Source organism: Rhodospirillaceae bacterium (assembly GCA_028819475.1).
Classification (GTDB): domain Bacteria; phylum Pseudomonadota; class Alphaproteobacteria; order Bin65; family Bin65; genus Bin65.
Window position 1 is genome coordinate 1 of record JAPPLJ010000054.1, and the last position, 47,292, is coordinate 47,292.

The following is a 47,292-nucleotide window of genomic DNA, read 5'->3' on the forward strand; positions in this document are numbered from 1 at the left end:
CCCCCCCCCCCCCCCCCCCCCCCCCCCCCCCCCCCCCCCCCCCCCCCCCCGAGGGCGGGCGCGCTCCCTCCCTCAATCGAGCTCTCAATCGAGCACGGCCCAGGCCCGCACCGGCGAGCCGCTGCCGTTGTTGATCTTGAGCGGCGGGCCGTAGAACATGAACTCTCCCTTGCCGACCAGCTCTTCGAGGTTGATCAGCCATTCGTAGTGGGAGATGCCCCGGTCCCGGCACACGCGATGGTTCGGGAATTCGTCCCAGGACGGCTTGTCCGTCGACGGCCCCTCGACGCCGTGGAAGGTCGAGTTGCGGTCGGCCAGCCAGTGGGTCGCTTCCGCGGTCAGCCCCGGATTGCTCCAGACCACCTTGATGTCCGGATAGTGGCGGTTGTGCAGGCCCGTGTTGAGCAGGACGATATGGCCGTCGACCTTGACGCCGCCCTTCGCCTCCGCTTCCTCCATATCCGCCACGTCGATATCGCCGAGATCGGGGATGTGGGTCATGTCCCAGCACACGGCCTTACCCATGAAGATCTCGAGCGGCATCTTGTCGACCGACGCGCCGTTCGGATTGACGTGGTAGAAAGCGTCGACGTGCGTGGCGATGTGGTCGATGGTGCCGATATAGGTCGTGGCGAATGTCAGCCGGTCGCCCGGCACGCCGAGGTTGAACGACTTGGTCTGGTCATGCGTCAGATGCGGGACGACAACCGGCCGCTGGAACAGCTTGTGCGCCGGCATGTTGTCTTCCAGCGTCAGGGTCAGATCGACAATTTGCGACATGGACTTTACCTCCTTGCTTTCCCGGTTAGGGGCTTTCCCGGTTAAGGGCTTTCCTCGATTTAGCGCCGCTTACCCATGCGGCGCCGACCTGTTCGGGGGCGCGGTTCCCGTCCGCCGCCGCGTTGCGGCGTGCCGGTCCGGCCCGCGACCGCTTCTCAACCTGCCTTCCTCCGTCCCAGATAGGCCTCGATGACGCGCTCGTCGCTGGCCAGTTCCCGGGACGGGCCGCTGAGAAGAATTCGTGAATCCTCCATGACGTAACTTCTGTGGGCATAGCGCAGGGCGACCGTGGCCAGCTGCTCGACCAGCAGGATCGCCAGGCCTTCCCGGTTCAGCGTTTCGATGACCGGGAACAGTGTTTCCAGAACCCGGGGGGCGAGCCCCAGGGACATCTCGTCGATCATGAGCAGGCGGGGCCGCGAAAGCAGGCCCCGCGACAGGGCCAGCATCTGCTGCTCGCCGCCCGAAAGGCTGCCGGCAAGCTGCTGACGCCGGTCCTTCAGGATCGGGAACAGCGCGAACATGCGCTCGAGGTCCTCGGACACCTCCTTAGACCGGCCGCCGCCGCGCCGCGCGTAAGCGCCGAGGTACAGATTGTCCTCGACGGTCTGGTCGGCGAAAATCAGGCGGCCTTCGGGGACCATCGACAGGCCCCGGCGCACGACGTCGTAGGACGCCATGCCTGCGATCGGCTTGCCGTCCAGGACGATCTCGCCGCCCGCCGGTTTCACGACGCCGGCGATGGCCTTCAGGGTCGAGCTCTTTCCCGCGCCGTTGTTGCCGATGATCGAGACATATTCGCCTTCCTCGACCAGCAGCGAGACATCGCGCACCGCCTCGACATGCCCGTAGGTCACGGACAGGTTCTTCACTTCGAGCAGGGCGGCCACGGCTACGCCTCCCCGCCTGGAGCTTCGGGCGCCAACCCGTCGCCGAAGCTCTGGCTGCCGAAATAGGCCTCGATCACCTTGGGATCGGTCTGCACCTCCTCGGCAGTGCCGGAGGCGATCAGTTCGCCGTAGTCGAGCACGGTCACATGATCGGAAATCTCCATGATCAGCTCGACATGGTGCTCGACGATCAGGATGGTTATGCCGTTCGCCGCCAGTTCGCGGACCAGTGCGATAAGCTGCTCGATCTCCGCATGGGTCAGGCCGGCCGCCGGCTCGTCCAGCAGCAGCAGCTTGGGCGAGAGCGCGAGCGCCCGGGCGATTTCGAGCTGCCGTTGATGTCCAAACGCCAGGTTTTCGGCTTTCTCGTGGGCATAGGCGGAAAGGCCGACATAGCCGATCAGGTCCATCGCCGCCTGCCGGAAATGCCGCTCGTCCCGCCCGAAGGACGGCAGACGGCAGATCGTCGAGAAAATGTTGGACCGGTATTCCTTGTGGAAGGCGACCAGAACGTTCTCCAGCACGGTCATGTTCGAGAACAGTTCGGTATTCTGGAACGTGCGCGCCAGCCCGAGGCGGGCGAGTTGATGGCTGTTGAGCTGCGTCGTGTCCCGGCCGAGGAAGGTGATGCTGCCGGAATCGGCCCGGTAAACCCCGGAAATCGCGTTGAGGAAGGTCGATTTGCCCGCGCCGTTCGGCCCGATCAGCGCGTGGATCTTGCCCGAATCGACGGTTTCGTCGACCTTGTCGACCGCGACGAGGCCGCCGAAAGCGACCGAGACCCCCCGGGCGTCGAGGCAGGCCGATCCGTCAGTCTGCTCGACCGCGATGATATCGCCGAGCCGGGGGCGCTCCGCCGGCACGGCGTCCGGTCTCGCTTCGGCCATGCGGCCCGACAGGAAATGTTCGACCGAGCCGACGATCCCGCGCGGCAGGACAAACATCACAGCGGCCAGCAGCAGGCCGTAGGCGAAAGCCTGCCAGGGGCCGAACGCCTGCAGATATTCCGGCAGGTAGGTCATGATCGACGCGCCGACCACGGGGCCGAGCGCGGTCCCCGACCCGCCGAGGATGACCATGAGCAGGAAACGGATCGAATCGGTGAAGGAGAAGATGTCCGGGCTGATATACTTGTTGAGATAGACGTAGAAGACGCCGGCCGCGCCCGCCGCCATGGCCGAGACGACGAAGGCCAGCGTACGGATCGCGACCACGTTGATTCCGAGAGACCGCGACGCGATTTCGCTTTGGGCGGTGGCCCGCATGGCCCGGCCGTAACGCGAGTTCATCAGGTTCAGATTGACGAGAAAGGCGATCAGCGCGCTCGCGCCGACCACGATGAAATAGGCGTTGGTGTCGAGCGGCAGGCCGAGCAATGTCGGCGCCGGCACGTTCGATATGCCGACCCAGCTCCCCGTCAGGCTGTCCCACTCGATGGCGACATTCTCGACGATGATGCCGAAGGCGATGGTGACGACGGCGAGGTAGACGCCGCGCACCCGCACCGTCGGGTAGGCGAGCAGGACGCCGAAGGCGCCGGCAAGCGCCATGCCCAGGATCAGGCCGGGCACCAGCCCGACGCCCAGCCGCGTCGCGAGGATCGCGGCGGTGTAGGCGCCGATGGCGTAGAGCCCGGCCTGGCCCAGGGAGACCAGCCCGGTCAGGCCGACAAGCACGTTCAGGCCGAGCGCGATGATCGCGTAAATCAGCAGGAGCGTGATCAGCCGAAGTTCGTATTCGTTGGCGGCGATGTGCGGCAGCACGAGAATGAGGATCGCTGCCGCGACGACGAAAGCCGGATTGAAGTGGCGCGCGATCCGGCTCATACCTTGACGAGTTCCCTGCGTCCGAACAGGCCCTGCGGGAACAGCATCAGCACGACGATGACGAGGCTGAAGCCCACGGCCTCGCGCGCCGCCGTGCTGATGTAGCCGTCGACGAACTTCTCGATGATGCCGTAGAGCAGCCCGGCGATGACGACGCCGGGGGCACTGGTGATGCCGCCGATGATGGCGACGGCGAAGCCCTTGATGCCGAGCAGCAGGCCCATGGTCGCCGACGCCTGGATGACCGGGGCGACCAGGATGCCTGCAAGGCCGCCGAGGGCGCTGGCGAGCGCGAAGGAGAACATGGCGACGTGCAGCACGTTGATGCCGACGATGCCTGCCGCCACCCGGTTGAAGGCGACGGCCCGCATGGCGCGCCCGAGTTGCGTCCGGCGCTGGAAGATCCCGAGCAGCACGACGATCAGGACCGCGACGAACGGGATCAGCAGTTCCTGGATGAAGACGCCGGCCCCGAAGATGATGATCGGCTTGTCGACGCCGGGCGACGGCAGCGGCCGGGCGAACGCGCCGAATTCGATGGTCGCGTAGCTCTCGAGCATGATGCCGATGGCGATCGTCGTCAGCATCCAGCCGATCGAGGCGGCGTGGTCGGCGAAGGGCCGGATGGCGACCCGCTCCAGCACGACCCCGAAGACGATGGCGACACCGATCGAGAGCAGGATCGCCACGGGCATTGCAATCCCGTGGTCGAGAAAGACGATGGTGAGCACGGCGCCCAGCATCAGCGTGTCGCCGTGGGCGAAGTTCACGGCCTTGGCCGACGACCACATGATGTGGAAGCCGATGGCAACCAGCGCATAGATGCCGCCGATCCCGAGCCCGGCCAGAAAATACTGGAGGGCGGCGCTCATGGAATGCGGCCTGTCAAGGGCGGGAATTCAAAGGAAAATTGCAGAGGAAACCCCGGGGCGCGCCAGCGACGCGCCCCGGAGGCAGTCCGTCTACTTGCAGGGCGTCTGCGAGAGCGGCAGCAGCTCGCCGTTGTACCAGGCGGTCAGCTTGTAGGCGCTCGGCAGGATCGCATCGTGGCGTTCTTCCGTCCGCTCGAAGGCCGGGTCGTAATTCATCACCAGCCCTTTGTGCTTCACCTTGAACATGGCCTCGTAGACCTTCTGCCGGTCGTAGCTGCCGGCGATCGCGATGGCCTTGGCGATGATGTGGATCGCGTCATAGGCGTCGGCCACGCCGCTGCCCATGCGGATCTCTTTCTGGCTCTTGATGCCGTACCGCTTCTGCATGGTGGCGTACAGCTTCTGGGCCCGCGGCTCCAGTTTGCCCATCCAGGAATAGGTCTGCATGATGAGCGCGCAGTTGGCCAGCTTGCCCGCCAGTTCGCCGAGATTGCCGGCAAAGCCCCAGGCGCCGATCTTGACCGGGTTCCAGCCGATCTTCTGCAGGCTGCGCATGATCTGGTTGCCTTCGCGATCGAGGCCCCACATGACCAGCGATTCGGCGCCCGCCTTGCGCAGGCGGATGAGCTGCGGGGTCATGTCGGTATCGCGCCAGTTGAAGGTCTCGGCACCGACCTCCTTGGTGCCCTGCTCGCGCAACGCGGCCTGGATGTTGGGATAGGCGCCTTTGCCCCACCCCGTATTCTCGTACATGATCCCGACCTTGTTGTTCGGCGAGCGCTTGAGCGCCTCGGCGACCAGGAACTTGGAAACCCAGCGGTCCTTGGCCGACACGCGGAACATGTAGTTGGGATTGCGGCCGTTCTCGATCACCTTGGTGTTGGCCGCGATCACGCCGACATAGACCATCTTGATCTCGTGGATCGGATCGCGCATCGCGAGCGCCACGGTCGAATGGTAGCCGCCCAGCATCGCAACGCAGTTGTCCCGCAGGCCGATGCGCCGGACATTGTCGACGCCGCGCGGCGGCGCGCCGCGGTCGTCATACTGGATGAACTTGAGCTTCTTGCCGAGGACGCCGCCGGCGGCGTTGATCTCGTCAACCGCCATCTCGGCGCCCATCCTGATGGATTTGCCGCCGAAGGCCGCCGGCCCCGTCACCGGGCCGGAATTTCCGATACAGGGGTTCGCCTCGGCAGCGTTGGCCGGGCCGGCTCCCAGAGCAATCGCGGTGGCGAAGACCGCCGCTCCGCCGATTGCGGTACGCAGTGCAAGTTTCGACATATCGCTTCCTCCCTCAAAATCTCCGCACCGGGCGGGACTTCCGTGCCCGGCGTTGCGGGGCGCAACACGGCAACTGCACGGGAGGCGCCGTCTATCGCCGAAGCAGATCGGGCGAACCGGCTGTTCCCGACAGGAAATCCGCATGTCCGACGCCTTGGCCGCCCCGGACCGCGCCGGACGACAAAGTGTATTCGCCGGCGACGCCATCGATCAATAATATAATGACAATATCTAATATCATTTGAATTGATATTATTATGTTATAACATAACACTAAAATCCAGCAGTTTTTCCAATTTCTCATATCATTTCGAATGATATACGATTGTATCGGTATCTATGGTTCTTGGGTTCTTGCGACCGGCGGAGTGCGAACGGGCATCGTTCCCGTTTCCGGCTCGTTCGCAAACCGCAGGATGCGTATCCGGCGGGCGCCCCCGTGTCGCATTTCGAAGACGCTACTCGGAGGCGAGGCGTTGTGGTCGATTTCAAGCAGCTGAAGTATTTCGTGCAGATCGCCGAGGCCGGCAGCCTGTCGCGCGCCGCCGAGCAGCTCAACGTCGTCCAGCCGTCGCTGAGCCAGCAACTGCGCAAACTGGAGGATCAGCTGGGCGTGGAGCTGGTGACGCGCCATTCCCGGGGCGTGACGCCCAACGAGGTCGGCCGCCTGCTCCTCGACCATGCGCGCTCGGTCCTGCTGCAGCTCCAGCGGACGGAGGAACTGGTCCAGTATCACGCCTCGAACCCGTCCGGCGAAGTCCGGCTGGGCCTGCCGACGTCGGCCGCGCGCGGCCTGACCATTCCGCTCGTCAACGCGGTCGAGGACCGCTTCCCCGGCATCTCGCTTCATGTCGTCGAGGGCATGAGCGGGCACCTGACGGAGTGGCTCCATGTCGGCCGGCTCGATATGGCGCTGCTCTACGACGCCAAGTCCCATGAGGGGATCCACGTCCAGCCCTTCATGGCGGAGGACCTGTATCTCATTTGTCCGCCGACCCGGGAATTCCGGCGGATGAAGGCCATCCGGTTTGCCGAGGCGGCGAAGCAGCCGCTGGTGCTGCCGGCGCTGCCGCACACCATCCGGCTCGTCCTCGAGGAGACCGCGGCGCGGACGGGCCACGCGCTCTCGGTCAGGATCGACCTGGATTCCCTGCCCAGCATGATCGAGCTGGTCTTCGAGGGCTATTGCACGATCCTTCCGCTGTTCGCGGTGTCGAAGGAAGTCGCGGCCGGCCAGATGACCGCGGTGCCATTGATCGATCCGCAACTCTCCTGGCAGCTATCGGTTGCATCCGTCGTGCGCGGCGTGCAGTCGCGCGCGACCAGGGCCGTCTCCGCCCTCATGCTCGAAGTGATGGAGAGCATGGTGCGCGACGGCGAGTGGCCCGGCCGGTTGCTTTAGGCGGCCGGCCGCCGCGGATTTAGCCGCGGCGGCGGCCCGGTCGGCGTTCGCGAACTGCCCGATCTATTCGTCGATCTCGCCGGTGAAATAGTTGACGTGGGTGTCGCCCTGGTAGAACCGGAAGAAATACTCGTCGTGGATGTCCTTGCCCTCGTAGAATTCGGCAAGCCCCCGGTTCCAGTCCGCCCCGCCGAGCACGCCGACCTTGCCGGAATCCGGATATTCGGTGATTTCCGGCATGAGGTTGGTCGACAGGCACAGATAGACCAGGTCGCTGTCGCCGGTGTTGACCAGCTTGTGGGCCAGGTGCCGGCCGACGGGCAGGGCGGCGTAGTCGCCCGCCGACACCACGACATCGTCTTCGCCGATGGAGAGGGTACCGGTCCCTTCGAGGATATACAGGGCCTCCTCGTTGCGAATGTGCGAGTGCCTCGGAAAGGCGTATTTTCCGGGCGCAACCCGGAAATGGCTGCAGCCCAGCTCCACGTTGCCGGCCGAACTGCCCAGCCCCCTGACGATATGGTGGAACTTGTCGGCGACGGCGATTTCCTTCGGCTCGATATCGTTGATGTTGATCACATGCTTGTGGCGGGCCATGGCAGATGCTCCTTCCCTTGTGTTGCAGTCCTTTCTTTTACAAGCGGCCGGTTCCCGGCTCTTGTTCGTCGAAGACGAGATAGACGCGCGTTTCGATGCTTTCCCGCGGCGGCGCCTCCGGATCCTGGTCCGGCAGGGTGAACGACCCGTGGGGCGTGAAGCGCGCCCGGCCGTCGTCCAGGCTGTCCCAGCCTTTCAGCAGCAGCGTTTCGTCCCGCGTCATGCCGGAGACCCAGCACCAGCGCTGCTCCGGCGCGTGGGCGATCATGTAGATTTCGCCCGTGCGGTCGGGAAATTTCTGCTCGGTGGCGATCAGGTCGTTCCGGTCCACGCTGCGCGCGTCCGCCACGGCCAGCGGCGAACGCTGCACGGGCCCGGCGATCGGGCGCCACACGTTGACTTCGGCAATTCGTCCGCCGGTTCCGAGAATGCGGTCCACCGTCTCCTTGCCCAGGACGTCGGCGGCGCGCACCGGCCCCGACGCCTCGGTGTAGTCGACATGGACGATCCGCGCCGGTCCGCGCGATCCGTCCGGATTGGCGGCGCCGTCCGTCGCGTCGGAGCGGCGGGTATGGTCGAAGGCGATGGCGCGCGACGCGCCGGTCGTCTCGCACAACAGGGCCTCGACCTCGCGGCTGTAGGGGCCGGCGACCGCCTCGTCGTCGTACAGGTCGTCGACTTCGGTCCGGTGGCGGACCAGCTCGAAGCCCTCGCGCTCGACCGACAGCCGGTCCGATTCGGAGCGGACATCGTGGATGGTCACCGAGCGCGGTTCCGTGCGGAAACGGTATTCCGGCGGGCCGCCGGTCAGCGCGGAACTCAGGAAACAGGGCGTGCCGTTCTGGCGCACGATAAAGGTGAGCGGCGCCTCTACGTCCCCTGCCGAGTCAGTCGTTTCCAGGCCGGGATTGGACAGTTTCATGTCGCGATCTTGCCCCGAGAGAGCGAACCGGAACTGAACGAACCGTTTTCAGGCTACATTAAGTTTACGGGCCGGGACAAGCATTCCACCCCGGCATTCCGCCCCGGCGGCCACCCTCCCCGTCATATCGACCGAAGCGGTCCGCAGGACCGCGAAGCGGAGATATCTTTCCTGCACGGAGCAAGGACCCGAGCTCCGTGGCGAAAAGATTTCTCCGCTCAGTGCCTTGCGGCACTTCGGTCGAAATGACGTGCAAGGGGGATCCGGGATGGTTCCCCGAAACGCCAGGTCCGCCTATCCCGGCGGCGAATGGCCGAAATCGTAGCCCTGCATCGCGCGCACGGCGTCGGCGCCGCCCAGCTCTTCCAGCCGCGCACGCTGGTCGGCGAAGGCCTGCGCGTTGGCCGCGGCCGGATCGACCATCGTGCGCAGGCCGGCCTGCATGGCGCCGAGAACATCGGCAGCCGCCCCGTCGGCCGCAAGGTCGCACCGTTCGTCCGGATCGCCGGAGAGATCGAACAACTGGGGCGCGAAGCCCTCGTGATGGACCAGCTTCCAGCCGCCCCGGCGCAGCATGAAGGCGCCGGTCACCGAGCCGCCGTCGTGATATTCCGACAGGACCGGCCGGTCCGGGTCTTCGGGCGCTGCGGCGACCTCCAGCAGCGACCGGCCGGGCAGCGGGGCGGAAGGGGCCGGGGCGCCCGTCGCGTCCAGCACGGTCGGGAAGACGTCGACCAGCGAGACCGGCGTATCGACCGTCCGGCCTGCCGCGGTCCCCGCCATGGTTCCGGGCCCGGCCAGGATCATCGGGATCCCGGCACTGCCCTCGAACATGACCTGCTTGGTCCAGATGCCGTAGTCGCCCAGCATCTCGCCATGATCGGACGTGAAGAGGATCGTCGTGTCGCCCGCGAATCCGCCCGCCTCCAGCGCGGCGAACACCTGCCCGATCAGGTCGTCGACGAAACTGACCAGCCCCAGATAGCTGCGGACCGCGGCGTCGCGCGACCGGGCGTCGAAATGGCGGTCGTAGTCGAAAAAGCGCAGGGTCTCGGCGAGGGCCGGATGATTGCGCCAGTTGCCGGCATAGGGCTTCGGCGCAGGCAGGTCGGCGTCGGCATAGAGATCGAACCACGCCGGCGGTGCGGCCAGCGGATAGTGCGGGCTGACGAAGGAGACGAACAAGGCCCAGGGCGGTCCGCCGGCCGCCGCGCGCGCTTTGAGCCAGCCGGTCGCCGCGTCGGCCACCGCCCGGTCGTAGGCGTGATACTCCGTTTCCATCGCGCCGACCCGGCCGGCCAGGTCCGCGGTTGCCGGATAGTCGCCCGGCGGATCGCGCAACAGGCCGGGCGCCCAGCCGATGCCGTCCTTGACATGCATCGGCCGCAACTCCGGCGCAAATCCGTTGTCGTCCTCCGTCCGGCGGAAATGCAGCTTGCCGGCCGAGACGGCGTCCATGCCGTGGCGCCGCAACCGGTGCGCCCAGCTTTCGTGCCGGCCGCGATAGGGCTGGGCGCTGCTCCAGCAGCGGATGTCGTGAACATACCGGCCCGTATGCATCGCCGCGCGGGCCGGCACGCAGATCGGGCTGTTGGTGTAGGCTTGGGTGAAGCGCACGCCGCGCGCCGCCAGCCGGTCCAGGTTCGGGGTCCGGGCGACCGGGTGGCCGGCGCAGCCCATCGCGCGGCGGGCGAACTCGTCGGCCATGATCAGCAGAAAGTTGCGCCCGCTCGCCACGATATCCGCCCCGGAAAACCGTTCCCGATGGCATCCGTGCGCCCGGAAAGCCGGATCGTCAAGCCGGTCCGGCGCTCCGCAGCCTTGAATCCGCCCCCTCCGGTGAGCATCTTCGGCACCATGGCGGCCGGGGTTTCACAGAGGGGCGACGCGGCGCCGGCGGGCCATGGCCCCGACCGGCGGCTCTGCGTGGCGCCGATGATGGACTGCACCGACCGGTTCGACCGCTATTTCCTGCGCCGGATCACCCGCCGGGCGCTGCTCTACACTGAGATGGTTACGACCGGGGCGGTCCTGCACGGCGACCGCGAGCGCCTGCTGCGTTTCGATCCGGACGAGCATCCGGTCGCGCTCCAGCTCGGCGGGTCCGATCCGGCGGCGCTCGCCGAATGCGCGGGTATCGGCGCCGGGCGCGGTTACGACGAAATCAACCTGAATGTCGGCTGCCCGAGCGACAGGGTGCAGTCCGGCCGGTTCGGCGTCTGCCTGATGGCCGAGCCCGGCCTGGTCGCGGATTGCGTCCGGGCGATGCGGCGCGCCGTGGCGGTGCCGGTGACGGTCAAGTGCCGGATCGGCATCGACGGGCGCGACGACTACGGATTCCTGCGCGACTTCGTTGCCGCGGTCGCGGACGCCGGCTGCCGGACCGTCATCGTCCATGCCCGCACGGCGATCCTCACCGGCCTGACGCCGAAGCAGAACCGCGAGATCCCGCCCCTGCGCTACGAGGTGGCGGTACGCCTCAAGGGCGACTTTCCCGATCTCGAAATCGTGCTGAACGGCGGGATCGGCAGCCTCGACGAAGCCGCAGCGCATCTTGCGGCCTTCGACGGCGTCATGATCGGCCGCGCGGCCTATCACACCCCCTGGTCCCTCGCCGGGGCGGATTCCCTGTTGTTCGGCGACGCACAGCCCTGCGAGACCCGCCGGGACGCGGCGCTCGCCATGCTGCCCTATATCGAGCGGGAGGTTGCCGCCGGAGTGCCGCTGCACCGCATCCTGCGCCACATGACCGGCCTGTTCCGCGGCGTGCCCGGCGGCCGGGCCTGGCGGCGCTATCTGGCGCAGAACGCCCACAGGCCGGGCGCCGGACCGGAAGTCCTGCTCGCGGCACTTGCCTTCACCGAGCCGGAAGCCCGGGCAGCGGCATGACCGTCGCCCGATACGCCGCCCTGGCGCTCAGCGCGCTGCTGGTGGGTTGCTCGGTTCTGCGGCCCCTGCCCGATGCGACGAGCCTCGACGAACGACTCGCCACCTTCCCGACGACAGGTCTGCCCCTGAAAGCGGACGTGACGATCGACTGGAACGACAACCATGTGCCCTTCATCACGGCTGAGCACGACGACGATCTCGCCTTTACGCTCGGCCTGGTCCACGCCCATCTGCGGCTCGGTCAGATGGAGGTGCTGCGGCGGGTTGCGGCGGGCCGGATTTCGGAGATGGCCGGGCCGTTCACCGTCGATATCGACCACGCCCTGCGCATCCTGAATTTCGGCCGCGGCGCCGAGCGGACGCTGGCGGAAATGCCGCCGGAAACCCGTAAGTGGGTAGACCGGTTTGTCCAGGGCATAAACCACTACCAGCGCACGGCGAAGGACCTGCCGCACGAGTATCATGTATTCGGCCTGGAGCGCGAGCCTTGGACGGCGCGCGACGTGCTGACGGTCGGGCGCATCGCCGGCACCGATGTGAACTGGTTGGTCTATTTTCGTCTTCTGGCGCTGCGCAACCGGAAGGACTGGCCGCAGCTCTGGCGCCGGCTGGCGACGGTCGGCGGCGATTCGGTGCTCAGTTTCGGCTCGGAGGACCGGGCCGGCCGGCTGGAACGGCTGCTCGGCGCGGCGGCGCGCTCGGGCAGCAACTCCTGGGCCGTGGCCCCCCGGCGCAGCACGACCGGCGGCGCCCTGATGGCCAACGACCCCCATCTCGGCACCACCATGCCGAACCTGTGGATTCTCGCCGGCTTCAGGTCTCCCGGCTTCCACGCCGTCGGCATGATGATCCCGGGCGTGCCCTTCGTCGCCGTCGGCCGCAATGCCGATATCGCCTGGGGCGGCACCAACATGCGCGCCGCGTCGAGCGATCTCTACGACATCTCCGCCCTGCCGCCCTCGGCGATCCGCAGCCGGACCGAGGAGATCAGGGTGCGCTGGTGGTTCGACAACACGGTGGAGATCCGGGAATCGTCCCTCGGCCCGGTGATTTCCGATGCGCCGCCGCTGGAATGGGAGGGCGGGCCGCTCGCCCTGCGCTGGGTCGGCCACGAGCGGGGCGACGAGATCACGGCCATGGTCAAGGTGATGAAAGCGCGGAATTTCGCGGATTTCCGCCGCGCCTTCGCCAATTTCGCCGTCTCGGCCCAGAACATGATCTACGCCGACCGCCAGGGAAATATCGGCCAGGTGATGGCGACGGTCCTGCCGGTGCGCCCCAACAAGCTCCCGCCCGATTTCATCCTCGACGCGGCCGACGATACCTGGCGCTGGAAGGGATTTCTGAACGTTCTGCAATTACCGTACATATATAACCCGGCGACCGGATTCGTCGCCTCGGCCAACAACAAGCCGGCGGAGGCGCCGGTGCCGGTCGGCCGTTTCTTCTCCGCCGACGACCGGATCGTCCGGATCAAGCAGATGCTCGCCGCCAGGGCGAAGCACGCGATGGCGGACATGAAGGCGATCCAACTCGACGTCTACATGGCCTCCTCGGTTGCCGTCCGCAACGCGATCGTCCGGCGCGTCGGCGAACTGGAGCTGGCGCCGCAGTTGTCGGCAGACGGCGCGAAGGTTCTGACGCTCATGCGCGATTGGGACGGCCATTACCGGGCGAAGGACCGCGGGCCGGTGGCCTTCGAACTCGTCTACCGCCATTTCTCGCAATTTCTGACGGAGCGGAGAGTCGGCGCGGATCATGCCGGGGCCTACGGTGGCTTCTCCCGGATCAAGCGCATGCTGATCGAGGATTTCGCGGCGCTGGACAACGCGGCCGCGGCGGCGATGCTGCGCAAGGCCTTCGACGCGGCCGGCGAACGCCTCGGCGACTTCCCGACCTGGGGCGACATGCACCGGCTCAGCCTGGGCCATCCCCTGTCCTTCGCGCCTCTGATCGGCGACCGCTACCGCTTCGGCGACCGTCCCGCCGACGGCTCGTCCGACACGCTGATGAAGACCGCCCACAGCCCGAGCGACGAGCGCCACGACACGCGCTACGGCCAGCAGGCGCGCCATCTCTCCGACCTGGCGGACATGGACGACAACCGCTTCCTGCTGCTCGGCGGCCAGGACGGCTGGTTCAACAGCTCGACCGCCCTCGACCAGGTGCCGATGTGGCAGCGCGGCGACTATATCCGCCTGCCGATGCGGGCGGAGAGCGTGAAGGCCTGGCGCACGCGGACGATGCGCCTGAAGCCCTGACCCGCGTCCACTACCGCGAGCAGGGCGCCGGGCCGCCGCTCGTCCTGCTGCACAGCGCCGGCACGGGCGCCTCGCAATGGCGCGGCGTGGCGGAGAGGCTGGAAGGCCGGCGCCGCCTGCTCATGCCCAACCTGCGCGGCTACGGCCGCACGCCGCCGCCCGGTCCCGCCGCGCCGCCGCTCGACGAAGAGATCGCCGTCGTTCGGGAAATGGCGGCGCTGGCCGGAGCGCCGGTCCATCTGGTCGGCCATTCGCTCGGCGCGCTGGTGGCGCTGCACCACGCATTGCGGCATCCCGAAACGGTGGCGGGGCTCACCCTGATCGAGCCGGTGATCGTCGGCATCCTGCACGCGGACCGGGCGGGCGGGGACAAAACGGCCGGGCGCAGCCTGAACGAGATCGGCGCCATGATCGCCGCCTTCCAGGGCGCGATCGCGGCCGGCGACACCGCCGCGGCGATGCGCGCCTTCGCCGAATACTGGGAGGGCCCCGGCGCGTGGGACGCGATCCCGGCGGCGGCCCGGCTGCCCTTCTTCGCCCGGGCGGCAAAGATGGCGGCGGACGTCGACCTCGCCTGGGCCGACCGCACCGGCCGGGATGCCTTCGCCGCGCTCGCCTGCCCGGCGCAGGTGCTGAGCGCCGAGCGCACGACCCAGGCAGCGCGCGACATGGCCCGGCGCATCGTCGATGCCATCCCCGGCGCGGTCTACGCCGAGATTTCCGATGCCGGCCACATGGCCCCCGCCACCCACCCGGCCGCGGTCGGCGGTCTGCTGCTGGAATTCGGGGAACGGGCGCTCGAAGGTTTCGGGCGCGCCGGCTAGTCCGGCTAGAGAGAATCCTCGTCGCAGTAGTCCGCTACACGTTCTTCGAGGCCGGGAAAGGCGAGCAGATGATCTACGAAGGAGCCCCGGCCCGCCTGCGCGTCGGCGAGCAGGTGACGGTATTGCGCCGCCGAGAGCACGACGACCGCCGGTTTGCCGTGTCGCGTGACCTCCTGCGGCGTGCCGGCGAGAGCTGCGTCCACCACCGCGCTGAACCGGTTCCTGGCGTCACGGAGGCTCCACATGGCTCTGTTCCTGCTTCTCAGTAAATCGGAAAAATTGAAAGTGTCTGAGGAGACTTCAAGACCGTTCGCGCGTAATCCTTACCCGTCATATCGACCGCAGCCCCGGACAAGTCCGGGGCGGAGTGGAGATATCTTTCCGCTACAGCGCTCCGGTCCCGGCGCCGCGCGGGAAAGATTTCTGCGCTCCCCTTCGACAAGCTCAGGGCAGGCTCTTCGGTCGGTCGAAATGACGAATTGGGAGCGTCGAACACCGGCTTCGAAGGGCGCCTGCCGCCGTTGCCCGCTGATGCCGCCGCCGTTACAACCGGCTCAGCGTCTCGAAACAGGTCAACAGCGGAAGGACTTTCGCATGAGCAGCACCGGCACGAGCCGGCCCGTCCATCTCGTCGGCAGCGCGCCGTATGCGAGCGCCGAGGAGATGTTCCGCGCGGCGGCGGCGCATCTCGGCGCGCATCTCAGGCGCCTGCCCGACGGCGAGGTCGGCGAGCGCGACAGCTGGATCAAGTGGCAGCATGCGCGCATCGGCCAGAGTCCCCAGTTCCGGCCGGTCGAGGTCGATCCGGTCTATGTCCCGGTGGCGCCCTACGCGCTGGTCGAGGGCGTGACCTCGGCCGACGACATCGAGCTGCCCGACCTCGGCTACGCCGACGCGGCGATCGATTCCTTCAAGACATTCGGCCGGCTGACGGCGGATGGCGCCATCGCGCCCGGCGTGCGCTTCCAGGTCGGCCTGCCGACGCCGCTCTCGGTCGCCAGCATCTATGTCGTGCCGCCGTCGCGCGCCCTGTTCGAGCAGGCCTACGGCCGGGCGATGGGCCGGGAGCTTGAGCGGATCGTGGCCGCGATCCCGGCGGAGAAGCTGGCCATCCAGTGGGAGGCGGCGGTCGAGTTCGCGCTGCTCGAAGGCATCATGCCCGGCCATCCGGGCGCCGATACGGTCGACGGCATGACCGGCCGCCTCGCCGGGCTGGTCGATCTCGTGCCGGCCGGCGCCGAATGCGGCCTCCACCTGTGCTACGGCGATTCCGGCCACAAGCATTTCTGCGAACCGGCGGATACCGGCCATCTGGTCGCCGTCGCCAACGGCGTTTCGGCGAGGGCGGGGCGCGCGATCGACTGGGTCCACATGCCGGTGCCGAGAGAGCGCGACGACGACGCCTATTTCGCGCCGCTCGCCGGGCTCGCCCTGAAGCCGGGCTGCGAACTCTATCTCGGCCTGGTCCACACGACCGGCGGCATCGCCGGCACCCGCCGCCGCATCGCCGCGGCCGAGAAGGTCGTGCCGGAGTTCGGCATCGCCACCGAATGCGGCCTCGCCCGCCGCCCGCCGGAGACGATCCCGGCACTGATGCAGCAGCATGTGGAGGCGGCGGGGACCTAGGCCGGCAACTTTCCGGCCATCCGGAACGTTGTTCGCTGGGGTTGATAAGCAAAGGGATCATCCAATATATTCAAACGAACGTTTGGTAGAAGGCGTCGCCGCTGTCGCTTTCGCGTACCGCACCTGCCGTCCCTGCAACCCACGCCCACACCCATGCCCACGCGAAAGACCGACCGCGATGCCGTGATCGATGCGGCGCTGGAACTGTTCCGCACCCGGGGCTATCACCACACCTCGGTGGCCGAGATCGCGGCGGCCTGCGGGCTGCTCAAGGGCAGCGTCTATCACTATTTCGCCGGCAAGCAGGACATCGCGGCGGCGGCGCTCGACCGGGTGATCGCCGACTCGCGCCAGAAGATCTTCCGCCTGGCGGGCGATCCGGCGGTGCCGCCGCCGCAGCGGCTGCGCAACCTCGCCGACGCGGTCGAGCGCTATTTCGCCGGGCGCGAGGGCGGCTGCCTGATGGGCTCGCTGGCCCTCGAAATCGGCGACGCGATCCCCGAATTCCGCGACCGGGTGCAGCGCTATTTCGACGACTGGAAGGCGGCGCTCACCGCCGTGCTCGAAGGCCGCTACGGCGCCGCCCGCGCCGGCGAGCTGGCCGAGGACGCGATCGCCCGCGCCCAGGGCGCCATCCTGCTCATGGAAGTCACCAAGGACCCGGCGGTGCTGCAGCGCGCCTGCCGGGATACCGTCGCCCTGCTCGGCGGGGATGCCCTGCCCGAAGGGGATCATTCACCGGCCGCCGGACCGCCCGGCGCCGCAAGGGAACGGCTGGAGCCATGGAAAGAAGCATCGTAATCGCGGGCTACAAGCGCTCGCCCTTCCACTTCGCCACCAAGGGCGCGCTCGCGAAGGTCCGGCCGGACGAGCTCGCCGCCGCAACGATCCGGGCGCTGGTCGAGGAGAGCGGCGTCGATCCGGCCGACATCGAGGACGTGATTCTCGGCAACGCGATGCCGGAGGGCGAGCAGGGCATGAACATGGGCCGCTACGCCGTGTTCCTCGCCGGCCTGCCGGTGACGACCGCGGGCACGACCGTCAACAAATGGTGCGGCTCCTCAATGCAGGCGATCCACAACGCCGCCGGGCTGCTGAGCGCCGGCGCAGGCGAGGCCTATGTCGCCGCCGGGGTCGAGAGCATGACAAGGGTGCCGATGGGCGGCTTCAACCCGGCGCCCAACCCCGGCCTGATGGCGCGCTGGCCGGAGACCTACCATTCCATGGGCCAGACCGCCGAGACGGTGGCCGAGCGCTACCAGGTGCCCCGGGAGCGGCAGCAGGAGTTCGCCGTCGCCTCCCACCGCAAGGCGGCGCAGGCGCGCGAAGAGGGCCGCTTCGCCGACGAGATCGTGCCGGTCGAAACGCCGGCCGGCGGCACGGTGGGCGAGGACGGCGGCATCCGGCCGGACACCTCGGTCGAAGCGCTCGACGGCCTCAAGCCGGCCTTCCTGAAGGACGGCACGGTGACCGCCGGCACCTCCTCGCCGCTCACCGACGGCGCCGCGGCGACGCTGATCTGCACCGGGGATTACGCCGAACGGAACGGTCTGTCCAAACTGGCGCGCATCCGGGCGATCGCCACGACCGGGCTGGAGCCGGAGATCATGGGCATGGGGCCGGTCGAGGCGACGCGCAAGGCGCTGGACCGGGCGGGACTTAATGCTGCCGATATCGACGTGTTCGAACTGAATGAAGCGTTCGCGTCCCAGGCCCTCGCCTGCATCCACGAGCTCGGCCTGGACCCGGACCGGGTGAACAGGGACGGCGGCGCCATCGCGATCGGCCATCCGCTGGGCGCATCCGGCGCGCGGATCACGGGCAAGGCGGCCTCGGTCCTGAAGCGCGAGGGCGGCCGGTACGCCGTCGCCGCCATGTGCATCGGCGGCGGCCAGGGCATCGCCACGGTGCTCGAAGCGGCCGGGTGAGTCAGCGCATGGGGACAACGGAAACCGGCGTAATGCGGGCGACGTGGGGAAACGGTCGGACTGCCATGATTGCCGCCGGCATCGTAGGGGAGGGTTTCAAACCCTCCCCTACGGCCCTTCTTCACCGTCGGTAGCCCCGAAAGGGCGGGCGGGCAACGCCCCGCCCGGCGAGAAGGAATTTCGCAATGGACATAAAGAAAGTCGCCGTGATCGGATCGGGCGTGATGGGCAGCGGCATTGCCGCCCAGGTCGCCAACGCCGGCGTGCCGGTCGTCCTGATGGATATCGTGCCCAACGGGGCGGAGAACCGGAACGCGCTGTCCGAGGGCGCGGTCGCGCGCCTGCTGAAACAGGACCCGGCGCCCTTCATGCATCCGCGCAATGCGAAACTGATCGTGCCGGCCAACCTGGAGGACGATCTCGGCAAGTTGGCCGACTGCGACTGGGTCGTCGAGGCCGTTCTAGAAGATTTGGCCGTAAAGTATACCGTATACAATAAAATAAACTTATCGATAAAGTCCGGCGCAGCCGTCACATCGAACACGTCGACCATCCCGCTCGCCCGGCTGCTCGACGGCATGGACGACGGCTTTGCGGCTGGCTTCTTCATCACCCATTTCTTCAACCCGCCGCGCTATCTGCGCCTGCTGGAGACCGTCTCGGGCCCGCGGACCGATCCGGCGGTCGTCGCTGCGGTCAGCCGGTTCTGCGATGTCCGGCTCGGCAAGACGGTCATCGCCTGCAACGACACGCCGGGCTTCATCGCCAACCGGATCGGCGGCTACTGGATTCAGAGCGCAATCAACGGCGCGATGGATCTCGGGCTGACGGTGGAAGAAGCCGACGCCGTCGGCGGCCGTCCGATGGGCGTGCCCAGGACCGGCGTTTTCGGCCTTCTGGACCTGGTCGGCATCGACCTGATCCCCCGGGTCGCCGCCAGCATGATCGAGAGCCTGCCGCCGGACGATCCCTATGTCCGGGACTTCCGCGACCATGCCCTGGTCCGCCGGATGATCGATGACGGCTACACCGGGCGCAAGGGCAAGGGCGGCTTCTACCGGCTCAACCGGGAGGGCGGCGGTAAGGTTAAAGAGTCGATCGACCTGGCGACCGGCGACTATGCGCCGTCGCGCCGGTCGGAACTGGAGAGCGCGCGGGCCGGGTCGAAGGACCTGCGCGCCCTGGTCGACCATCCGGACCCCGGCGGTGAATGGGCCTGGCGGGTGCTCTCCAACGTCATCGGCTACAGCGCCGCCCTGGTGCCGGAAATCGCGGAGTCGGCCGCCGACGTCGATGCCGCCATGCGTCTGGGCTATGCCTGGAAGCGGGGCCCGTTCGAACTGGCCGACCGGCTCGGCCCGGCCTACGTCGCCGAGCGGCTGCGCAGCGAAGGCCGGGCGGTGCCGGCGCTGCTCGAAAAGGTCGGCGCCGGAACCTTCTACCGCGTCGAAGACGGACGCCTGCAGGTCTTCGGCGCGGACGGCGGCTACCGCCCGGTCGAACGGCCGGAAGGCGTGCTGCTGCTGGAAGACGTCAAGCGCGCGGGCGAACCGCTGGAGCGCAACGCGTCGGCGAGCCTGTGGGATATCGGCGACGGTGTGGCCTGTTTCGAGGTCCACACACGGATGAACGCGCTGGACCCCGATGTCGTGACGTTGCTTCAGAAATCCCTGAAAATCGTGGAGAAGGAATTCAAGGCCCTCGTGCTCTACAACGAGGGGAGCAATTTTTCGGTCGGCGCCAATCTCGGCCTTGCGCTGTTCGCAGCCAATGTCGGCGTCTGGCCGATGATCGAAGGCATGCTGGAAAACGGCCAGAAGGCGATGAAGGCGATGAAATACGCTGCCTTCCCGGTCGTCGCCGCGCCCTCGGGCATGGCGCTGGGCGGCGGCTGCGAACTGCTGCTCCACGCCGCCGCGGTGCAGGCCCATGCCGAGACCTATGCCGGCCTGGTCGAGGCCGGCGTCGGCGTGCTGCCGGGCTGGGGCGGGTGCAAGGAAATGCTGGTCCGCCACACGCAGGACGAAAAGCGTCCGAACGGGCCGCTGCCGCCGGTTGCCAAAGCCTTCGAGCAGATCTCGATGGCCGCGGTCGCCAAGTCGGCGCAGGAGGCGCGCGACATGCATATCCTGCGCGCCGGCGACGGCATCACCATGAACCGGGACCGGCTGCTCTACGAGGCTAAACAGAAAGCCCTGTCTTTATTGGACGGATACGAGAAACCCGAGCCGGCCGAGCTCAACCTGCCGGGCCCGAACGGCAGGGCGGCGCTCGATCTGGCGGTCGAGGGATTCGCGCTGCAGGGCGTGGCGCTGCCGCACGACCGCACCGTCGCCGGCGAGATCGCCACGGTGCTCACCGGCGGCGCCACCGACGTGACCGAGACCGTCTCGGAAGACCGGCTCTTCGCCCTGGAGCGCGAGAGTTTCATGAAACTGCTGAAAACCGAGCCGACGCTCGCCCGCATCGAGCACATGCTCGACACCGGCAAGCCGCTGCGCAACTAGGCCGGAGCGCCGGCGAAAGGGATCGAAATCCATGCCCGTCTACAAAGCCCCGCTCGACGACATGCGCTTCGTGCTCAACGACGTGCTCGGCTACGAGGCGAATGTCGCCGGCCTCGACGGCTACGATGAGGCGACGGCCGACCTGGTCGACGCGATTCTCGAGGAGGCGGCGAAACTCTGCGAGAACGAATTACTGCCGCTCAACCTGCCCGGCGACGCCGAGGGCTGCACCTATGAGAACGGCGCCGTGCGGACGCCGAAGGGCTTCCGGGAGGCTTACGACCTCTATGCGGAAGGCGGCTGGACGGGGCTGACCTGCGATCCGGCCTACGGCGGCCAGGGGCTGCCCAAGTCGATCGGCTTCGCCATCGAGGAGATGATCTGCTCGGCGAACATGGCCTTCGGCATGTATCCGGGCCTCAGCCACGGCGCCTACAACGCCATCGAGAAATGGGCCGACGGCGGGCTCAAGGACCTCTACCTGCCGAAGCTGGCGCGCGGCGAATGGGCGGGCACCATGTGCCTGACCGAGCCCCAGTGCGGCACCGACCTCGGCCTGATCCGCACCCGCGCCGTGCCGCAGGACGACGGCAGCCACGCCATCGCCGGCACCAAGATCTTCATTTCGGCGGGCGAGCACGACCTGACCGACAATATCGTCCACCTGGTCCTCGCTCGCCTGCCCGATGCGCCGCCGGGCATCCGCGGCATCAGCCTGTTCATCGTGCCGAAGTTCCTGCCGAAGCCGGACGGCGACGGCTGGACGGCCGGTGCCCGCAACGGCGTGCGCTGCGGCGCCATCGAGCACAAGATGGGCATCCGCGCCTCCGCGACCTGCGTGATGAATTTCGACGAGGCGGCCGGCTGGCTGGTCGGCGAGCCGCACAAGGGCATGCGTGCCATGTTCTCGATGATGAACGCGGCGCGCCTCGGCGTCGGCATGCAGGGCCTGGGCCTCGCCGAGGTCGCCCACCAGAACGCCGTCGCCTACGCGAAGGAGCGGGCGCAGGGCCGGGCGCTCTCCGGCGCGAAATATCCCGACGCGCCGGCCGACCCGATCCTCGTCCATCCGGACGTGCGCCGCATGCTGCTCAAGCAGCGCGCGATGACCGAGGGCGCCCGGGCGCTGGCCTATTGGACCGGCATGCAGATCGACATCGCCGAGCGCCACGCGGACGAGGCGGTCCGGCAGGCGGCGGAGGATTTCGTCGCGGTGCTGACGCCGGTCGTCAAGGCGATGTTCACCGACCACGGCTTCGAGGCCGCCAACCTCGCCGTCCAGACCTATGGCGGCCACGGCTATATCCACGAGCATGGCATCGAGCAGTTCGTGCGCGACGCCCGGATCACCCAGCTCTACGAGGGCACCAACGGCATCCAGGCGCTCGACCTGATCGGCCGCAAGATGCCCGAGGGCGGCGGGCGGCTGTTGCGCCGCTTCTTCCATCCGGTGCAGGACTTCCTGTTCGCCAATTCGGCCGACCCGGCGATGAAGGAGTTCTGCCGGCCGCTGATGGCCGCCTTAGGCCAGCTTCAGCAGATCACCCTGCTGCTGGCGCAGAAGGGGCTGGCCGACCCGGAAGAGCCGGCAGCAGCGGCGAGCGAGTATCTGCGCTTCTTCGGCCTGGTCGCGGTCGGCTGGATGTGGGCGCGCATCGCGAAGGCCGCCCTGGAAAAGGCTGAGGACGATCCGGCCGGCTTCCACGCCGCCAAGCTGGACGTCGCCCGCTTCTACATGAAGAAGGTGCTGCCCGAGACGGCCTCGCTCGGCATGTCCATCCAGGCCGGCAAGAAGCCGGTCATGGCCATGGCCGATACCGCCTTCTAGACCGGCCCGCGCTTTCCGGAAATGGCGGCAGTCTCCGATAACCGGCCGCTCTGGCGCACGATGAGCCCGGAGCAGCTTGAGCGGGAATACTCGCCGAGCTCGGCTATCGGTGGCGACTACAGACCCTACATCCGGGACTATCGCGCCGGGAGCGACAGGGCGCGCGCCGCCTGCAGGCGCGTCGAGACCCTGGCTTACGGCGACAGGCCCTCGAACTCGATCGATATCGCCCTGCCCGACGACGGCAAGAACTGTCCGCTCGTCGCGTACATTCACGGCGGCTACTGGCAGGAGCTTTCGAAAATCGAGTCATTTTGCGGCGCCGACAGGTTTTGCGAGCGGGGCATCGCCTACGCGGCCGTCGACTACACGCTTGCGCCGCACGCCGGCCTGTCCGAAATCGTGCAGGAGTGCCGCGCCGCGCTGGAGACCCTGTTCGGCCACGCCGGCGGGCTGGGGATCGATGCCGGGCGAATCTTCGTTGCGGGCAGCTCGGCCGGCGGGCATCTTGCCGCGATGTGCTGCTGCGCGCCGCCCGGGGACGCCCAGGGAACCCACCGGCGCATTGCCGGCGCGGTTCTTCTATCGGGCGTCTACGAACTGGAGCCGCTTGTGCAAACGAGCATCAACGACGCCGTCGGCATGACCGTGGAGGAAGCGTGCCTCAACTCGCCGCTTCTTCTCGATCCGGCTGCGTTCCCGGACGCGGTCGTGACCTGGGGAGAACGCGAAACCTCCGAGTTCAAGCGGCAAAGCCTGGCGTTCGGCAGACGGTTGCAGAGCCCGGCCCGCTCGGTCCGCGTCTTCGAGAGCCGGTCCAGGAAGCACTTCGACCTGGTGCACGACATGTATGACTCGGGCACGGAACTCGGAAAGAGCATTCTGGACCTCGTCGGGGAAGGGCGCTGAACATGCCGGATTTCAAACCCATCATCCCGAGAATCGTCGAGCCGGAGGGCGTGGTCTGTTCGATCGAACCGCGGCCGATGGGAAGGTCGAGCGACGAGGAAAGGGCCAGGGCGGTCGAAGAAACCGGCGGCGCGCCGCGGATCGAACACGAAGGCCGGTCAAATCCCTATATCGACTACCAGTCGCTGGACCTGATGCACTCCCTGCAGCATCTGCGCAGCGAGGGCTACGACGAGATGTGCTTCTACATCATGGGGCAGTGCAAGGAATTGCTGTTCCGCGGGCTGCACATGGAGCTGGTCAACGCGCGCGAACAGCTGAGGCAGGACAACGTCGCGAACGCGCTCCAGATCCTGTCGCGCTGCAAGGCCTATGTCGATTACATCGCGAACTCCTGGAACGTGCTCGGAACCATCACCTCCGAAGGCTTCAACCAGTTCCGGGACTATCTGTCGACGGCTTCGGGGCAGCTGTCCTACATGTACCGCCATGTCGAGTTCATTCTCGGCAACAAGGACGCCCGGCTGGCCGCCGCGCACAGGAACGTCCCCCATGTCTGGCCGGCAATCAAAGAGGCGTTCGAAAGCCCCGGTCTCTACGACGAGGTTCTGAGGTACCTGCAGCGGCGGGGATACGGAATCGACCGGTCCATGCTCGACCGGGACTGGACCGAGCCATACGCGTCCGACGAATCGGTGCGGCAAGCATGGCTCGAGGTCTACCGGACGCCGACTGCGGAAAACCCCGAATACCGGCTGGCCGAGGCGCTGGTAAGCTTGGACGAAGCCTATTCCATCTATCGCTGGCGTCACTTCGTCACCGTCCACAAGATCATCGGCTTCAAGCCGGGAACGGGCGGGTCCGCCGGCGTCGGCTGGCTGCAGAATGTCACCAGCCACAAGTTCTTTCCGGAACTCTGGGAGATCCGCGACGCGCTATAGCGTGGGCTTCCCCTTTCGGCCTGCGCCGGCGCCCGGTCCGCCGGCCGCCGTTTTCGCATCCGACGTATCGGGGTTTGCGCGCGCGGGCGTTCCCGGTCACAATGGCCCGGTCACAGTGGCAAAGTGCGTGGAGCCGTGGCGGGCGGCGGCGCGCCCCATCGTTGTAATCGAGCGAAGAACGGCGGCAGCGCCGCAGCACCGGGCCGGAACCATGCATATCATCGCCAAATTCGCCATCGGCCAGGTCGTCAGGCACCGGCTCTACCCTTTCCGCGGCGTCATCTTCGATGTCGATCCCGAGTTCGCGAATACCGAGGAATGGTGGCAGTCGATCCCCGAGGAGGTCCGCCCGCGCAAGGACCAGCCCTTCTACCACCTGCTCGCCGAGAATGCGGAGACCACCTACACGGCCTATGTCTCGGAACAGAATCTGGTGCCCGACGACAGCGGCAAGCCGGTCGGCCATCCGAAGGTGAAGAGCATGTTCGGCGACTTCGGCGGCGACCACTACGAAATCCGCAAGGACATCGCGCATTGAGGGCAGGCGGGGTTGAGGCGCCGCGCCGTTCGCGGCGAATCTTCGCAATATCGAGACCCGCGACGCGCCCGGCAGGCCGCGGAACGCGAGGATTTGACCCGGATCAGGTCGTCGTCGATCTACGGCACAGCAGCCGGCCGCTATTCTGCTCCGAGCGCATGCATACCTGAAAATTCGAATAAAATATTCGATTTTTCAGGTATGCATGCTACCATATCTCCATGCGTTACCTGCCTCGCCCAAGGGAGCTGGGATCCGTTCGAGCCAAGCTCCGCCGCTCGCCCATCACGGCACTCCTCGGTCCCCGGCAGTGTGGCAAAACGACGTTGGCCCGATCATTGGAGGCGGAGCATTTCTTCGACCTCGAAGACCCGAGGAGCCTGGCCCGGCTGGATGCGCCGCAAACCGCCCTGGAAGGTTTGAATGGCACCGTCGTAATCGACGAAGTCCAGCGCAAACCGGATCTCTTTCCGTTACTCCGCGTCTTCGCTGATCGCCAACCGGCCACACGATACCTGCTGCTCGGCAGCGCCTCGCCGGATCTCGTTAAGGAGGTTTCCGAGAGTCTCGCCGGACGGGTCGCGTACCACGACCTCGGCCCCTTGGCGGTCGACGAGACCGGCGTCAGCGAATGGCGCAAGCTGTGGCTGCGGGGAGGGTTCCCGCGAAGCTATCTGTCCGAAGGCGACAAGGCCTCCAGTCTTTGGCGGGAAGACTTCATCCGCAGCCACCTGGAACGCGACATCCCCGCTCTCGGGATCTCCATTCCAGCCGAGACCCTGCGCCGATTCTGGGTAATGGTGAGCCACTACCACGGCCAGACGCTCAATCTTTCCGAGCTCGGCCGGTCATTTGGCGTCTCCGATCACACGGTTCGTCGCTATCTCGAAATCCTGAGCGGAACATTCATGATCCGCCTGCTGCCCCCGTGGCACGCGAACGTCGGCAAGCGACTCGTAAAGGCGCCCAAGCTGTACATCCGGGACAGCGGTCTGTTTCACGCACTGCACACCATCGCGACACCCCTGCAGTTGGAGTCCCACCCGAAGCTCGGCGCATCGTGGGAGGGCTTCGCCATGGAGCAGGCAGTCCGCCTGATGGATGTGGCCCGCCCCTACTTCTGGCGCACCCATACGGGCGCGGAGCTGGATCTGGTGTGGCAGGCGCACGGTGCGCTGTGGGGAATGGAGTTCAAATACCAGGATGCGCCCAGGATGACGAAGAGCCTTCGCGCCGTGCTGCGTGATCTGCCCTTGCAGCACGTGTGGATCGTCTATCCCGGCTCCGATCGGTACCAGCTCGACGAGACGGTGACGGTGCTGCCCGTGGCCGGGATCTCCGACGTCTTAACCGGTCCGGTTGCCTAATCGGGCGAGCCTTCCCCGGCGAGAGGCTGGCTGCCTCGACTTCGCATCCGTCCCGCCGCAGGGCGCCGTTTGATACGGCGCGTCGCTGCTTTGTATTGCTCCCCATTTGTGGTACAAATTGGATGGAGGTGCAAGTCGATGGCGAAGACAGACACAATCCGCGCCCGTGTTGAACCCGGACTCAAACATGACGCCGAGGCCGTGTTCTCGATGCTGGGACTGACAGCAACCGAAGCGATCCGGCTGTTCTACAAACAGGTCACATTGCAAAATGGCCTGCCGTTCGCGGTGAAGATTCCGAATGCCGAATCCCGTGAGGCGCTCCGGCAGGCCGAGGAACGCGAGAATCTGACCGAATACGGCTCGCTTGAAGACCTCAAGGCCGCGCACGATTAATGCATGCGGCTGCAAACGACCCGGCGGTTTGAGAGAGACCTAAAGCTGGCCAAAAAACGCGGCAAGAATCTCGAAAAACTCTGGCAGGTCGTTGAGCGACTGTCGGCCGGAGAGCCGCTCGCTCCCCGGAACAGGATGCACCGTCTCTCCGGCGATTGGTTCCGGGCTTGGGAGTGCCACATCGAGCCGGACTGGCTGCTGATTTGGCGCATCGACGATGACAGTCTTGTACTGATTCGGACCGGCACTCATGCCGACCTGTTCGGCTGACCGTCGCCCTGTGCGCTCCAGGCGCGTTCGAACACAATCGTTTCTACAGCCAGGTTTAGGCTTCCGGTTCGCCACCCTGCCTCTTGCCATGCGCGGCTTTGTATCGGGCCGGCGCCGCTTTTCTGGTTGCTCCACCAGGCGGGGTGGCGGCGGGCCGAAGCCGGCAATGCAAAGCCCAGCACGGCTTCGATTTCACGGAATGAAGCGTGCCATTCGGCCACTTCAAGAGCGGTCAGGTGGTGAAAAAGCGGCTCGTATTTGCCGATCGCGCTCCGGCTGCGAAACGAAGCGCGTGAGACGGCGCCGGCGGGTGGTCCATGCATCCGTCCGGCCTCTCTCCGCTCGCCGACAGCTTCCCCGGAGGCCGGTGCCACAGGAGGGGGGCCGGTTTTCGTGTTGTCCGCCCTGCGCTGGTCTTCATAGATTTGCTCGATGACATCGGCGTGCCGGACGGCGCCGACGGCGGCCGATACCTCCCGCATGGCGTCGAGATACCGCAGCGCCTCCCGGCCGGACATCTCTCCGGAAAAATGCGCCACGCGGTTGCGGGCGTCCATTGCGAGCGACACAAAGCTTCGGGCTCGCCTCAGCTTCGCATCGTCCTTGAAGATTTCGCTCCAGCGGTCGATCACGGTGCCTAGAAGCGCATAGGCGTCGAGGCTCTCGTCGGGGTCGCCGCCCCGTGCGCGCTTGGCAAAGCTGCGCCAGTGCTGGCCGTAGCGGCGCTCCATGCGCGTGGCGACATAGGGACCGAGTCCTCTTCGCAGCGCTTCGAGGCCCAGTTCCACTCTTTGCTTTGCTTCGAGCGCCGCGGCCGGCGCACTCGGTCCGGTCATATTGCCATCCCCATATCCACCATCTCGATCCGTTCGCCGTAGCGGCGGAAATCGGCGGCGTTGAAGGTCAGCAGCCGGCGCTCGCCATGGGCCAGCATCGTGGCGACGATGTTGGCGTCGTGAATCTGCCTGCCGCCCAGCGGCACCTCGCGGCACAGCATGGCCAGCCTTTCCGCAACCCGCGGCCCGTCCTCCAGAATCTCGAATTTCGCTTCAAGTTCGGCGACCTGCGCCAGCGCCGATTCCATCGGTACCGCCGCCGACCAGGATTGCGGACGGGTTACCGTGGCCAGGTATTCCCTAACGATCTGCCGGCTTATGCGAAACGTTTCGCCGCTGTCGCTCGTTTCCTTCATCCAGTGACGGGCGACGGCGTTACCTGGAGCGGCTTCGAAACGGGATCGAACCAGCACATTGGTATCGAAGAACATCGCGCCTTAGCGATCGTCCGCGATATCGTCCTGCGGGCCGCCGGTCAGGCGCCCGAACTCGTCGTAGATCTGCTCCCGGCTGACCGTGAATCCCGGCGGCCAGGAACCGCCGCGTATGACCGGCCAGTCCCGGTCGATATCGAACTTCTTCTTGCGCTCCGCTTCGGCCGGCCGTTCTGCCGGTTCGTCCTCGCGGGCGAACATCAGGGTTTCGGCGTCGAGATCGACCTCTCCCGTCTTCCAGCCGGCGGCCTGCCAGGCGAGCGCGTGGCTGTGGCCGTTGCCCTTGGCCGAATTGGCCCACCAGGGCCGGTGCAGGCGCGCCGAATCGGGCAGGCGGAAACCCAGCACGGCCTCGACTTCCGCGAAGCTCGTGCGCCAGTCCGGCCCGGCCATCGCAAGGAGATGACGGTAGAGCGGCGCATATTTGCCCCGCGCCGCCGCCTCGCGCACCAGACGGTCCCGTGTCGCCGACATAACCGGTCCCTTTAATAGTACTGACTTACTTACTTAAGTACTTACCCGAATATCGGTTTTGCCGCCGCGGGCGTCAATGGCCCCGGCGTTCGGCCGGGCCGCTATCCCTGCCCGCCGTCCCGCGGGTTCCAGATCCGGCCGAACAGGGAGGCGGCGACCAGGGCGCCGAAGCAGAACAGGCCGGCCGCGACGCAGGCGTAGAGCGAAGCCGGCCCGCCGCCCAACCACAGCACGGCGATGGCGCCGCCGCCGCCCGCCACGGCCAGCCGGATCGCGCCGGCGGTCACCGGCAGCACCATGTTGCCCGTGCCCTGGGCGGCGAAATAGAGCGCCATGCCGAGGCCGAAGAAGCCGTAGAACGGCCCGGCGATGTGCAGATACTGCGCGCCGAAGGTGTAGGCCGCGGCGTCGGCGGTGAACCGGTCGAGCCACAGCGCCGGCCACAGCGCCGCAGCGAGGCCGATCGCGCCCGTCACCCCGCCGGCGATCACGGCGCCGGTCCATGCGATGCGGCGCGCCCGGCCGAACTGCCGCGCGCCGAAGTTGGCGCCGACCGAGGTGGTGAGGGTGCCGCCGATGCCGAAGGCGAGCGGGACGATCAGCAGCTCGAGCCGGCTGCCCAGGCCGTAGCCCGCCAGCGCTTCGGCGCCGAGCTCCGCGACCAGCCGGGTGACGATCAGGACCGTACCGATATTCACGACGGAGTTGCCGCAGCCGAGCAGGCCGACCTTCAGGATGTCGCGGAACATCTCGCCGGTCAGCTTTCCCCAGACGCGAAGCCGCACACCGCTGGCGCCGCGCAGGAGGTTCAGGCCGAGCATCAGCGCGATCAGGCCGTGGGCTGCGGTGACGGAAACCGCCGGCCCGACCAGGCCGAGCTGCGGCAGCGGCCCCCAGCCGAGCGTGAGCCCGCCGCACAGCACGGCATGGAGCAGCGCCCCGGCGCAAAACCATATCGCCGGCGTGGTCATGTCGCCGGTGCCGCGGATCGCCGCGGCAAACAGGTTGGCGACCCACATGGTAATGCCGCCGGCGAAGATGATGACGGCGTAGTCGACGGCGCCGTCCAGCACGGCGCCGGTGCCGCCGAGCGCCGCGAAGACCGGCCGGGCGAGCAGGCCGAAGACCAGCAAGTAGAGCAGCGCCATGACCGCGGCGATAACCGCGCTGTGGCGCACCAGGGCGTCGGCCCGGTCCCGGTCGCCGGCGCCGAGCGCCCGCGCGATCGCCGAGGAGACCGCGCCGCCCATGGCGCCGGCCGACATCATTTGCATCATCGTATGGACGGGGAAGACTAGGGCGACCGATGCCAGCGGCAGGATGCCGAGCCGGCCGATGAACCAGGCGTCGGTCACCCACATGGCGACAAACGCAAAGGCGGTCGCCACGTTCGGCGCCGACAGCCTGACCAGCATCGGCAAAATCGGGCCGCCGAGCATGGCCCCAAAACGATCGGGGAAGCGGTCGTCGGTCGTCGTCATGGCGGAGGTGGCGCGGCCCGCTTTATTGGGACGGGCGGGGCATGCCGGGCCGTGTCATCTGTCGATGCCGAAGTCCCCAGGAGCGTCCCCTGTCTCCTTGCGACCGGGAGGGATTGAAGCCGGAAGGCGCGGCAGCGCCGCCCGGGCCTCCTCCTTCCGGAGCAGCCACGCCCGCGCCAGCTGCTCCGCCCGGGCAACTGCACCCTGTGTCATGCGCCGCCCAACGCGGCGCATGTTCACTACCGCGTCCCTGCGTACGGTTACGTTCGAGGCGGAGGCCGCGAGGCTGTAGTACCACTTGTACGCCCGAACCGTGTCTCGCGGGACCCCCCGTCCTCGCTCATGCAAAAGCCCGAGACGTAGCTTAGCCTCATCATATCCCCGTCCGGCGGCGCGGCGATACCATCGGACGGCTTCGGCGATGCTCTGCTGGACACCCCGGCCTTGCTCGTACATCGCACCGAGAACGGCCTGAGCCTCGGCGTCTCTCTGCCCGGCGGCGCGGCGAAACCACCGGACGGCTCCGGCGTCGTCCCGCGGGACGCCTTCACCCTTTGCGTACATGACCCCGAGTTTGTATTGGGCCTTGGCATTTCCCCGCTCGGCATGACGCAGAAAACCCCGATGAGCTGCGCCATAGTCGCCGCGTTTGTAAGCCGCAGTCGCCTCGGCGAGGATTTGCGGCGCCGCTGGCGGCGTGCCGGGCATGGCCGGCAGGCGCGGTGGCACCGATCCGACCTTCTGCTTCTGTATCAGCCACATCCACGCCAGCCGCCGCGCCCGGGCAATCGCGCCCGGCGTTATGTCTCGCCCGACGCGGCGCATGCCCAGCACCGCCTTCAATAAGGCGGCCGCGTTCAAGGCAGATGCCGCGACGCTGTACCATTTGTACGCCAGAATCGGGTCCCGCGGTACGCCCCGGCCGTTCTCGTACATAAGCCCGAGACTGGCCTGGGCCTCGGCATTTCCCTGCTCGGCGGCGTGGTGAAACCACCCGACGGCTTCGGCATCGTCCCGCGGGACACCCCGGCCCTTCGCGTACATGAACCCGAGATTGAGCTGAGCACCGGCAAGTCCCCGTTCGGCAGCGCGGCGATACCACCGGACGGCTTCGACATCATCCTGCGGGACGCCCTGGCCCCTGGCGTATATGACCCCAAGAGCGGCCTGGGCCTTAGCATTTCCCCGCTCGGCAAGACTCCGAAATCCCCGAAAGGCCGCGCCGTGGTCGCCGCGCTTGTATGCTGCGACCGCCTCGTCCAGGGTCTGCGACGCCGCCGCGCCAGCGATTGCCACCAAGAACAAGGCCACCAGGCCAAGCAGTCGAAGCGTTGCAGCCCGCGTCCCGGCATCTCCCTGCAATTGCCGGCCGCGCCGGCCCCCTGCTTTAGCGAAATGAGCGGGCATGCCGGGCTGCGTCACCTGTCGCCACCAAAACTCTCGGGGGCGTCCTCGCTCTCCTCCCGTCCGGGAGCGCTCGACACCGGCTGGCGCTGCGGCGCCGGCCGGGCTTGCTGCTTTCGGGGCAGCGCGGCGGCCGGACGGGCCTTCAGATTCTTGGTCCGCCATGCCAGCGCCAGCCGGCGTGCCCGGGCAATTGCGCCCGGTGTCATGCGTTGCCCGACGCGGCGCATATTCGCCGCCGCCTTGCCGCGTACTTTCGCGTCCGGGCCCGATGCCGCGAGGCTATAGAATGCGTAGGCTTGAACCAGACTTGGCTTCTTCCTCTTCTCGGAATAATGCCCCAGATAGAGCAGGGCATTGGGATTCCCTCCCCTGGCGGCGCGGATAATCCACCGGGCTGCTTCGCCGCTATCTCGCGGGACACCCCGGCCAGTCGCGTACATGAGCGCTAGACTGTACTGGGCCTTGGCATATCCCTGCCCCGCAGCGCGGCGGGTCCACCGGACGGATTCGGCAGCGTCCCGCGGGACGCCCCGGCCCTTCGCGTACCTGATCCCGAGATCGTGTTGAGCTGCTGCGAGTCCCCGCTCTGCGGCGCGGCGGGTCCACCTGACGGCTTCGGCGTCATCCCGCGGGACGCCCTGGCCCTTTACGTACAAGAGGCCGAGTGTGTACTGAGCCTTGGCATATCGCTGCTCCGCAGCGCGGCGATACCACCGGACGCCTTCGGCGTCGTCCCGCTGGACGCCCCGGCCGTACAAGTACATGTTTCCGAGTTTGGCCTGAGCCAACGCACTTCCCTGCTTCGCGGCGCGGCGGAACCAACGGACGGCTTCGGCGTCGTTCCTCGGTACGCCTTGGCCTATCAGGTACATGGTCCCGAGATTAGCCTGAGCCAACGCACTTCCCTGCTTCGCGGCGCGGCGGAACCAACGGACAGCTTCGGCGTAGTCCCGCGGCACGCCCTTTCCCTCGCGGTACATGTCTCCGAGGTTGACCTGCGCTCGGGCATGTCCCCGCTCGGCGAGACGCCGATATCCCCGATAGGCCGCGGCGTAGTCGCCGCGTTCGTATGCTGCGACCGCCGAGCTGAAGGTTTGCGCCGCCGCCGGCGGCGCGCCGGCCATCGCCGGCAGGAATATGGACGTCAGGCCAAGAAGCAGAATTGTTGCAGTACGCATTCCGGTATCTCCCTGCAACCGTCCGAACGGGAGACGGCCGGTCGACCGCGCAGCCCTGTAGCGGAGAGCAGTCTACCAGCGGCCCGCAGGTTTACAATTTCGATTCGCGATGCGACGGCCGCTAAGATGGATTCCTGCCGGTGTGTACAATTCCATTATACTGATCGGAATTTCAATCGACGCCAAAAGAGGATGCTCAACCGAACATCGTGTTGGGCAGGAAGAGCGCGATGTCCGGCGCCAGCAGGAGCAGGGCGATCACCAGCATCATGGCGAACCAGAAGGGCCAGATGCCGCGGAAGATCGTGTTCATCGGCACGTCCGGCGCGATGCCCTTGACGACGAACACGTTGATGCCGACCGGCGGGCTGATCAGCCCCATTTCCAGCACGATCACCATCATCACGCCGAACCAGACCATGTCGAAGCCGTAGCCCTCCATGATCGGCTGGACCAGCGGCAGGGCGAGAATCAGGATCGCGAAGCCTTCGAGGAAGGTGCCGAGCAGAATGAAGAAGCCGAGGCACAGGATGAGGATCAGGTACGGGTCGGCGTTCAGGGCGCCGAGCCAGTCCGCCAGCGCCGACGGGATGCCGGAAAGCGCCACGAAGGGCGTGAACACGAACGCGCCCATCAGGATGTAGAAGGTCGTCGCGGTCGAGCGCAGGGTGTGGGCGATGGCTTCCTTCATTTCCGTCCACTGCACCGTGCCGCGCAGGATGCAGACGAGGAAACACAGGAAAGCGCCAACGGCCGCGGCCTCGACCGCGTCGAAGGCGCCGCCGTAGATGCCGCCGATGGTCACGCCGACGATGCCGATGATCCAGGCCGCCCGCCGGATCGCGCCGAGCCGCTCGGCGAGCGGCAGCGCCCGCGCGGAGGCCGGCGCGATCTCCGGCTTCAGCCGGACCAGCATCCAGATCGCCAGGATGAACAGGCCGGACAGCAGGATGCCCGGCAGCACGCCGGCCATGAACAGCCGGCCGATGCTCTCCTCGGTCAGGATGGCGTAGATCACGAAGCCGGCCGACGGCGGGATCAGGATGCCGAGCGTGCCGCCCGCCGCGATCGAGCCCGTGGCGAGCGCGTTGTCGTAGCGGTAGCGCCGCATTTCCGGCAAAGCGACCCGGCCCATGGTGACGGCGCTGGCGAGCGACGAGCCGGACAGGGCCGAGAAGCCGGCGCAGCCGACGATGGTGGACGAGGCCAGCCCGCCGCGCAGATGGCCGAACCAAGCGTGCGCCGCATCGTAGAGGTCGCGGCTCATGCCCGAGATGCCGGCCAGGTTCCCCATCAGGATGAACAGCGGCAGGATGGTCAGCGAGTAGATGGTCGAGACCGAGAAAATCTCGCCGCCCAGGGTGGCGACGGCCGCTTCGCCGCCACGCGGATGGATCGACCAGATGCCGGCGACGCCGACCGCCAGCATCGCCGTGCCGACCGGCATGCGCAGACCCAGCAGGACAAACAGTGCGGCGAAGCCGGCGAGGCCGATCTCGATATTGCTCATCCCCGGTCACTCACCGTCACTCATGTTCGAACGGGTCGCGCTCGGCGTCGAATTCCATGAGGCCGATGGCGAGCTCGCAGACCAGCATCAGCGCGTAGGTCGCCATCGCAATCGTCAGCATCCAGTAAAACGGCGTGTGGACGATCTCGAGATTGTCGGTGAACTCGCCGCATTCGAAGCCGCAGCGCGCCTCCTCGCGCAGTCCGTATGTCGCGAGCGCGAGGATGACGATGCCGATCAGGCGCACGGCTATGTCGGTGAAACGGGTCACCCGGCGTCCGCCGACCGCGGCGAGGATATCGACATGGACGAAGCCGCCCTGCCGGCCGCCATAGGCCAGCGCGCCCATGACGATCACCGCCAGCGACATGCGCGAAATGTCGGTAATGCCGAACAGCGGATCGTTCAGGATATAGCGCCAGACGACCGAGACGACCGTCAGCCCGACCAGGAAGACGACGGCCGCCCCGCCGATAACGGCCAGAGCGCCGGCGAAGCGGTCCAGCCTGTTGAGGACCGTCCGGAAGATGGCGCCCTACTTCCCGGTCATCGTGTCATAGACTTCGCCGCCGGTCCTGCCGCCGCGCATCTTCCTGGCGCGGAACGCCGCCATCGCCTCGGCGATTGCGGCGTTGGCCCTGGCCCGTTCGGCATCCGAAAGCGTGATGATCTCGACGCCTTTCTGCTTTGCGAAGGCAATTCCGGCCCGTGCCGCCTTCTTGTAGGCGCCACCGCCGGAGAGCGAGAGCCACTTACCGGAGGCTTCATCGACCCAGGCTTTCTCCTGCGCGCTCATCTTGCCGTAGACGCCCCGGTTCATCATCAGGACGAAGGCCGATCCCGAGCCCGGCAGGCCGATCGTCATGTATTTCGCCGGTTCCCACAGTTTGAACGAGCGGACCGCCGAGGGATCGATGGCGATGCCGTCGATCGTGCCGTTGGCGAGATTGCGGTTGATCACCGTGACCGGCTGGCTGACAGCCGACGCCCCCAGGGCCTCCATGAAGGGCACGTCCTGTTTCGATGTGACCCGCACCTTCATGCCCTTGAGGTCGGCCACCGTCCGCACGGCTTTCTTCTTGGTCAGCAGCACCGGCAGGTCGTTGGCCCAGACCGCAAGCAGCTTCGCCTTGAATTCCTTCTCGATCAGCGGCATCGCCCGCCACATCGCCTCGGTGCAGTCCAGCGCGTCGGCGCAGACGCCGGGAATCGTTACCGTATTTGTCGCCGGAAAGAGGTTGCCGGTGTAGCCCGGCAGGGCGAAGGCGATGTCGGCGACGCCCTTGAGCAGGATCGAATACTGCTTGGGCGGCGAGGAATTGAGCGCGCCGCCCGCATACTGCTTGACTGTCAGCTTGCCGCCCGACACCTCGGCCAGTTTCCGGGCGAACGGCGTGAAGACCGCCCGGTTCATCGGGTGCTTCGGCCCCATGAAATAGGACAGGCTGAACTCCGCGGCACTTGCCGGCGCAGCGAGGCCGGCCGCCAGCGCGAGTGCGACCGCCGCCGCACATTGTCCCGTCACGATCCGTCCCGTCATTTTCCGGTCCTCCCTTTTGGTCCGCACTGCTGCGTCGCGGCGACCCGGGCCCGAAGCGGCAAACGCGGCGGCGGCGAGATTGTATCCCCGTCCGGCGCAGGGCGGAAGAGAAGGCGTGTCGGGCGGAACGGTCCGTCGCGCAGGATTGCGTGCTTGGGTACCGCGCAGCCTGTGCTAACGTGGCCGGCGCAAGCGTGCATTTGCAACGACGATAGAATCACTGACGCAGTCGAGGAGACTCCCATGAAACGTTTGATCCTTTTCGGTGCAGCGGTCTGTTTTGCCGCCTCCGCCCAGGCGCAGACGCCGACGCTGACGATGGAATCCGGCTCGGTCGGCGGCGCGACCGACATGGCGGCGAAGCATCTCGCCGAAGTTGCGGCAAAACGGAAGATCGCGACCATCCAGGCCCAGGCCGGCAAGGTGTTGGCCAAGTCGATCCTGCAGGTCGCCCAGGGCAAGACCGATCTCGCCGCCAGCCCGTTCATCCTGCAGTTCCTGATGGCCCGGGCGCTCGGCCCCTATGCCGGGCTGGGCAAGAAGAAGGGCAAGGAAATTGCCGGCAATCTCCGCCTGCTCTATCCCTACCATCTCGCCCACTATTACCTGATCGCCTTTGCCGCTTCCGGCATCGATAGCTGGGACAAGCTCAAGGGCAAGACGATCTTCAACGGCCCGCCGCGCGGCGGTGCGCTGAACACGGCGCGCGCGCTGATCCGGCTGACCACCGGCATGAACGAAGGCAAGGGCTATACCGGCAAGCAGATCGCCTGGGGCCAGGCCGATTCGATCTTCCTCGACGGCGCGGTCGACGCGGCCGTGCGGCCGGGCACCAATCCGGCGGCGTATCTGCCGATCTATATCGCCGCGGGCAAGATCAACCTGGTCTCGATCCCGAAGGCCAAGATGGAGTCCGCGGCCTTCCGGAAGTTCCTCCGGGCGCCCGGCAACGTGGCGATGGTCTTTCCGAAGAAGAACCTCGCCCACTACGGCGCGGGCGTGAACGTGATCTCCGAGGACGACATGTTCCGGTCGATTTCCAACACCGGCGGCGACGTTGTTCACAAGAACATGCCGAAGGCCCTGGCCAGGGCGCTGACCGCGGCGATGATCGAAACGCTGCCCGACATGTTCCGCAAGGCGCCGTTCGCAAGGGGCCAGCTGTTTGGCGTCGTCGACGACAAGCGGATGGGCATGTGCAACGCCGGCGTCAAGTTCCATCCCGGCGCCGTCGAGGCGTGGGAGGCCGCCGGTCACAAGCTCCCGGACTGCGCCAAGCCGTAGCGGTTTGGACCCTATCGGGGTCTGGAACACACGCAATCCGGTTTTCGAACTTCCTTCCCCCTCTTCAGAGGATTCCTCTGGGAAAGGGACACTGACCAAGTCCCCCTCCCCTTGGGGGAGGGGCTAGGGGAGGGGTCGTCCGCCGCCGCACCGAGGTTCGAATCCGGCACGGCAACAGAGGCCGCATACCCCTCCCCCTGCCCCCCTCCCCCAAGGGGAGGGGGGACGCGTTGTCTTGCCTGTCGGATCCGCCTCACGGCGTTTTGCAGAGAAATCCTCTGAAGAGGGGGAGGAATCCATCTTCAGCCGCCGCTTTCCCTTTCGATCATCCGGCGCAGTTCGGGCTTCGAGACCTTGGCGATGCCGCCGGTGCGCGGCAGGTCGTGGAGGAAGCGGATCTCGCGCGGCTGCTTGAAATCGGCGAGCGCGGCCTGGCAGCGCCGCTCGATGGCGGACATCAGCACCGACAGATCCGGCGCGCCCTCCGGCCCGCCCTCTGACGTGCTCTCTGGCATGACGAACGCCACGGGCACCTCGTCGCGCAGCGCATCGGCCTTGCCGACGACCGCGACCTCCCCGACGCCGTCGACCTGTGCGATGACCCGTTCGAGCTCGGCCGGGCTGACATTCTCGCCGCCGACCTTGAGCATGTCCTTGGCGCGGTCGGCAAAACCGATCAGGCCGTCCTCATGCACCGTCACGAGGTCGCCGGTGATGAAATAGCCGCGCTCGTCGAACGACTCTGCGGTCGCCGCGGGATTGTCGAGATATTCCCGGAACAGGGACAGGCCCGGCGTCCCCCGAATACGCAACTCCCCGGTCTCACCCGGTCCGACCGGGCTGCCGTCGTCGCGCAGCACCGCCAGCCGGTATTCCGGCGCCGGGCGGCCGATGGCGCCGTCGCGCTTGGGCAGGCCGGGATCGCCAACAATGCCCTGGGTGATGATCTCGGTCATGCCCCACCAGCCGAGGAGCGGGACGCGGAAATGCGCTTCGACGGACGAATCGAGGACGGCGTGGCCCCAGTTGCGGAACCAGTGCCGCTCCGGCACCGGCTCGCGCCGCAGCGCCTGGCTGCAGAACGGCACCAGCGAGGCCCAGGTGCAGCGGTGTTCGACCGCCGCGGGCCAGAACCGGCTGGCCGAAAAGCGCGGCTGCAACACGATCTCCGCCCCCGCCCACAGGCTTGCCATGGTCGAGTAGATTCCGGAGACGACGTGAAACAGCGGCAGCGTGACCAGATGGCAGTCGGCTTCCGTAAGCCGCTCGTGGTTCGCCGAGACCTGGCCGCCCCACAGAACGTTGTCGTGGGTCCAGACGACGCCCTTGGGCCGTGCCGTACTGCCGGAGGTGTAGTGGACGGCCATCGGCAGGGCGCCGTCGCCGGGCGGGGCGGGGGCTTTCGAGGCATCGCCGTACAGCGCCTCGAACCGGTCCTCTTTGGCCGGCCGGTCGGCCTCGCGCGGTTCGACGCCGCCGTCGTGCGCAGTGACGGCGAGCCAGTCGAGCCCGGTGCAGAAGTCCCGGACCCGCGCCGCAAGAGCGGGCTGGGTGATCGCGGCCCTGACACCGGCATGTTCGGCGAAATACGCCAGTTCCTCGCCGCTGGCCCGGGCATTGGTCGCGACGGCGACGGCGCCGATGCGCGCCAGCGCGTGCCAGGCGAGCAGGTATTCCGGCGCGTTCTCCAGATTGATCATGACCCGGTCGCCCTGCCGCACGCCGCGGCGCGCCAACCCGTGCGCCAGCCGGGCGGCATCTTCGGCAAAGGCGGCATAGGTCCAGGTCCTCGCCGCACCGTCGAACGGCGCCCAGGTCAGGAAGGGGCGCGTGCCGTGGGTCTGCGCCCGTTTCAGCAGCAGACCGGCCTGGTCGAGGCCGGCATAGGGGCTGACATAGGGTTCGCCGTTCATCGTCGTTCGATCTCCCCGCCGCCCCGGTCGCCGGCGGCCGCCGGACGGGTGCGGAAATAGGATTTGCCGCGCTTTTAGAGCACGGTCTCGCCATCCTGGTTGATAAGACGGGCCAGCACGCGCACCAGCCCGCGATCAGGCCGGCGCTGCGAGCGGCGGCACTCGACCACCTCGACGCGCAGCGAGAGCCGGTCGCCGGGGCGGACCGCGCGCAGGAATTCCAGGCCGTCGACACCCGGCGAGGCGATCAGCGCCGCGCGCTTGAGGTAGCCTTCATACTGCATACGCTGCATGAGGGCGGCGACCTGCCAGCCGCTCGCGATCAGGCCGCCGAATTCGCTCTGCGCCGCGGCTGCCGGATCGGTGTGAATGGGCACCGGGTCGAATTCCCGGCCGAACGCGACGATGCTTTCCTCGGTGACGGTCGTCGCGCCCCATTCGAAGAGCGTGCCGGGCGCAAAATCCTCGAAATAGAGGGTATCGGTCCGCTCCGGCGCCGTCATCGCGCACGACCTCCGGACCCGGCCGGGCCGCGCCTGCGCAGCAGGCCGAGATGGTGGAACGCCAGAAGGATGGCAGCGCCGCAAAGGGCGGCGATGGCCACGTCGTGCATTTTCACGAGCACCAGAACCGCCAGCGCGAGCCGCACCACGATCTCGGCGGTCGAAAGGCGCGCCCGGTCGTAGCGGCTCAGCGCGCTCGCCACCAGGTAAAGGGCGACCGCCAGCCGGAAGACCAGCCAGGCCAGGCCGGCAAAATCGATCGTGCCGTCATAGCCCGGCAGCCAGGTCTTTTCCGCGCTCATGCTGCCGTCGAGCGACTGCGCGATCTGAGCCTGCTCGATCAGCAGGAATTCCGGATAGAAGGCGAAGACGAAGGGGATGGTGAACATCACGATGCCGACGCGAACGGCCGCAAACCCCGTGGACAGCGGCTCGGCTTTCGAAATGGTCGACGCAGCGAAGGCCGCGATCGCCACCGGCGGCGTGATCGCCGACGCGACCGCGAAGTAGAAGATGAACATGTGCGCCGTGAACAGCGAGGTGCCCAGCGCGACCAGCAACGGACCGATGATCAGGATGACGTTCACATAGGCCGGCAGGGTCGGCATCCCCATGCCGAGCAGGATCGTCGCGAACATGGCGACGACGAGCGCGATCATGAGATAGACCGAACCGCCGACGACCACTTCATGGCCGAACAGGCTGAAGGTCGAAATCGTCTTGAGCCAGTTCAGGATGTCGATGGTCAGGATCCCGGTGATGCTCGTGAAGCTGATGCAGACGTCGATGACCGCAACGGCGACGAGCAGCAGGAAGAGCTGTGCGATCACCAGCCCGGCGTCGGCGAGGGCGCGGATCACCCGCGCCGGGGCGCGCCGGATCTCCGGATCGAGGAACAGCAGGGCGATCAGCAGGACGACGGCCCAGAAGCCGGCAGAATCCGGATCGCCGGCCGCGTTCTTCACGACCTCGAGAAACCAGGGAAGCGCTTCCCCGGAGGCCGGATCGTATCCTGCGACAAACGCCAGAACGCCCGTGCCGATACCGTCTTTGGTGCTGAGCAGCAGGACGAGGATGACGAGGATCGGCCCGGCGATCATCAACAGGTTCGTCCAGTCTCTCCGCGTCAGTTCGTGATCCCCGGAATCCCGGCCGAGGGCGGCCATCCCCGTGCGCCGGGCTTCGAACACCACGGTGAGAAACAGGCTGAAAAAGTATGCCAGCGCCGGCAGGAAGGCCGCGACGATGACCTGCGAATAGGGCACGGTCGACAGCGCGGCGAGCACGAAGGCCGCGATGCCCATGACCGGCGGCATGATCTGCCCGCCGCTCGACGCGGCCGCCTCGACGCCGCCGGCGAAGGTCGGCTTGAAGCCGGTGCGCATCATCATCGGGATGGTCAGGGTTCCGGTGCCCAGCACGTTGACGACCGGCGCGCCGGAGACGGTGCCGAAGGTCGCCGAGCCGACGATGGCGGCGTGCGCCGGGCCGCCGCGCAGGCTCCGCGTGACCCGGAAGGCGAGCTTGATCAGCGACTGTCCGCCGGCCGATGCGGCGAACAGAGCGCCGAGCACGACGTAGGGAAACACGATATTGACGATGACGCTGAGGAACCGGCCCAGGATGCTGTTCGATTCCTGGATGATGGCGTTGCGCGCGCCGATGACGCCGGCGGAATAGTTCCGGACGCCGTCCGATTCCGTGCCGATGGACGTGGTCAGGTAGCGGTTGCCGCTCCATTCGAAATACCACGCGGCCGAGGACAGGACCGTATAGAGCCCGATCACGATGGCGACCGCGATGATCGGAAATCCCCAGGCCTTGACGATGTAGATGAAGAAAACCGCCAGCGCAGCGAGCAGGAAAGGCAGGATCCAGTTGCCGAGGTTCGACTGGCAGTCGGGAAACTCCTCGACCGGGTCGATGCCGAAGATTTCCCTGTACTCGGCGGCCCGCGCGGCCGTTTCGGCCATGAGCCGGGCGCGCTCGCCGGTAATCTCGTCGATGAGGCAGACCTGTTCGTGCTCGATCAGATAGACGACCGCCGTGCCGAGGATGGCGGCGAGCATCGTCAGGTCGAGCAGGATGCCGAACGCACGCCTCGCGGGCGACCGGCCGGCCCAGTCGCGGCCGAACGACACGACCAGCAGCGCGACCGCCATCATCAGCGTGAACATCAGCGGGAAGAAGAATTCCGAACTGTATTTGCTGAGGCGCGGAATGCCCTCCAGGCCGGGCACCGCCTGGACGAGTTCGAGCAGTCCCGGAATGCTGGGCAGGTTGTTCGCCATGCCGAGCACGACGAGGACGAAGCCGAGCGCGAGCGCAAGGCGGCCCGTCCAGTGGTCCATTGCCCCGGTCGGCGTTTCTCCGGTCCGCGGTTCTCCGGCCCGCGTTTCCGGGACCTGCGATTCCGATACCGATACGGCGGGGGCATCCTGCATGACGGCTGACAGGCTATTCCCGGAGCCCGCCGGACGCCAGCCGGTTCGGCCGGGAACGGCAATCCCGCATTCCGCAGGCCCGTATTCCGCAGGGCGCGATCGCGTTGCGGCGGCATCGGTCAGGCGTTGCTGACCGTAACGGATGACCGACCCGGGGCGAACCCGTTGTCGCCCGCCGGAATGCCCGCCTCCGCCCGAGCCCTTCCCGTTGGCCCTCGGCAACCCGCCGGCGCGGTCAGACCGGACACTTGCGCGGAGAACGAGCGATTCGCGCCGAAGCTCCCGTGTTGATCATGTGTTGACCGTGCAAAAATGTGCCCCGGTCCGAGAATCGAAAAGCCCCTGAAAACTACAACGTTTTCAGGGGCTTCTTTGGTTGCGGGGGCAGGATTTGAACCTGCGACCTTCAGGTTATGAGCCTGACGAGCTACCAGACTGCTCCACCCCGCGTCCTGGCCCGGTTTCCGACGGTTATCGCAAAATAGCCGATCCGGTTTCCGGGTGAAATCAGGTTCGCGCATCGAAATCAGGTAGCCGGGCCGCGATCGGCCCGTATGGCGGACGGCTTCGCCAGGCCGGGATTTACCGGCCGCTGACAGCCGCCGGAATCGACCGACACCTTGGCGGCCCCCTGTGCTTGCAAGGCCTGGCAGCGACCTACTCTCCCACGCCTTGAGACGCAGTACCATCGGCGCTGAAGGTCTTCACGGCCGAGTTCGGGATGGGATCGGGTGTTTCCCCCTCGCTATAACCACCAGGCCATGCAAACACAGGGCAGCCGGTGCCGGCTGCCGTACGAGTTTGTACGCGTACAGTTGCCGTACGACAGCGGCAAACCGAAAGCCGAAAAGCTGGCAGGATCGCATTCGCCGCCGCCGGCTCCCCGGGCAAATCGGGGGCCGGCCGCGCGGCGTCGCATGGAGAGACGGTCTGCAGCGTTGCCGGCCCCTGCCGGCAATCGGGAACGACCGCCGCACGGGGGACACAGCGCTTTCCGCTGCATGTGAGATTTTCCGCCCCGGCCCGAAAAGGACCGGGGAAAGAACAAGCCGATCGAGCGATTAGTACCGGTTAGCTTCATGCATTGCTGCACTTCCACACCCGGCCTATCAACGTGGTGGTCTTCCACGGCTCTCAGGCGAGACCTCGTTTCGAGGGAGGCTTCCCGCTTAGATGCTTTCAGCGGTTATCCCGTCCGTACTTAGCTACCCTGCGGTGCGGCTGGCGCCACAACAGGTACACCAGAGGTACGTCCACCCCGGTCCTCTCGTACTAGGGGCAGCTCCTCTCAAGTCTCGTACAGCCACGGCAGATAGGGACCAAACTGTCTCACGACGTTCTAAACCCAGCTCACGTACCACTTTAAACGGCGAACAGCCGTACCCTTGGGACCTGCTCCAGCCCCAGGATGTGATGAGCCGACATCGAGGTGCCAAACGACGCCGTCGATATGGACTCTTGGGCGTCATCAGCCTGTTATCCCCGGCGTACCTTTTATCCGTTGAGCGATGGCCCTTCCATGCGGGACCACCGGATCACTAAGGCCGACTTTCGTCTCTGCTCGGCCCGTCGGCCTCGCAGTCAGGCTGGCTTATGCCTTTGCACTCCACAGCTGATTTCCGACCAGCTTGAGCCAACCTTCGCGCGCCTCCGTTACTCTTTGGGAGGCGACCGCCCCAGTCAAACTACCCGCCACGCACGGTCCCGGACCCGGGTTCACGGATCGCGGTTAGATATCAGAAGCGTTAAGGGCGGTATTTCAAGGATGCCTCCACGCCAACTGGCGCCAGCGCTTCAAAGGCTCCCGCCTATCCTACACATGACGGTCCTAATACCAGTGCGAAGCTGTAGTAAAGGTGCACGGGGTCTTTCCGTCTAGCCGCGGCTACTCCGCATCTTCACGGAGAATTCAGTTTCGCTGAGTCGGTGCTGGAGACAGCGGGGAAGTCGTTACGCCATTCGTGCAGGTCGGAACTTACCCGACAAGGAATTTCGCTACCTTAGGACCGTTATAGTTACGGCCGCCGTTTACCGGGGCTTCGGTTCAGAGCTTGCACCCTTCCCCTTAACCTTCCGGCACCGGGCAGGCGTCAGACCCTATACGTCGTCTTGCGACTTCGCAGAGCCCTGTGTTTTTAGTAAACAGTCGCTACCCCCTGGTCTGTGCCACCCCGGCCCGGTTGCCCGGGCGAGGTCCTCCTTCTTCCGAAGGTACGGAGGCATTTTGCCGAGTTCCTTCAGCACCGTTCTCTCAAGCGCCTTGGTATGCTCTACCAGCCCACCTGTGTCGGTTTGGGGTACGGTCTAACGTCAGGGCTATTTCCTGGAAGTCCCAGGCTGCCCGACCAATCCGATAAGGACGGACAGCTTTCGGCCTTCGTCAACTCCTGACAGGCCACGGAATGTTTACCGTGTTCCCATCGGCTACGCCTTTCGGCCTCGCCTTAGGGGCCGGCTAACCCTGCGCAGATTAGCTTTACGCAGGAACCCTTGGGCTTTCGGCGAGAGTGTTTCTCACACTCTTTATCGCTACTCGTGTCAGCATTCTCGCTTCCGATACCTCCACGCGCCCTCACAGGCGCGCTTCGCAGGCATACGGAACGCTCCGCTACCATGTTCAACAGGTATCAGATGTCAGGAATCAGGGATCAGAATAACGCCGGTTATCCAGCGTATTCGCCAATCCCTGCAGCATCTTGGCGATCTCGCGGTATTCTCTCCGCCATTCGTCCCAAGACGCTTTGTCGATATAGCCCAGATCGTAGGCATATCTGCACCAGACGCGCATCTCTTCGGTCGAGCCCAACGCAATCATCAAGAAGCGTTTGAACTCTTTGGCGGAAACGCGCTGTTTGCCAAATCCTTCTGCGATATTCGCCGGTATCGACTTACTCGCCCGACGAATTTGGCTTGCCAGAGCATGCTGTTCGATCTGAGGCCAGTTTAGGCTTTCAGTATGGATCGCGAGAGAATTCCTGTAGGCCCGCTTGAATACTTCCAAGTCTTCAAACGAGTGGATCATCTAGCTCCACCACACTGATTCCTGATTCCTGGCAACTGATACCTGAGAACATCCGCAGCTTCGGTACATGGCTTGAGCCCCGTTACATTTTCGGCGCAGGACAACTTGTTTAGACCAGTGAGCTGTTACGCTTTCTTTAAAGGGTGGCTGCTTCTAAGCCAACCTCCTGGCTGTCTTGGTCGTCCCACATCCTTTCCCACTTAGCCATGATTTAGGGACCTTAGCTGGCGGTCTGGGCTGTTTCCCTTTCGACGACGGACCTTAGCACCCGCCGTCTGTCTGCCGGGCAGTGCTCTACGGTATTCGGAGTTTGGTTAGGTTTGGTAAGGCTCGCGCCCCCCTAGCCCATCCAGTGCTCTACCCCCGCAGGCATACACCCGACGGCCTACCTAAATAGGTTTCGCGGAGAACCAGCTATTTCCTGGTTTGCTTGGCCTTTCACCCCTAGCCACAGGTCATCCCCCGATTTTTCAACATCGGTGGGTTCGGCCCTCCAGTGCGTGTTACCGCACCTTCAGCCTGCCCATGCCTAGATCACCAGGTTTCGGGTCTGATCCATGTAACTCGTCGCCCTGTTCAGACTCGCTTTCGCTGCGCCTACGCCTAGCGGCTTAAGCTCGCTACACAGATCAAGTCGCTGACCCATTATGCAAGAGGTACGCGGTCACCCCTCGAAGGGGGCTCCCACTGCTTGTAGGCGTCCGGTTTCAGGGTCTCTTTCACTCCCCTAATCGGGGTGCTTTTCACCTTTCCCTCACGGTACTCGTTCGCTATCGGTCGTTGAGGAGTACTTAGGCTTGGAGGATGGTCCCCCCATGTTCAGACAGGATTTCACGTGTCCCGCCCTACTCGATAGCGCCCTGTCCGTTTACCTGTACGGGACTGTCACCCGCTATGGTCCGGCTTTCCAGCACGGTTCCAGTTTGAACAGTTTGCTAATGGCCTGGTCCCCGTTCGCTCGCCACTACTAGGGGAGTCTCATGTTGATGTCCTTTCCTCCGGGTACTTAGATGTTTCAGTTCCCCGGGTTTGCCTCCTGCAAGCAGGATACCCTTACGGGTGGGTTTCCCCATTCGGAAATCCGCGGATCAAAGATTGCTCTCATCTCCCCGCGGCTTATCGCAGAGTGCCACGTCCTTCATCGCCTCTCAACGCCAAGGCATCCGCCAAACGCCCTTCTTGCGCTTGTTCGATCGGAAAACCGTCACATGCAGGGGAAAACGCCGTCGCTGCCGGCAAGCCCCGGAGGAACCCGGGAACCGTCAGCCACGCACCCCGCAGGAGATCGGCTCTCCACATGATGCGATCGCAACCAGCCCCCTCAATCCGGTTTTCCCAGGAATCTCTCCGGGGAAACCGGGCCGACGAGGACTGGCGCGGCCAGCTTTACTACCTGATTTACGATGTCAGTGAACCGGACCGGCGGACGATCGCCGCGCCGGTCGGAATTGCGAAAACTCATTCGCCAACCAATGCCGTTTCCCCTCGCGCCGGAAAATCCGGCGTTCGATTTGGTGGAGCCGATCGGAATCGAACCGACGACCTCCTGCTTGCAAAGCAGGCGCTCTCCCGACTGAGCTACGGCCCCCGGCGCGCCTTGCGGAAGGCGAAACATGGTGGGCCCGGGTAGATTTGAACTACCGACCTCACGCTTATCAGGCGTGCGCTCTAACCAACTGAGCTACGGGCCCGGCACAGTCCGGCAAGCCGGCGCTTGCGAACCCGCGGCCTGGCCGCAATTCAGCCTGCACCCAGGCGAAAGGACTTCGCCGGACGCGCCCGCTTCACGGACCGCCCGGCGAAGCCGGGAAACGGTGGAAAGGGATACGCAGACGGCGGCCCGCCGGCGCCCGGCGGGTTGTAAGGTACGCTGGCAGAGCCCCGCCCCGGCAATTTATCGGGGAGCGGGCTGCCGCCGGCATCCTTAGAAAGGAGGTGATCCAGCCGCAGGTTCCCCTACGGCTACCTTGTTACGACTTCACCCCAGTCGCTGACCTTACCGTGGTCGGCTGCCCCCTTACGGTTAGCGCACCGCCTTCGGGTAAAGCCAACTCCCATGGTGTGACGGGCGGTGTGTACAAGGCCCGGGAACGTATTCACCGCGGCATGCTGATCCGCGATTACTAGCGATTCCACCTTCATGCACTCGAGTTGCAGAGTACAATCCGAACTGAGACGGCTTTTCGGGATTAGCTCTGGGTCGCCCCTTTGCTGCCCGCTGTCACCGCCATTGTAGCACGTGTGTAGCCCTACCCATAAGGGCCATGAGGACTTGACGTCATCCCCGCCTTCCTCCGGCTTGTCACCGGCAGTTTCTCCAGAGTGCCCGGCCGGACCGATGGCAACTGAAGATGGGGGTTGCGCTCGTTGCGGGACTTAACCCAACATCTCACGACACGAGCTGACGAC

37 protein-coding genes, 3 tRNA genes, 3 rRNA genes and 1 pseudogene are annotated in these 47,292 nt (G+C 66.3%); 16 read left to right on the forward strand and 28 right to left on the reverse strand.

Annotated features, from left to right (window positions below; all coding sequences use genetic code 11):
- Positions 1-84: 84 nt before the first annotated feature.
- The 5 genes from OXM58_16935 to OXM58_16955 all read right to left on the reverse strand — a co-directional run bounded on the left by OXM58_16935 (position 85) and on the right by OXM58_16955 (position 5,652).
- Positions 85-780: a cyclase family protein gene (locus OXM58_16935; GenBank protein MDE0150050.1), complete on the reverse strand. Its 696-nt coding sequence runs from the start codon at positions 778-780 to the stop codon at positions 85-87.
- A gap of 155 nt (positions 781-935) precedes the next feature.
- Positions 936-1,670, reverse strand: coding sequence for an ABC transporter ATP-binding protein (locus OXM58_16940; GenBank protein MDE0150051.1), 735 nt, complete (start codon positions 1,668-1,670; stop codon positions 936-938).
- A gap of 2 nt (positions 1,671-1,672) precedes the next feature.
- A complete protein-coding gene (locus tag OXM58_16945) occupies positions 1,673-3,496 on the reverse strand; it encodes a branched-chain amino acid ABC transporter ATP-binding protein/permease (GenBank protein MDE0150052.1) in 1,824 nt (607 codons plus the stop codon).
- Positions 3,493-4,368 carry a branched-chain amino acid ABC transporter permease gene (locus OXM58_16950; protein ID MDE0150053.1) on the reverse strand — a complete coding sequence of 292 codons (876 nt, stop codon included), beginning with the start codon at positions 4,366-4,368 and terminating at the stop codon, positions 3,493-3,495. The genes OXM58_16945 and OXM58_16950 overlap by 4 nt, the downstream gene beginning before the upstream one ends.
- 90 nt (positions 4,369-4,458) lie before the next feature.
- Positions 4,459-5,652: an ABC transporter substrate-binding protein gene (locus OXM58_16955; protein ID MDE0150054.1), complete on the reverse strand. Its 1,194-nt coding sequence runs from the start codon at positions 5,650-5,652 to the stop codon at positions 4,459-4,461.
- 478 nt (positions 5,653-6,130) lie between these two features.
- Here OXM58_16955 and OXM58_16960 point away from each other — a divergent pair, with 478 nt between their 5' ends.
- Entirely contained in the window at positions 6,131-7,054 is a 924-nt protein-coding gene (locus tag OXM58_16960) for a LysR substrate-binding domain-containing protein (GenBank protein ID MDE0150055.1), read from the forward strand.
- Positions 7,055-7,117: 63 nt separating this feature from the next.
- On the opposite strand, the gene OXM58_16965 is transcribed toward OXM58_16960, so the two are convergent.
- The 3 genes from OXM58_16965 to OXM58_16975 all read right to left on the reverse strand — a co-directional run bounded on the left by OXM58_16965 (position 7,118) and on the right by OXM58_16975 (position 10,310).
- The gene (locus tag OXM58_16965; GenBank protein MDE0150056.1) at positions 7,118-7,651 is read right to left on the reverse strand and encodes a cupin domain-containing protein; all 534 of its coding nucleotides are present in this window, start codon (positions 7,649-7,651) and stop codon (positions 7,118-7,120) included.
- Positions 7,652-7,688: 37 nt separating this feature from the next.
- On the reverse strand, positions 7,689-8,573 hold the full coding sequence (locus tag OXM58_16970) for a CmcJ/NvfI family oxidoreductase (protein MDE0150057.1): 885 nt from the start codon (positions 8,571-8,573) through the stop codon (positions 7,689-7,691).
- Between the two features lie 294 nt (positions 8,574-8,867).
- Entirely contained in the window at positions 8,868-10,310 is a 1,443-nt protein-coding gene (locus tag OXM58_16975; GenBank protein ID MDE0150058.1) for a sulfatase-like hydrolase/transferase, read from the reverse strand.
- A gap of 120 nt (positions 10,311-10,430) precedes the next feature.
- Here OXM58_16975 and dusA point away from each other — a divergent pair, with 120 nt between their 5' ends.
- The 3 genes from dusA to OXM58_16990 are packed head-to-tail and all read left to right on the forward strand — an operon-like array spanning position 10,431 to position 14,547.
- Positions 10,431-11,462 carry a tRNA dihydrouridine(20/20a) synthase DusA gene (gene dusA, locus OXM58_16980; protein ID MDE0150059.1) on the forward strand — a complete coding sequence of 344 codons (1,032 nt, stop codon included), beginning with the start codon at positions 10,431-10,433 and terminating at the stop codon, positions 11,460-11,462.
- Positions 11,459-13,723, forward strand: coding sequence for a penicillin acylase family protein (locus OXM58_16985; GenBank protein MDE0150060.1), 2,265 nt, complete (start codon positions 11,459-11,461; stop codon positions 13,721-13,723). Before dusA ends, OXM58_16985 begins: the two co-directional genes overlap by 4 nt.
- Complete coding sequence (locus tag OXM58_16990; protein ID MDE0150061.1) at positions 13,636-14,547, forward strand: alpha/beta hydrolase; 912 nt, start codon at positions 13,636-13,638, stop codon at positions 14,545-14,547. Before OXM58_16985 ends, OXM58_16990 begins: the two co-directional genes overlap by 88 nt.
- Positions 14,548-14,552: 5 nt before the next feature.
- On the opposite strand, the gene OXM58_16995 is transcribed toward OXM58_16990, so the two are convergent.
- On the reverse strand, positions 14,553-14,792 hold the full coding sequence (locus tag OXM58_16995) for a type II toxin-antitoxin system Phd/YefM family antitoxin (protein MDE0150062.1): 240 nt from the start codon (positions 14,790-14,792) through the stop codon (positions 14,553-14,555).
- Between the two features lie 349 nt (positions 14,793-15,141).
- Here OXM58_16995 and OXM58_17000 point away from each other — a divergent pair, with 349 nt between their 5' ends.
- The 11 genes from OXM58_17000 (at position 15,142) to OXM58_17050 (ending at position 26,857) form a co-directional block, all read left to right on the forward strand.
- Positions 15,142-16,173, forward strand: coding sequence for a hypothetical protein (locus OXM58_17000; GenBank protein MDE0150063.1), 1,032 nt, complete (start codon positions 15,142-15,144; stop codon positions 16,171-16,173).
- Between the two features lie 153 nt (positions 16,174-16,326).
- On the forward strand, positions 16,327-16,974 hold the full coding sequence (locus OXM58_17005; GenBank protein ID MDE0150064.1) for a TetR/AcrR family transcriptional regulator: 648 nt from the start codon (positions 16,327-16,329) through the stop codon (positions 16,972-16,974).
- Positions 16,956-18,101, forward strand: coding sequence for a thiolase family protein (locus OXM58_17010; protein ID MDE0150065.1), 1,146 nt, complete (start codon positions 16,956-16,958; stop codon positions 18,099-18,101). The genes OXM58_17005 and OXM58_17010 overlap by 19 nt, the downstream gene beginning before the upstream one ends.
- A 185-nt stretch (positions 18,102-18,286) precedes the next feature.
- Positions 18,287-20,608 (forward strand): 3-hydroxyacyl-CoA dehydrogenase NAD-binding domain-containing protein, encoded by a 2,322-nt coding sequence (locus OXM58_17015; protein ID MDE0150066.1) that lies wholly within the window; start codon positions 18,287-18,289, stop codon positions 20,606-20,608.
- A 31-nt stretch (positions 20,609-20,639) separates the two neighbouring features.
- Positions 20,640-22,436 (forward strand): acyl-CoA dehydrogenase C-terminal domain-containing protein, encoded by a 1,797-nt coding sequence (locus tag OXM58_17020; GenBank protein MDE0150067.1) that lies wholly within the window; start codon positions 20,640-20,642, stop codon positions 22,434-22,436.
- A 21-nt stretch (positions 22,437-22,457) separates the two neighbouring features.
- Positions 22,458-23,345: an alpha/beta hydrolase gene (locus tag OXM58_17025; GenBank protein ID MDE0150068.1), complete on the forward strand. Its 888-nt coding sequence runs from the start codon at positions 22,458-22,460 to the stop codon at positions 23,343-23,345.
- A gap of 2 nt (positions 23,346-23,347) precedes the next feature.
- Positions 23,348-24,286, forward strand: a complete 939-nt coding sequence (locus OXM58_17030) for a tryptophan 2,3-dioxygenase family protein (GenBank protein MDE0150069.1) — start codon at positions 23,348-23,350, stop codon at positions 24,284-24,286.
- Between the two features lie 211 nt (positions 24,287-24,497).
- On the forward strand, positions 24,498-24,824 hold the full coding sequence (hspQ, locus tag OXM58_17035) for a heat shock protein HspQ (GenBank protein ID MDE0150070.1): 327 nt from the start codon (positions 24,498-24,500) through the stop codon (positions 24,822-24,824).
- A 221-nt stretch (positions 24,825-25,045) separates the two neighbouring features.
- Entirely contained in the window at positions 25,046-26,191 is a 1,146-nt protein-coding gene (locus tag OXM58_17040) for an ATP-binding protein (GenBank protein ID MDE0150071.1), read from the forward strand.
- A 138-nt stretch (positions 26,192-26,329) separates the two neighbouring features.
- Positions 26,330-26,587: a type II toxin-antitoxin system RelB/DinJ family antitoxin gene (locus OXM58_17045; protein MDE0150072.1), complete on the forward strand. Its 258-nt coding sequence runs from the start codon at positions 26,330-26,332 to the stop codon at positions 26,585-26,587.
- 3 nt (positions 26,588-26,590) lie between these two features.
- Positions 26,591-26,857, forward strand: coding sequence for a type II toxin-antitoxin system YafQ family toxin (locus tag OXM58_17050; GenBank protein MDE0150073.1), 267 nt, complete (start codon positions 26,591-26,593; stop codon positions 26,855-26,857).
- On the opposite strand, the gene OXM58_17055 is transcribed toward OXM58_17050, so the two are convergent.
- The 10 genes and pseudogenes from OXM58_17055 to OXM58_17100 form a co-directional block, all read right to left on the reverse strand.
- The gene (locus tag OXM58_17055; GenBank protein ID MDE0150074.1) at positions 26,836-27,693 is read right to left on the reverse strand and encodes a Swt1 family HEPN domain-containing protein; all 858 of its coding nucleotides are present in this window, start codon (positions 27,691-27,693) and stop codon (positions 26,836-26,838) included. The genes OXM58_17050 and OXM58_17055 overlap by 22 nt on opposite strands.
- The gene (locus tag OXM58_17060) at positions 27,690-28,124 is read right to left on the reverse strand and encodes a PIN domain-containing protein (GenBank protein ID MDE0150075.1); all 435 of its coding nucleotides are present in this window, start codon (positions 28,122-28,124) and stop codon (positions 27,690-27,692) included. The genes OXM58_17055 and OXM58_17060 overlap by 4 nt, the downstream gene beginning before the upstream one ends.
- Positions 28,125-28,130: 6 nt before the next feature.
- Positions 28,131-28,601, reverse strand: coding sequence for a hypothetical protein (locus tag OXM58_17065; GenBank protein MDE0150076.1), 471 nt, complete (start codon positions 28,599-28,601; stop codon positions 28,131-28,133).
- A 101-nt stretch (positions 28,602-28,702) separates the two neighbouring features.
- Entirely contained in the window at positions 28,703-30,082 is a 1,380-nt protein-coding gene (locus OXM58_17070; protein MDE0150077.1) for an MATE family efflux transporter, read from the reverse strand.
- Between the two features lie 54 nt (positions 30,083-30,136).
- Positions 30,137-31,393, reverse strand: coding sequence for a hypothetical protein (locus OXM58_17075; protein MDE0150078.1), 1,257 nt, complete (start codon positions 31,391-31,393; stop codon positions 30,137-30,139).
- 107 nt (positions 31,394-31,500) lie between these two features.
- Positions 31,501-32,277: a tetratricopeptide repeat protein gene (locus tag OXM58_17080; protein MDE0150079.1), complete on the reverse strand. Its 777-nt coding sequence runs from the start codon at positions 32,275-32,277 to the stop codon at positions 31,501-31,503.
- Between the two features lie 15 nt (positions 32,278-32,292).
- Positions 32,293-32,613: pseudogene (locus OXM58_17085) on the reverse strand (tetratricopeptide repeat protein).
- 250 nt (positions 32,614-32,863) lie between these two features.
- The gene (locus OXM58_17090; GenBank protein MDE0150080.1) at positions 32,864-34,177 is read right to left on the reverse strand and encodes a TRAP transporter large permease; all 1,314 of its coding nucleotides are present in this window, start codon (positions 34,175-34,177) and stop codon (positions 32,864-32,866) included.
- A 16-nt stretch (positions 34,178-34,193) separates the two neighbouring features.
- A complete protein-coding gene (locus tag OXM58_17095; protein MDE0150081.1) occupies positions 34,194-34,619 on the reverse strand; it encodes a TRAP transporter small permease in 426 nt (141 codons plus the stop codon).
- A 93-nt stretch (positions 34,620-34,712) separates the two neighbouring features.
- Positions 34,713-35,717, reverse strand: coding sequence for a TRAP transporter substrate-binding protein (locus tag OXM58_17100; GenBank protein MDE0150082.1), 1,005 nt, complete (start codon positions 35,715-35,717; stop codon positions 34,713-34,715).
- A gap of 243 nt (positions 35,718-35,960) precedes the next feature.
- Here OXM58_17100 and OXM58_17105 point away from each other — a divergent pair, with 243 nt between their 5' ends.
- On the forward strand, positions 35,961-37,001 hold the full coding sequence (locus OXM58_17105) for a hypothetical protein (protein ID MDE0150083.1): 1,041 nt from the start codon (positions 35,961-35,963) through the stop codon (positions 36,999-37,001).
- Between the two features lie 302 nt (positions 37,002-37,303).
- Here OXM58_17105 and OXM58_17110 read toward each other — a convergent pair whose 3' ends face one another.
- The 9 genes from OXM58_17110 to OXM58_17150 all read right to left on the reverse strand — a co-directional run.
- Entirely contained in the window at positions 37,304-38,914 is a 1,611-nt protein-coding gene (locus OXM58_17110) for an AMP-binding protein (protein ID MDE0150084.1), read from the reverse strand.
- Between the two features lie 74 nt (positions 38,915-38,988).
- Positions 38,989-39,417 (reverse strand): MaoC family dehydratase, encoded by a 429-nt coding sequence (locus OXM58_17115; protein ID MDE0150085.1) that lies wholly within the window; start codon positions 39,415-39,417, stop codon positions 38,989-38,991.
- A complete protein-coding gene (locus OXM58_17120) occupies positions 39,414-41,768 on the reverse strand; it encodes a TRAP transporter fused permease subunit (protein MDE0150086.1) in 2,355 nt (784 codons plus the stop codon). Before OXM58_17120 ends, OXM58_17115 begins: the two co-directional genes overlap by 4 nt.
- 466 nt (positions 41,769-42,234) lie before the next feature.
- A tRNA-Met gene (locus OXM58_17125) sits at positions 42,235-42,311 on the reverse strand.
- Between the two features lie 194 nt (positions 42,312-42,505).
- Positions 42,506-42,620, reverse strand: a 5S ribosomal RNA gene (gene rrf, locus OXM58_17130).
- Between the two features lie 281 nt (positions 42,621-42,901).
- A 23S ribosomal RNA gene (locus OXM58_17135) occupies positions 42,902-46,074 on the reverse strand.
- Between the two features lie 321 nt (positions 46,075-46,395).
- A tRNA-Ala gene (locus OXM58_17140) sits at positions 46,396-46,471 on the reverse strand.
- Positions 46,472-46,497: 26 nt separating this feature from the next.
- Positions 46,498-46,574, reverse strand: a tRNA-Ile gene (locus OXM58_17145).
- Positions 46,575-46,811: 237 nt separating this feature from the next.
- Positions 46,812-47,292: ribosomal RNA gene (locus OXM58_17150) — 16S ribosomal RNA — on the reverse strand; the annotation flags it as partial.

Excerpts from the sequence above, each read along its gene's own strand:
- OXM58_16935 (MDE0150050.1), bottom strand. The coding sequence starts at position 780 with ATGTCGCAAATTGTCGATCTGACCCTGACGCTGGAAGACAACATGCCG.
- OXM58_16945 (MDE0150052.1), bottom strand. The coding sequence starts at position 3,496 with ATGAGCCGGATCGCGCGCCACTTCAATCCGGCTTTCGTCGTCGCGGCA.
- OXM58_16950 (MDE0150053.1), bottom strand. The coding sequence starts at position 4,368 with ATGAGCGCCGCCCTCCAGTATTTTCTGGCCGGGCTCGGGATCGGCGGC.
- OXM58_16955 (MDE0150054.1), bottom strand. The coding sequence starts at position 5,652 with ATGTCGAAACTTGCACTGCGTACCGCAATCGGCGGAGCGGCGGTCTTC.
- OXM58_16965 (MDE0150056.1), bottom strand. The coding sequence starts at position 7,651 with ATGGCCCGCCACAAGCATGTGATCAACATCAACGATATCGAGCCGAAG.
- OXM58_16970 (MDE0150057.1), bottom strand. The coding sequence starts at position 8,573 with ATGAAACTGTCCAATCCCGGCCTGGAAACGACTGACTCGGCAGGGGAC.
- dusA (MDE0150059.1), top strand. The coding sequence starts at position 10,431 with ATGGCGGCCGGGGTTTCACAGAGGGGCGACGCGGCGCCGGCGGGCCAT.
- OXM58_16985 (MDE0150060.1), top strand. The coding sequence starts at position 11,459 with ATGACCGTCGCCCGATACGCCGCCCTGGCGCTCAGCGCGCTGCTGGTG.
- OXM58_16995 (MDE0150062.1), bottom strand. The coding sequence starts at position 14,792 with ATGTGGAGCCTCCGTGACGCCAGGAACCGGTTCAGCGCGGTGGTGGAC.
- OXM58_17000 (MDE0150063.1), top strand. The coding sequence starts at position 15,142 with ATGAGCAGCACCGGCACGAGCCGGCCCGTCCATCTCGTCGGCAGCGCG.
- OXM58_17005 (MDE0150064.1), top strand. The coding sequence starts at position 16,327 with ATGCCCACGCGAAAGACCGACCGCGATGCCGTGATCGATGCGGCGCTG.
- OXM58_17010 (MDE0150065.1), top strand. The coding sequence starts at position 16,956 with ATGGAAAGAAGCATCGTAATCGCGGGCTACAAGCGCTCGCCCTTCCAC.
- OXM58_17015 (MDE0150066.1), top strand. The coding sequence starts at position 18,287 with ATGGACATAAAGAAAGTCGCCGTGATCGGATCGGGCGTGATGGGCAGC.
- OXM58_17020 (MDE0150067.1), top strand. The coding sequence starts at position 20,640 with ATGCCCGTCTACAAAGCCCCGCTCGACGACATGCGCTTCGTGCTCAAC.
- OXM58_17025 (MDE0150068.1), top strand. The coding sequence starts at position 22,458 with ATGGCGGCAGTCTCCGATAACCGGCCGCTCTGGCGCACGATGAGCCCG.
- OXM58_17030 (MDE0150069.1), top strand. The coding sequence starts at position 23,348 with ATGCCGGATTTCAAACCCATCATCCCGAGAATCGTCGAGCCGGAGGGC.
- hspQ (MDE0150070.1), top strand. The coding sequence starts at position 24,498 with ATGCATATCATCGCCAAATTCGCCATCGGCCAGGTCGTCAGGCACCGG.
- OXM58_17040 (MDE0150071.1), top strand. The coding sequence starts at position 25,046 with ATGCGTTACCTGCCTCGCCCAAGGGAGCTGGGATCCGTTCGAGCCAAG.
- OXM58_17045 (MDE0150072.1), top strand. The coding sequence starts at position 26,330 with ATGGCGAAGACAGACACAATCCGCGCCCGTGTTGAACCCGGACTCAAA.
- OXM58_17050 (MDE0150073.1), top strand. The coding sequence starts at position 26,591 with ATGCGGCTGCAAACGACCCGGCGGTTTGAGAGAGACCTAAAGCTGGCC.
- OXM58_17055 (MDE0150074.1), bottom strand. The coding sequence starts at position 27,693 with ATGACCGGACCGAGTGCGCCGGCCGCGGCGCTCGAAGCAAAGCAAAGA.
- OXM58_17060 (MDE0150075.1), bottom strand. The coding sequence starts at position 28,124 with ATGTTCTTCGATACCAATGTGCTGGTTCGATCCCGTTTCGAAGCCGCT.
- OXM58_17065 (MDE0150076.1), bottom strand. The coding sequence starts at position 28,601 with ATGTCGGCGACACGGGACCGTCTGGTGCGCGAGGCGGCGGCGCGGGGC.
- OXM58_17070 (MDE0150077.1), bottom strand. The coding sequence starts at position 30,082 with ATGACGACGACCGACGACCGCTTCCCCGATCGTTTTGGGGCCATGCTC.
- OXM58_17090 (MDE0150080.1), bottom strand. The coding sequence starts at position 34,177 with ATGAGCAATATCGAGATCGGCCTCGCCGGCTTCGCCGCACTGTTTGTC.
- OXM58_17100 (MDE0150082.1), bottom strand. The coding sequence starts at position 35,717 with ATGACGGGACGGATCGTGACGGGACAATGTGCGGCGGCGGTCGCACTC.
- OXM58_17105 (MDE0150083.1), top strand. The coding sequence starts at position 35,961 with ATGAAACGTTTGATCCTTTTCGGTGCAGCGGTCTGTTTTGCCGCCTCC.
- OXM58_17110 (MDE0150084.1), bottom strand. The coding sequence starts at position 38,914 with ATGAACGGCGAACCCTATGTCAGCCCCTATGCCGGCCTCGACCAGGCC.
- OXM58_17115 (MDE0150085.1), bottom strand. The coding sequence starts at position 39,417 with ATGACGGCGCCGGAGCGGACCGATACCCTCTATTTCGAGGATTTTGCG.
- OXM58_17120 (MDE0150086.1), bottom strand. The coding sequence starts at position 41,768 with ATGGACCACTGGACGGGCCGCCTTGCGCTCGCGCTCGGCTTCGTCCTC.